Here is a 56,070-nt window from a genome sequence, read left to right on the forward strand (position 1 = left end):
TCTCGAGGTGGAGGTTGCCCAGGGTGTGTGGCGGCAGCCTAAATCGACGACCTTCGGCATTTGCCGTGTGACATGTCACAGTTCGGTAAACCCGGGTTGGTCTGGGGCGGCTCGTGGCGGGGCCGGCGAGGTACAGGAACGTGCAGCGCCGGACGGGGCAGCCGGCCGATGTACCCGCAGTCCACCGGCTCACCCTTGTCCGACGGCGAGTGGAACTCCTCGCCGGTCTGCCGGTTCACCAGGTACAGGCCACCGACCATGCCTGGCGGCGGCACCACCTCGTGCGTGGTCTTAGGCCAAGCCCGAGCAAGGGTCGACAGCTTCTCGTAGGCGGCAAGCATCCGCAGCACTTAACGCGAAATCAAGGAAGCAACATGCCGGTGCATCCGCGATCGGCGTGAAGCCGCAGGTCGGAGCGGGTGAACGCGAGGAGGACCGACGGCCAATCCGCAGCGCGGTTACTGCCATCAAAGATCATCCGTTACCGCCGTTACCTGGGGAGATCTCCATCTCCCCAGGTCAACCGGTCGGGACGGCCGGATTTGAACCGACGATCCCTTGACCCCCAGTTTTACAACGATTCTGTCACGCCGTGTCGGAACAGCTCGATACATCCGCATACCCGGACAGAACGACACCCTGTATCACGTCCCAATGCCATCCGATGTCGGCCGCTCCCCCACCGGCGGGCGTTCGCCGTTACCGGGTCCGTTACGGCGAACGGTCAAGGACTCGCCCTGCCGTCCTATCCAGACCCGAGTGCATTCCCTGGTGTGGCTGGATGTCGAGGCGGTGGCCCGGTTCCCAGTCCAGGCCTTGGAGATGTTGCGCGGTCATCCAGCCGCGGCTCGACGGGACAGCCATCCCCAGCAGCACGTCCTGCGCGGCGGCGAGCACCGGCGGAGGAACATGAACAGGCAGTGCCGGCATCGGCCTCGAACACGGGCGGGGCCGGGTGGGTAGGGCGGCAGGTACAAGCCGGCCGGACGAGCTGTTCGCCGTGTGGGCGTGAACGTTGTGCCATGCCGGCGACATCGGCACATGCGGTCCCGTATTCGACGAGCTTGATGGCCGCGGGCCTGGGGCCGAGCAAGCCTCGCCTGTGGCCGTCCTGCAAGGAGGGGCGGGCATACTGCTGGTGCGTGACGGCCTGCATGGACCGAACGTCATCACCGCTGGGAAGTCTCTGCTGCTTCTCGTGGCGGTCAGCGGCGGTGAGGCGGTGCACCTCGCGCGCCGGCACGAGCCGCCGGAGCAGGGCCGTAGCGCCGTACCCGACCACTACCTCACGGCCGGAGACAGTGACCGGCAGGCAGTCCAGCGGCGGTATGACGTCGAGGCGCTGCGGGAGCCAATCTGGGAGCACACGACGATGTGCGGCCGGGCCTGGGCGCTGATGGTCGGCGGTGACGGCGGCACGCTGAGCAGGTACCGGGAGCCGGCGTTCCGACGTGCCGACGTGTCTCACGTTGATGGACCGTCTGTTTCCCGCGCCAGCGGTCGACCGCAGAGTCCCGGTCGTCGCGCAGGTGGTCGCCGACGTGGTGCGTGAGCACGGCTACGCGGAGGTTCGGGAGGTGCCCGGTGACCAGCTTGCCGCCCTCCGGAAGGAGATCCGCTCGCTGATCAGGCAGCAGACGGGCCACCCAGCCCAGACACTCGTTCACCGCGATCTCCTACTGGTGGTGTGTGATCCGCTGCGGGACCCGGAGGCGGAAATGCGCGCAGCGGCCGAGGCGGTAGGAGCAGTGCTGTTCGGAGATCAGCCACTGCCGGCCACGCGATCCGAGCGGCCATGGGCTGTCAGGTGGACCGCGTGGGACCTGGGGTAGGTGTCGGGTCGGCCTTCTGCGCGCAGGCCATTGCGGGTGCTTGAGCTGGATCTGCTCCTGACACGGCAGCAGCGCGCAGTCAGGTGGGCTGGTTACGGTGCTCGCCGCTATCGATCCTGCCCTCCCCCACGACCCGCATGCCGACGGCGGCGAGAAGGCATGCGGTGGTGACGGCGGCGAGTAGAAGGTGGTAGCCGCCGTGCGGTAAGAGCGTGGCGGCAAGCAGGGGTGCGGCGGCTTTGGCCGTGGTGACGGGGGCGGCGAGTCGTCCGGCGATGGTGGCGTAGGCGGTGGTGCCGTAGCGGTCGGCGAGGAGTGCTGGGGTGGCGAGGCTGGCGATGCCGAAGCCGAGTCCGAAGCCGGTAACGGCGATGACGGCACCTGCCCGGGTTCCGGCGACAAGGGGCATGGCAAGGACAGCGGCGGCTTGAACGGCGAAGACCGCGGCCACAATGTGCGTGACCGGCAGCCGGCGTCGTGCGCCGGTGAGCACGAGTCGTCCGGTGACGGACAGGACGCCGAGCAACCCGGCTGTAGTGGCGGCGAAGGTAGCGGGATGGCCGCGGCTGGTGAGGTAGCCGACAAGGTGGACACCGATGGTGCTGGTGGCTGCGCCGTGGGCGATGAGGGCGGCGGCGAGAATCCAGAACCGGAGATCGTGCATGGCGGCGCGGGCAGCGGCACGCCGCGTGAGGTGGTCTGGTCGCGCTGCGGGGATGGGTGCCGCGATGTGCGGGGGTTTGCGAATGGCGAGGGCGTGCAGCGGCACGGTCACGGTGCCGTGGATGGCAGCGAGCGTGAGCAGTGCGCCGCGCCAGCCGATGTGGGCGACCAGGTAGCCGGTGAGGGGCATGAAGATGGTGCTGGCGAACCCGGCGACGACGGTGACCGCGAGGAGGGCGGTGGGGCGCCGGTCGGGGGTGAACCAGGAGACGATGACGGCGAAGGCAGGTTCGTAGAGAACCATGGCGCCGGTGATTCCGATGCCGATCATGACGGCGTAGAGCTGCCCGATGCTCTGGACCTGCGACCAGGCGACCAGCAAGGCGGTGGCGGTGATCGAGCCGGTGGTCATCAGAACTTGTCCGCCGTGCCGGTCCAGCCACCTACCGACCGGGATGGCCATCAGCGCGCCGGCAAGGACGCTGGCGGTCAGGGCGCCGGTGACGGCGGTGGTGGAGGCACCAAGGCTGGCTGCCATTGGGCCGAGCAGGACGGCGTAGGCGTAGTAGAGGGTGCCGTAGCCGATGGTGGAGGTGATGGCGAGGGCGGCGACGATACGCCACCCGTGGGTGTGGTGCCCGCCGACCGTGTGGTCGGCGGGCACCGTGGGGGCGGTGGTGGGCATCAGCTGCTGCAGCAGCCGCCGGTCTGGCCCTCGTTGGCAGTGTCGAGGGTGATCAGGGTCAGCGGCGCGGACAGCAGTCCACCGGAGATGCCGGTGGCGAGTCCCTTGCCGGCCGGCTGGGCTGTCGGGGTGGGGCCGCAGCAGCTGTCGGTGCCGGTGGAGTCGGCGGGGTTGCTGTTGCAGACGCCGGTTTCGGGCAGGTCGAGCTGGACGTCGCGGGCTGCCTGCCAGTCGCCGGCGAGTGCGGCGATGACCGAGCGGACCTGCTCGTAGCCAGTGGCCATGAGGAAGGTGGGCGCGCGGCCGTAGCTCTTCATGCCGACGGCGTAGTAGCCGGCCTCGGGGTGGGCCAGTTCGTCGACGCCGTGCGGCGGGACGGTGCCGCAGGAGTGCTCGTTGGGGTCGATCAGCGGGGCAAGGGCGCGGGTGGCGCCCATGACCGGGTCCAGGTCGAGGCGCAGTTCGGCGGCGATCGAGTGGTCCGGGCGGAAGCCGGTCGCGGCAACGATCCGGTCGACGATCACCTGCTCCTCGCTACCGTCGGCGTGGCGCACGACCACCGCGACGCGGCCATCGGTCGGGGTGAGGGCGTGGACGGAGAAGCCGGTGAGCAGCCGGATCCGGTCGGCGTCCACGTGCTCACGCAGCCGGGAACCGAGTGCGCCGCGGGCGGGCAGCGCGTCGGCGTCCCCGCCGCCGTAGGTACGCGCCGGGCTGGCCGAGCGGATCGCCCAGGTCACCTCGGTGCCCGGCTCAGCCGCGGCCAGCTCCGCCAAGGAGAGCAGGGTGTTGGCGGCGGAGTGGCCGGCGCCGACGACCAGGGTGTGCCGGCCGGCGAACCGGTCTCGGTCGGTGCCGAGCACGTCCGGCAGGGCGTGCTCCAGGTACGCGGCCACGTTCTTCTCGCCTCGTGCGGGGAGGCCGGAGGCGCCGAGGACGTTGGGGGTGCCCCAGGTGCCGGAGGCGTCGATGACCGCGCGAGCGAGCACCTCTTCGCCGTCGGCGAGGCGGATCAGGAACGGCGCCTGCTCGCGGCCAGCGGTGCGCAGCCGATCCAGGCCAAGGCGGCTGATCGCCTCCACGCGTGCGCCGTAGCGCAGGTGCGGCTTGAGCTGCGGCAGCTCCGCGAGGGGCTGCAGGTAGTCGGCCACCAGCTCCGCGCCGGTGGGCAGCGCGTCCTCGGCCGGGGCAACCCAGCCGGCGTCGTCGAGCAGCCGGCGGGCGGCGGGGTCGATGTTGTACCGCCACGGGGAGAACACCGGCACGTGCCCCCACTGCCGCACCGCCGCGCCGGCGGTGTCACCGGCCTCCAATACAAGGAAGGGCAGGCCGCGCTCGTGCAGGTGGGCGGCGGCGGCGAGTCCGACCGGCCCGGCGCCGATGACGGCGACGGGCAGCTGGTCCAGAGTGCTCATCAGACAACTCCTTATGTTGAGGTTCATCAAATCAGCAGTGCGTGGTGAGCCGCCGGTTTACCGGGGCGGCGGCGGGTGTCAGGTGATGGTGAGGCTGCGGCGTTCGAGGAGGATCACGTCACGCCAGCGGCCGTGGTGGCGGCCGACGCGTTCGCGGATGCCGATCACGCGGAACCCGGCGCGCTGTGCAGAGCGAGGCTGGCGGCGTTCTCCGGGAAGACACCGGACTGGACGGTCCAGATCCCGGCAGCCTCGGTGGACGCGATCAGGGCATCGAGGAGAAGCCGGCCGGCGCCTCTCCCCTGGGCGGCGGGGTCGATGTAGACGGAGTGCTCGACGACGCCGGCGTAGACGGCGCGGGTCGATGTGGGTGATACGGCGACCCAGCCGATCAGCTGGTCGTCGGCAGCGACGGCGACGAAGCGGTGATCGGGCAGCTTGCCGGCGTCGAACGCCGCCCACGTCGAGGCGGTGGGTTCGAAGCTGGCGTCACCGCTGTCGAGGCCGGCCTGATAGATGGCGAGGACCCGCTCGGCGTCGTCCCCGGTCATGGGGCGGACAGTGAGGTCGGCCATCAGCAGGCTCCGTTCGGATGGGGGGCAGGGCGGCCCATGACGACGTCGGCGGCCGACGGGAAGCAGCCGACGCAGCCGTCGTTGATGCGGTAGTGGCGAGCGGTGCCGACCGGCTCGACGAGCACGAACCGCACCTCGGTGAGGATCTTCAGGTGTTGGGAGACGGTGGACTGGGCCAGGCCGACGGCGGCGACGATCTCGCCGACGCTCATCGGTCGGGCGTGCCGGGCGAGGTACTCGACGATCTGCACCCGGGTCGGGTCCGCGAGGGCCCGGAACCACGAGGCGTAGGTCTGCGCGGTGCCCCGGTCGAGGAGGTCGCCCACCACCAACTCCTTCTATCGTCTATCGCCGATTGGCGATGAAAGTGTAGCGGGCGTGGTCGCGGTGAGGTGGGCGGTCGCGACGACAAGGCGGGCGATCGCGGCCAGGGTGGCGGGATCAACCTTGTCGGGGGTGTCGGCGGGGCTGTGGTAGCCGCCCATGCCGGCACCAATGCCGACCGCGGCGAAGCCCGCGCCGCCGTAGCGGCGGTTGTCCGATGCCACTGGGCCCGCCGTGAGGGGGACGCCGGTGTGCCGGCCTGCCTGGTCGAGCAAGGCGAGGAGGCGATGAGCAGGTCCGCCCGCCTCGACCGCCGCCGCCCCGTCGAGGCGGCCGGCACCGTCGACGTTGACGACCAGGGGCGCGGGACCCTGGGTGCGGAGCTGGGTGGCGTGATGGGCGGAGCCGAGCGCGCCGACCTCCTCAGCGTCGAGCAGAGCGACGCAGAGCCCGATGCCGTCGGGGAGTCCACGGGCGAGGATTCGGGCGGCTTCGAGTACCACGGCGACGCCGGTGGCGTTGTCCGAGGCGCCAGGTAGGCGCAGGCCCGGGTGGTCGCCGACACCGTCGTAGTGGGCGGTGAGCAGCAGGTCGGTGCTGCCGGGGACCGGCTCGCGGAGCTGGGCGTGGATATTGGTGCCGGTGACATCATCGCGGCGCAGCGGCGTGGCACCAGCCAGCCAGCCGTGGCCCGCGGCGGCAGCGGCGAGGACGACGTGGTGGGTGTCGGGGTCGAGGGCCAGCACCGGTAGTGGTCCCGGATCTGGTCCAGCGAGCATGGTGAACTGCCAGCCTTCGACATCGACGGCGCGGCGGACCAGCAACCCGGCGGCGCCGCAGGTGTCGCGGTAGGCGTCGAACAAGCTCATCTCGGCCGGCACGACCAGCCACCGCCCCGCCGGGTCATCCTTGCCGGCGACGCCGAGGGCACCGCGGCGGGTGTCGGCGGTGTCGGCGGAGGCGGGGTGGATCGCGACCTGTCGGCCGAACACCAGCGGGGCGGAGCCGCTCCGGTCGCCCCAGGTGACCGTCGGTGTCTCGTACACCTGCGGCACGGCACGGACCGGGAACTCCTCGGTGCGGACGTCGGCGCCGAGGTCGGTGAGCTGGTCGACGAGCCAGGCCCGGGCTGCCGCGCCGCCGGGCGAGCCGACGCGCCGCCCCGCCATGCGGTCGCCGGCGAGGACACCGATGGCGGCCGCCATCCGGTCGGCGCTGACCCAGCCGAGCAGATCCTGGAGCTCGTTCGGGATGGTCATGAGCAGCACCCCTGTCCGGAGGTGACGGCGTCGGCCTTGGCCTGGGTGCCGCAGCACGAGTCGGCGGCTTGGGCGGGCTGGCGGGTGCCGCAGCACGGGTCACCGCTGGCGGTGTCGCCGGCCGGCGGGAGGATCCCGCCGACGGCCTGTGCGGGGCTGCCGCAGCAGGCGCCGGAGCCGGTGACCTGCAGTGCGGCGGCGGGGTTGCCGGTGAAGCCGCCAGTGGTGGGGGTGATCTGGCTCATGTCGGGTCCTTCCTCAGCGGGGGCTGATCAGCGTGTAGGCGGTGGCGCGGACGCGGTCGAGGCGGCGCTCGGCGCGCAGCGCGTGGGTGGACACCTGGGCGCAGGAGTCGCAAAACCGGACACCGGCCAGCGACGTCCGGGGGCGGCGGATCGAGCCGAACATGGTGGTCCCCTTTCCTTTGGGACGCCTTGTCTTGACGCCCGTCGAATCAAAGGCTTGCACGATAATTAGAGGGATGTCAACCTAGAGGCATGTCGAAGCAAAAGGAGTTGCTGCCCGTCGTCGATCTGAACGCCGAGGCGCCGTGCTGCCCGCCGCTGGCGCAGCGCCGGGTTCCGCCCGAGATGGCCGCGGTGCTGGCACCCGCGTTCAAGGCCCTCGGTGACCCGGTACGACTGCAGCTGATGTCGATGATCGCCTCCGCCGAGGACGGGGAGGCGTGCGTGTGCGACCTGACCCCCGCGTTCGACCTGACCGGCCCGACGATCTCCCACCACCTCAAGACGCTGCGCGAAGCAGGCCTGGTCAACGCCGAGCGGCGTGGGACGTGGGTCTACTACCGGGCGCGGCCGCAGATCCTGCGCCAGCTCGCCGCGCTGCTGTCGATCGAGCCGGCAGGCGCCTCCCGGGCCTGACCCGGCCGCGCCCCTACCGCCGTCACGTGCCGGCGCCGTCCGTGGCTCGATCCGCTTTCATGGCCGACGTCGGCCACGGGTGACCGGAGGGCGTGTCGCGCCGCTGGCGAGAAGAGCGGGGTCGCCGGCCAGCGTGTGCGGCGACAAGGGCTGCCATGACGAACGCGGCGTCGCGCCCGACACCGCGCAGGGTGTTCGAGGCGAAGGATCGCTGGAACTCCAGACCCAGGTAGACCAAGCCGGGATGGGTGGTGGAGATCCCGGCCACCTGCCCGGGCACGCCGCGGTCAAGGGTGCCGAGAGGGGTGAGGTAGTCGAGGTCGGGGCGGTAGCCGGTGGCGTAGATGATCGCGTCGATCGATTCTGTTGTGCCGTCGCTCCAGACGACGCCCTCGGGCGTGAAGCGAGTGAACATCTCCCGGCGGGGAAGGACGCCTGAAGTGACGGCGGCCTGGTAGCGGCCGGGGTCGAGCACGGTGGCGTGCCGGACGAGCCGGGTGAGGACCGCGCGCGGGAGACGGTCGGCGCCGGTGACGCGTAGCCAGTGGTGCAGGTCCCGCCCGCGGATGCGCTGCGGCAGGAACCGGACCGCCTCGCGGGTCGCCAGCGTCACGCGCGCGTGCGTGGCGAGTTCGTAGGCGACCTGAACGGCGGAGTTGCCGGCACCCACGACCACCACACGCTTGCCGTCATACGCCTCAGGCCGGCGGTAGTCGGCGACGTGCCGCAGGTCCCCGCCGTAGTCGCCCTGCCCGGGCAGGGCCGGCAGGTACGGGTTGCCGAAGGAGCCGCTGGCGGCGACGACACCCACCGCGGCGAGCTCGTCGCCGGTGTCGGTGCGGACCAGGTATCCACCGTCGGGACGGGCGTGCACGGCGACCGTCCGCGTGCGAGTGCAGATTTCGGCGTCGAGCGCTTGGGCATAGCGGCGCAGGTAGGAGGTGACCTCGTCGCGGTGCGGATAGCGGTCGGGGTCGCCGTCGAAGGGCATGCCGGGCAGTGCGCTGTAGCGGGCGGGCGAGAAGAGGGTGAGGCTGTCGTAGTAGTCCGGCCAGGAACCGACCGGGTCGGCGCCGGCGTGCAGGACGACGGGTCGCAGCCCGGCGGTCAGGGCTGCTCGGGCGGCAGCGAGGCCGGACTGGCCGCCGCCAATGATGATCACAGGATCGGCTTGAGCGGTCACGACACGATCATATCGTCATTTCGTTGAATGACAATATGAATGGGACGAGGAAGGGTGTGACCATGAGCCAGACCGCCGACCAGCCGACCGGGCCACAGAACGCCGCCGCGCCGGGCCTCGCGCCACAGACGCAGGAGTTCCTCAAGGCCCTCGGCAGCACCACCCGGCAACGGATCATGATGCTGTTCGCCCGCGGCGCCGAGATGTCCGTCGGCGAGGTGGCCGAACGGATCGGCATCAGCCAGGCCACAGCGTCCCAGCAGCTGACCCTGCTGCGACGCGGTGGCGTGGTCACCTGCCGCCGGGACGGCAAGACGGTGTACTACCGGGCCGATCGTGATGGCGCGCTCGCCGCCCTCGCCGACTTGCAGTCCTACCTCGCGACCTGCTGTTGAATAGGCCACCAACCGGATACGTGGCGGTCCCCAGCGCCCACGGCCCGGAGGCTGCGCCTTCCCCCAGGGTGCGTGCAGCAGCTGTGGGCCTGACGGCCTAGCTGTGAATTGTGATGGTGCCTGCGGTGCCGTCGACGGTCACGAGCTGCCCGGGACGCAGTCGTTGGGTGGCGTCGCCGGTGCCGACGACGGCGGGAATGCCGTACTCGCGGGCCACCAGCGAGGCGTGTGCGGCCAGGGTGCCGCCGTCGGTGACCACCGCGGCGGCGCGCGCGAACAGCGGTGTCCACGCCGGGGCGGTGGCCTTGGCGACGAGCACCTGGCCATCGGCGAAGGCCTCAAAGTCCTCCGGCCCGTGCACGATGGCGACGGTGCCGGTGACACGGCCGGCAGAGGCCGGATGCCCGACGATCGCCCTCGCCGGTTTCGACCGCGCCACGGGCTGCACGACTGCGTGGACCACGCCGACGCCGCGAGCAGATCCTCGCCGAACTACGCGATGGACTCGACCACGCCGTCAGCGACCACGTGACCGCCGGCCTGCCCGAAGGTGAGGCAGTCATCGCCGCGATCGCTTGGTTCGGCAGCCCGCAATCGGTCGCGGAGGCCTTCGCCGGGGAACTGGCCACCGCCTACGCCCGGCGCACCATCGCCTGGTACATCGCCACCGGACCCCTCGTGGGCATCTGGTGGCTCCTGCTCCTACAGTCACACCCGTGGCGCACCGGCCTCATCGCCCTACTGGCCGCGATCCCTGCCATTCCACTGATCGTCATCGCGATCGCCACCGCCGCCGGAACCCTCGCCACCACCGGCCGCCTCATGCGCTGGCTACCCGAAGCCAGCCCCCGACACGCATTCGCCGCCACCATCACGCTCGCCGCCCTCGCGCTCGCCGGAGACGTCACGGTGATCGCGACCTACCTCCGGTCAGATGTTCCGGCCTCGGCACTGGCCGTCTTCGCCGTCGCCGCCACCTCACTCGGATCGCCTGCAGCCTTGTCGCGACCAGCCACGCCGCGCGGTACTCCGCGGCCACCCGTGGCGGTCCACCGCCCACGCCGTCAGACGATCACGACGGTCACCAGTGAAGCGTTCGGAGGCTGGCTCCCATGCTTCGGATGTTGGTCCTGCGACCGCCGGGAAGACCAAGCCGAGTCGCAGCCGCACGGCTTGGTCTATGAGCATCCCTGTCCTGTGCCAGCCCGCCGCGCTGCTGACCCCACCGTCCCCTGCCGACCGAACCCGGCCACGCACGACGGGCACTACCTGCATTCCAGCGCCGGAGCCTCGGACACGTGACACGTAACACTGGGCTTGCATCCAGTACCCAGGTACAGGCTTACCGTCGTGGTGTGAGTGACCACCACATCCCGACACACGACTCCTGGGTGGCGGATACGTGCACACTGCCGACGGCGGAACGGCCGCTGCGGCTCGCCGAGTTCGATCAGTTCTTCACCGCTGCCGTACGCGCCGTCGACCGCATGTCGGCGGGGCACCTGCGGTTGCGGCTCGACGGTGCGGCGCAGGTGGAGGTGACGGCGCGGGATCTGACGGCCCGCGAGTCGTCGTGCTGCTCGTTCTTCACCTTCGACCTTTCACGCACTGATCCTGACTCGTTGACCCTGGATGTCCAGGTACCGGCGGGGCACGTCGACGTGCTGGACGCCCTGGCCGCCAGGGCCACGGCGGTAACGGGCGAAAGATGAGCGGATCGGGACTGCGCAGCGGCCAGCTGGCCGACGCTGCCGGGGTCAACTTGCAGACGCTGCGCTACTACGAGCGCCGGGGACTGCTCACCTCGCCTCATCGGTCACCGGGCGGGCATCGGCTCTACCCGTCCGAGACGGTCACCCTACTGCGGGTCATCAAGACCGCGCAGCGCCTCGGCTTCACCCTCAACGAGGTCGCCGACCTGCTCGACGCTGGCCAGCACCAGCACAGCAGCCGACCGGACAGCAGCCTGCAGGCCCGCGCGAGGGAGAAGCTCATCGAGGTCGAGCAGAAACTGGCAGACCTGACGGTCATCCGCGACACCCTGCGGGCCGCCATCTCGGCCGGCTGTGACGACCTCATCGCCTGTGCCGGCAGTTCCTGCTGCCCACTGCCCTTCGCTGAACTCGCCGAAGGGACTCCCCGTGCCGACACCTGCTGACCGGCTGCGCCGCCTGCTCCCCTCCGGCTTGACCGGACTCGCGGGGGCCGCCTGCGCCGCCTGCTGCGTCCTGCCGGCCCTGCTCGCGGCCGGGGTTCTTGGTGGTGCCGGCTGGGCCGCGGTCAACCACTCTCTGCCCGGCGTCGCCGTCGCCCTTGCCGTGCTCGCCGGGCTGTCCTGGTGGTGGGCCAGCACACGCCGCCACGCGACCGGCTGCGCCGGCGGCAACTGCTCCTGCAAGCAGGGTGATCAGCAGGACCGTGAGGTGCTCCCGCTACGGTCCGATGCATGACGGTTGCTCGCTCGATCCTGCTGTTTCTCCTCGCCGCGCTCGCCGAGATCGGCGGCGCCTGGCTGGTGTGGCAAGGCTGGCGGGAGAACCGAGGGCTGCTGTGGATCGCGGCCGGCGTTGTCGCGCTCGGCTGCTACGGCTTCGTCGCCACCTTCCAGCCCGACCCGAACTTCGGCCGCATCCTGGCTGCCTACGGCGGCGTCTTCGTCGCCGGCTCCCTCGCCTGGGGCATGGTCGTCGACAAGTTCCGCCCCGACCGCTACGACCTCATCGGCGCCGCCATTTGCCTCGTCGGCGTCGCCGTCATCATGTACGCCCCGCGCAGCAGCTAACGGACAGCCGCCGTCAGAGGCGCGAGTGTTCCTTGACGCCTGCTCACACTGCTTGCCAAGACGCATCCCGTGGCGCACTCGTCCTTGACGAACGGCACATAGCTCAGCAATAGTTGAGTCAATGAACGCTGAGCTTGCTTCCCTGACGGAGCGCGCACGGATCCACGCCGCTCTCGGCGACCCGGCGCGCCTGGCGATCGTGGACGCACTCACCCTGGGCGACGCCTCCCCCGGGGAGATCGCCCACACCCTCGAGATGCCGACGAACCTGGTCGCCCACCACGTCAAGGTCCTCACCGACGCTGGCCTGGTCGTCAAGGGCCGCTCCGAGGGTGACCGGCGCCGCACCTACCTGCGGCTGCGCCCGGAAACCCTCGCCGCCCTCGCCACCCCGCGACTGTCCGGGATCGGTCGAGTGGTGTTCGTGTGCACTCACAACTCGGCCCGCTCGCAGTTGGCCGCCGCCCTGTGGAAGCAGCGCACCAATGGCGCCGTCGCCTCTGCTGGCACGAAGCCAGCGGTCCGGGTCCATCCCCGCGCGGTCGCGGTGGCCCACCGTCACCACCTCGACCTCGACCCGACCGGCACCGCCCACGTCACCGACGTCGTCCGCGGGGATGACCTGGTGATCGCGGTGTGCGACAACGCCCACGAAGAGCTGGCCGGCCCGGTCCGCCCCCGCCTGCACTGGTCCGTCCCGGACCCAGTGCGGGTGGACACCGACGAGGCGTTCGAGGCCGCCTACGCCGACCTCGCCGATCGGGTTGACCGGCTCGCCCCCGCCGTCCTGCCCGGAGGTCCCCGATGACCGACACGACCGCCTACTCGCAGCAGGAGATCACCCTCGACCAGCAGGTCGCCCTGCACACCGCGGCGACCCGGCTGGCCGAGGAGTTCGACGGCATCTACGGCACCGAGACCATCGAGAAGTTCCTGCACAGCAGCTACGACCAGTTCGCCACCGCCGCCACCATTCCGAACTATCTGCCTCTGCTGGCCGAACGGTTCGCCCGCCAGCGCCTGCGGGCCCTGGCCCGGGTCGAGGGTCACCACCGCGACGGCCGTCCCGTGGTGCTGTTCCTGTGCACCCACAACGCCGGCCGCTCCCAGATGGCCCTGGGCTTCTTCACCCACCTGGCCGGCGAGCACGCGATCGCCTTGTCCGGCGGCAGCGAACCCGGCACCGAGATCAACCCCGCCGCGATCGCGGCGATGGCCGAACGCGGCATCGACATCTCCGAGGAGTTCCCCAAGCCCTGGACCGACGAAGTCGTCCGCGCCGCCGATGTCGTGGTCACCATGGGCTGCGGCGACGCCTGCCCCGTCTTCCCCGGCACCCGCTACGAGAACTGGACCGTCGAGGACCCCGCCGGTCTCGACCTGGTCGGCGTGCGGCCGATCCGGGACGAGATCGAACGCCGGGTCCGCCGGCTCCTCGACGAGTTGAACGTCACCACCACCTGGTAACCGTCACCCCGGCTCGCCCGGGGTCCCTCCGATCATGGAAGAGAACACATGACCATCGCACTTCGGCGGCGCCTGCTGGCCGAGTTCCTCGGCACCGCCCTGCTGGTCACCGCCGTGGTCGGCTCCGGCATCATGGCCACCACCCTCTCGCCCGGCGACGTCGGCCTCCAGTTGCTGGAGAACTCCACCGCCACCGTTTTCGCCCTCGCCACGCTGATCCTCATCTTCGGACCGATCTCAGGCGCCCACTTCAACCCGGTCGTGTCCGCCGCTGACTGGTTCCTCGGCCGCCGCGCCGGAACCGGCCTCACCGCCCGCGACCTGGGCGGCTACGTCGGGGCCCAGGTGCTGGGCGCGATCGCCGGATCGGTACTGGCCAACCTCATGTTCGACCTCGCCGCCGTCGACTTCTCCGGCAAGGACCGCGCCGCCGGGCACCTCTGGTTGGGCGAGGTCGTCGCCACCGCCGGGCTGATCCTGCTGATCTTCTCCCTCGCCCGCTCCGGCCGCGCCGCCGTCGCGCCCGCCGCCGTCGGCGTCTACATCGGCGCTGCCTACTGGTTCACCTCCTCCACCTCGTTCGCCAACCCGGCAGTCACCATCGGCCGGGCGTTCACCGACACCTTCGCCGGCATCGCCCCCGCCTCCGTGCCCGGATTCGTGCTGGCGCAGCTTGTTGGCCTCGCCGTCGGTGTCGGCCTGCTCGCCGCCCTCTACCCCGACGCCGGCGCCGCCGCCGACCAGGTGGTCGTTCCCACCGACGAGGACGCCGCCATCAGCCGCCGCTCGTGACACCGCGCCCACCCCACACCAGCACGGCTGAGCCTTCACCCGGCTTCGTCAACCGACGATACGGTCCCGGCCGCTACCGGCTGGTCGACCGCAACAGCACCCACGACCACGTCCCGTCCGACAGCGTCGACGACGCACCGGTCAACCGACCCCACGACCCGTACAGCATGAAAGGCACCTCATGAGCACCAAGCCCAGCGTCCTGTTCGTCTGCATCCACAACGCCGGCCGCTCCCAGATGGCCGCCGGCTGGCTACGCCACCTCGCCGGCGACACCGTCGAGGTCCGCTCCGCCGGCTCCGCCCCCGCCGCGACGATCAGCCCCGCCGCCGTCGAAGCCATGCGCGAGGTCGGCATCGACATCACCGACCAGACCCCCAAGCTCCTCGAATACGAGACCGCCGAATCCTCCGACGTCATCATCACCATGGGCTGCGGCGACGCCTGCCCCGTCTTCCCCGGCAAGCGCTACGAAGACTGGAAACTCGAAGACCCCGCCGGCAAGGGAGTCGACGCCGTACGCCCCATCCGCGACGAGATCCGCACCCGGGTCGAAAAGCTCGTCGCCGAGCTGCGCGCCACCGCCTGACACCACCCTCGTTCCCGCCCACCGAGGCCACCCACCCGGCGGCGGCTCACCGCCCTGCCCTGAGCCCGTTCGCCCGAGGCCTGGCCCATGCTGGCCGGGCCTCGGGCCCGTCGGCCGGATCCAGCCAGGGCTATCCGGCGAGGCGGCCGGTGATGTCGGCGACCGTGGCCTTCGCCGTGCGGCCGGCGCCCACCAGCGTGGCCGACGCCGGTCCCGTCCAGTCGCCATAGCCGACCAGGTACAGGCGGGGCTCGTCCACCGACCGGGTGCCGTCTGTGGCCACCTTGCCTTCCTGCCACCCGGGCAGCAGCGGCGCGAGGTGCGGGAGGTTGGGCCGGAAGCCGGTGCACCAGATGACGGCATCGCAGGGCTGCTCGGTGCCGTCGGGCCAGCGCGCACCGTGTGCCGTGAGCCGCGCGAACATGGGTCGGGCGTGCAGCACCTCGCGATCCCGGGCGTCGCGGACGCTGGGAACCATCACGATGTCCCCCAGGTCGCTGACACCACCACCGGCGCCACCGGCAGCCGCGCGGGTGGCCACCCCGAACAGCACACGACCGTCCACGTCGTCCGGCATGAACCGCGCCGGGCGCAAGGTGACCCAGGTGGCCTCGGCGAACCGCGACACCTCGGCCAGGATCTGCGCCGCCGAGTTACCCCCACCGACGACCACCACCCGCTGTCCACGGAACTCCTCCGGCGAGGTGTAGTCCACCGTGTGCAGCTGCCGGCCGGCGAACTCCTCGCGGCCAGGGATGTTGGGCACGTACGGGCATTCCCATGTACCGGTGGCGGAGATGACGTACCGGGCCAGCCACCTCCCGGCGTTGGTCTCCACCGCCAAGAAATCCCCGGCCGGCCGCACCTCGTGTACCCGGACCGGCCGGCGCACCCGCAGGTCATACCGCTTCTCGTACGCGCGCAGGTAGTCCACCACGTGCCCGGCGGTGGGGAACTCCTCCCCCTCCTGCCGCGGCATCCCCCACCCCGGCAGCGGGCTGTACTCCGCCGGCGAGAACAACCGCAGGGAGTGCCAGTAGTGCTGCCACGCCCCGCCCGGCTGTGGCTGAGCGTCGAGGATGACGTAATCCAGACCGGCGCGGCGCAGGTAGTAGCCCGCCGCCAGGCCTGCCTGCCCGCCCCCGACGACCACCACGTCACACGATCCGGGCACCCTCTGCACCTCCACTGCGTCCGTCGATCATCATGCCGAGTAACCCACAACACCGAGACGTTGGGCTACGTGGACACTCGCTGCTTCCGACCGCGGGCACAGCAGGGGTGGGTCATCACGGTTCCCACTCGCAAGCTGGCGGCGACCCGGTTCCGGCCAAAAGATGGTGTTCGTGGAACTATGGAAGGCGTGGGAACTGCGAAAACTGCTACACCTGCTATCTCGCCGCTTGCTGGCGAGCCGATCAAGCGTGCCGATGCCGAGCGGCTCGCGGGAGTGCTAAAGGCGTTCGCCGACCCGGCCCGGCTGCGACTGCTCAGTCTGATCCAGTCCGCCCCGGAGGGCGAGGCGTCCGTCAGCGACCTCACCGCGCCGCTGGGTCTCTCCCAGCCGACCGTGAGTCATCATCTTCGGATCCTCACCGAGGCCGGCCTGCTCGAGCGTGAGAAGCGGGGCGTCTGGGCGTACTACCGGCTCGTGCCGTCCGCGATCGCGGCGATAGCCGACCTGTTGACCCCGCCCCGCAAGCGGGCGACGAAGAAGGCCCGCTGAGCCGCACTGCCGAAGGCGCTTCTCACCGTGGCGATACCAGAGCAGCGTCAGCCAAGCGGTGGTTGACGGCGGCCGGCGCTTGGCGCGTCAGGACGGTGGAGGCGGTCGCCACGTTCCTGGGCTGGGGTTGGGGCAGTTCTCATCGGGTAGGGCGTCGGCCATGGTGACCAGCTCGGCGCGGAGGGCGGCGAGCCGACTCATCTCGGCGTCAATGTCGCTGATGCGTCGGCGTAGCAGGTCGGCGGCGGGCTCGCACGGGCATGCGCCCGTGTCGCGTACGGCGAGCAGGTTCCCGATGTCGGTCAGGGCCAGGCCGAGCCGCTGCGCGCCTTGGATGAACTGAACCCGGTCAAGGGTGGCCGGTCCGTAGCGGCGGTGAGAGCCAGCGGTGCGCTGCGGGGCGGGCAGCAGGCCGATGCGCTCGTAGTAGCGGATCGTGTCGGCGGTGACGCCGGTCCGGCGGGCTACCTCGGTGATCGTCCAGGTCGTCCGCGGCGGAACGCTGGTATCGGGCATGTCACTGGTCGTCTTCCCGATCGGGGTTGATTCTGGAGTCGACTCCAAGTTCTAGCGTAACCGCATGAACGATTACCCCGTCTGGTCGTCGCTGGGCGGGGCGAGTGTCGGGAGGGCTGCCATGAGCCAAACGCTTCCACCACCTTCGGCGTCGCCGAAGCGCGACGTCGTGCTGCCTGTCACGGCGGTGGCACCGGCTGCGGAGGTGGGCGGCTGCGGTTGCGACGACGCGTGCGCACCGGCGGGGCGTCCGTCGGGCCGGTTCGGGTTCGCCCGGCCGGTGCTGACCCTGTTCGGCCTGGTGGTGGGCCTGGTGCTGCTGGTCGTCGTGGTGGGCGAATGGCTCGGGGTGTTCGACCGGCTCACCGACCGGGTGCCGTTCTGGGTGGGCTTGGCGCTGGTCGCCGCAGGCGGCTTCCCGATCTTCGCCAATGTGGCTCGGGCGGCGTGGCAACGGCGGGTCACCTCCCACACGTTGATGACCGTCGGCGTGATCGCCGCCCTGATGGTCGGCGAGTCGCCGGTCGCCGTGGTGGTGGTGTTGTTCATGCACGTGGCGAACTACGCCGAACGGTTCACCACCGAACGCGCCCGCCGCGCCGTACGGGAACTGACCGCCCTCGCCCCGAGCACCGCCCGAGTGGAGCGTGCCGACGTCGAGGTCGACGTGCCGGTGGAGCAGGTCCGCGTCGGGGAAATCGTCGTGGTCCGGCCCGGCGAGCAGATCCCGGTCGACGGCACCGTGATCTCCGGGCACGCCACCATCGATCAAGCCGCGATCACCGGCGAGTCCATGCCGGTCGAGGCAGGCCCGGGCGAGCGGGTGTTCGCCGCCTCGTTCGCCCGCCTCGGCGCGCTGCGCGTGCAGGCCACCGCCATCGGCAGGGACTCCACCTTCGGCCGAGTCATCGCCATGGTCGAGCAGGCCGAGACCCACCGGGCGCCGGTGCAGCGCATCGCCGACAAGTTCTCCGCCTACTACCTGCCCGTCGTGGCAGTCGTGGCCGCCGCCACGTACCTGCTCTCCGGCAACACCCTCGCCACCGCCGCGGTACTGGTCGTCGCCTGCTCCTGCTCCTTCGCCATGGCCACCCCCGTTGCCGTGCTCGCCTCCGTCGGCGCGGCGGCGCAGCGCGGCCTGCTCATCAAGGGCGGCCGGTACCTCGAACTGCTCGCCAAGGCCGACGTGCTGCTCATCGACAAAACCGGCACCCTGACCCTGGGCCGGCCACAGATCACCGACATCGTGCCCCTGGACGGACGCACCGAAACCGACCTGCTCACGGTCGCCGCCTCGGCGGAACGCTACTCCGAACACCCCCTCGCCGCAGCGGTACGCGCGGCTGCCGCCGCCCGCGGCCTGCCGCTGGCCGAGCCGGACGACTTCGCCGCCATCCCCGGCCACGGCGTGCGCGCCACCATCCACGGCACGCCCGTCACCGTCGGCGGGCTGCGGATGGTGCCACACGCCGCCGACCACCCCCGAGTGCGCCAGATGACCGCCGCCGGGAAGACGCTGCTGGCCGTCACGTCCGACGACCGTCTCATCGGAGTGCTGGCCGCCGCCGACACCCTGCGCCCGGAAATCGAGACCACCCTCACCCAACTACGGCGACTCGGCCTGGCCCGCATCGAACTGCTCACCGGCGACAACACCCAAACCGCCGCGCCGCTGGCCGACCGCCTGGGCATCGCCTACCGCGCCAACCTGCTCCCCGAAGACAAAATCGCCGTCGTGCGCGAGTACCAAACCGCCGGACACCGAGTCGTCATGGTCGGCGACGGCGTCAACGACGCCCCCGCCCTCGCCCAAGCCGACATCGGCATCGCCATGGGCGCCGCCGGCAGCGACATCGCGATCGAAGCCGCCCACATCGCGCTCATGCGCGACGACTGGACCCTGGTCGCCGACGCCGTACGCATCGCCCGCCGCACCGCCCGCGCGATCCGCGTCAACATCGGCTTCACCGCCGGCTACAACGCCCTCGGCCTCACCCTCGCCGCCACCGGCATCCTGCCAGTGATGCTCGCCGCAGCCGCCCAATCCGTACCCGACCTCGGCATCCTCGCCAACTCCGCCCGCCTGCTACGCCACCGCCAGCCGTTCCCGGGCCGTCGGTCTGCCGCTCGCCGTCGGACCACCGCACGGTGACCTGGTGGCCGGCCCGCTCGGCCAGGACGGTCGGCGGGGCGTCGGCGACCACCCGGCCGCCGGCCAGCACCACCACCCGGTCGGCGAGGGCCTGCGCCTCGTCCAGGTAGTGCGTGGTCAGCAGAATCGTGGTGCCGGTCCGGATCAGCTCCCAGAACGCCCGCCGGGCGGCCAGGTCGAAGCCGGTGATCGGCTCGTCGAGGAACACCAGGCGCGGGTCGCCGACCAGGCCAACGGCCACGTCCAGCCGGCGCCGCTGGCCGCCGGAGAGCTCGCGGACCCGGGTCCAGGTCCGGTCGGTCAGCCCGACCACCTCGATCACCTCGGCCGGGTCGCGGGGTGCGGGGTAGTAGTGGGCGAAGTGCCGGACCGCCTCGCCCACGGTCAACTCGCCGAGGTCAGCGGCCTCCTAGAGCACAATGCCGATGCCGGACCGCCAGTCCCGGGCAGCCCGGTCGAACCGGCCGACCCGCCCCGGTCCACCCCGAGCACGGTCACCTCGCCGCCGTCCCGGCTCCGGTGTCCTTCCAGGATCTCCACCGTGCTGGTCTAGCCTGCGCCATTGGGGCCAAGCAGGGCGACCACCTCGCCGTACGCGATGTCCAGGTCGATCCCGGCCAGCGCGGTGCGCCGGCCGGGCCGCTTGTGCATCCGCGTACCCGAACCGCGGGGGATTCCGTCATGTCCCGATGCTCCGCCCGCCTTCCTCCTCGCCGGCGTCGACACAATCGGACCCAGCGTTGCACGGACTATTCCAATAAGCCGCCTCGGCGACCCACCCAGCCCGGTGCCCGATCCCGTCACGGCGTTGCTGCACCGCCTGATCAACGACGCTCCCGCAGGCCACGGCCACGCGTGGCTATTCCCCGGTCGCCTGCCCGGCCAACCTCTCGCCTACTCGGCCCTGCACCGTCGGCTACGCGATCTCGGCCTTCCGCTCGTCGAGGCACGCGTCTCCGCGCTGCGTCAACTCGTTCTCCAAGCACCGGCGCCGGTCATCGCCGACGCACTCGGCTTTCACCAGACCGCCACCACCCGACAGAACGCCCACGCTGGTGCTACCTGGAGCCGCTACCCGTCCGGCGGCCGGTAGTGACTGCTGCGGCCTCACCGCCGCAGCACTCGCACCACACGCCTGCCAGCTCACCACGAGCGCAGGACGCACCCGCGCGGCTTCGGGTGATCAACATCGACAAGGCCGGGCCACCGCCACCCATAGGGTGACGTCTGTGAGCACGCCGACGCAGACCGTCCAGCACCGCACCGTCCGCGCATCCCTACCCCTGGCCTTCACCGGCGGAGCCGCCGTCGGGATCCTCGGCGGCATGATCGGCCTCGGCGGCGCCGAGTTCCGTCTCCCACTGCTGATCATGCTGTTCAGCTTCGCCGCGCTCCAAGCCGTCATCGTCAACAAGGCGTTGAGCCTGGTCGTGGTCCTCACTGCCCTGCCCGCCCGGCTCGGCGCAGTGCCCTGGGCGACGCTGACGCCACACTGGAGCATCGTGATCAACCTGCTCGCTGGCAGCCTCGGCGGCGCCTGGGCCGGCGCCACCTGCCACCCGGATGCGCTCAGCCACCCTCTACCGGGTCCTGGCCGGTCTGCTCGTGCTCATCGCCGCCGCGCTACTCGCCAACCACGTCGGCACGCTGCACCACCTCGCGATGCCCGCCGCCGCTGTCGTCGTCGCTGGCGTCGTGGCCGGGTTCTTCATCGGCGTCGTCGCCGCCATCATGGGAGTCGCCGGCGGCGAACTGCTGATCCCAACCATCGTGCTGCTGTTCGGCACCGACATCAAGATCGCCGGAAGCCTCTCTCTCGCCGTGTCACTACCGACGATGATCGTCGCGTTCGCCCGCTACAGCCGCGACGGCAGCTTCAAGGTCCTACGCCAGCACACCCGGCTCGTCATCACCCTCGCGATCGGCTCGATCGCCGGTACCATCCTCGGCGGCCTGCTCCTCGGAGTCGTTCCGGAAGCCGTACTCGTCCCCGGCCTGGCCGCGCTACTACTCCTGTCTTCGATCAAGGTCTGGCGACACTCGACCACGGAGTAAACCCCGCTCCACCGAGTAACCATGGACCAGCCCAACCCAAAGCACTCGCACCAAGCGAATACGCACGGCTGCCAGTGGGAGTCACTGACTTGACTGCCGCCAGGATCCGACGGCGCCCGATCCTCGGCGGGCTGATCAACGAGTATTCGCAGGCAGCGTAGCCGAACCGGCTTTACGAGCCCCACATGGTCAACACAGCCTCCCGGCAGAGGACGCGAAGGCTTCCCATCCCGGTTACCAGCCGACGATCAACTACAGGGATAGGCGGATCATCTGCAAGCGCGCGTCGTAATACCTGTCAGCCGGAGCGATCAGGCAAGCGCACGCGGTCGCGGACGCGGTACCGCGACCGCGCGCCGGGACGGGAGCCCGCACGGTGCCAAGGCCGGTATGGTCCCCGATGGCAGCGGTCGCGCGTGGACGTCGGGAGTGACGGGTGTTCCTGTGGGTGCATTACACGGACATGGTCACCGCGTTGCTGGCCATGCCCATCGCCGTGGCAGCGGGCTGGGTCGTGATGCATGTGCCGGCCTCACAGGGCTCGGGGCCCTCACGGGTGTGGCGCCTGCTGTTTGGGCTGCTGCTCGGCGGTGCTGCGCTGCGGGTCGTCGCCGCTCTGCTACTGCTGCCAAACGGGTGGGACTTCGCCGGGCCGAGGCTGGCGTTCGCCGGCCCGGCGCTGGTGGTGGCCGTGACGGTTTTCTGGTTGTGGGTGCGCCCGATGCTGCGCTCGCCAGGCGGTAAGTGGCGGGTAGCCCCATGGCCCGGCGACTACTGGGCGGTGGCGGCCGCGGTAGGTGGGGTGTTGGTGGCCAGCGCGGCGCAGCTGGCCGGTCTGCGAGCCGCTGCGATGACGGGAGTGGGAGTGATGGGCGCTGCCGCGCTGGGATCGGCGAGGCGGCGGACCCGGAAAGACCGGGCGCCAGCCGGCCGCTGGTGGCGCACCCCGGCCAAGGGCGCTCTCGGGTTGGCGGTAGCAGCCGCAGTCCTCGTCGCATGGTCAACCGCCAGCCAGCTGCCGGCACGCCACAGCATGGCCGGCGGCCCCGTCGACATCGGCGGCGGCAGCATGATCGGCCACAGCCACCACGGCGGTGCCAGTGTGACCACGTTGACCGGCACCGACACCGAAGGCGTTCCGGCACGCCGGTTCACCCTGACCGCGCAGGCCGCCATGGTCGAGCTGGACTCGGGCCAGCGGGTGGAGGCATGGACGTTCAACGGCATCGCTCCTGGCCCGCAGCTGCGGGTCCGGCAGGGGGACTTGGTGGAGGTGACGCTGGTCAACCGGCTACCCGGCGTCGGGGTGACCCTGCACTGGCACGGCGTGGACGTGCCCAACGCAATGGACGGTGTGGCCGGGGTGACCCAGGACGCCGTCGCACCAGGAAGCCGTTTTGTGTACCGCTTCCGGGCCACGCAGGTCGGCACCTACTGGTACCACTCCCACGAGATGTCATCCATCCAGGTACGTCGAGGCCTGTTCGGGGCGTTCGTGGTCCTGCCCGCCGACGCGCCCGAGCAGAGCGACACGGTGGATGAGACGGCGCTGCGGCACACCTGGGTCGACGAGGACGGCGTCGCGACCCTCGGCGTGACCACCACCGTGCAGCGGCGACAGGTGCCGGCCGGCAGGCAGGTACGGCTACGGCTGGTCAACACCGACGGAAACCCCGCCACCTTCACCCTGACCGGCGCCCCGCTGCGGGTCGTCGCGATCGACGGCACCGACGTACACGAACCGAACATCCTCAACGGGGTGCGGATCCTGGTCGGCGGCGGGGCCCGCTACGATCTGGCGTTCACCATGCCCGACCAGCCGGTTGTCCTACGCGCAGACGGCCCGACGATCGTCTACAGCCCCGACGGGAACGCCGGTCCAGGCCGCGAAAGCCCGGTGCCGGCCGTGCTGGACCCCGCCCGATATGGCACCCCCGCCGGCACACCGTTCGGAGCGGACAGCCACTTCGACCGGCGTTTCACGCTCCGCGTCGACGAGCGGCTCGGCTTCTACGACGGCCGCCCGGCGGTCCGGTACACGCTCAACAACCGGTCGTTCCCGGACGTCCCGATGCTCATGGTCTCCCCCGGTGACCTGGTCGAGGTCACCTACGTCAACCGCAGCGGCCAGCACCACCCGATGCACCTGCACGGCCATCACATGCTGCTGCTGAACCGGGACGGCCGGCCTACGACCGGAAGCCCGTGGTGGGTCGACACCCTCGACGTCGGGCCAGGCGAGACCTACCGGGTGGCGTTCCGGGCGGACAACCCCGGGATCTGGATGGACCACTGCCACAACCTCGAGCACGCCGCCAACGGAATGATCCTGCACCTGGCCTACACGGGCATCACCACGCCCTTCCAGACCGGGCATGGCACGGCCAACCATCCGGAATAGCACTGCCGGGAAGCGTTCCCTCGACGCGTAACCATCACGCGGCCGGTCGCGCGGGCAGGTAGGGCAGCGTTTCGCGCACGGGGTTACCACAACACCAGCGCCCCGCGCCGCCGCTCCGCTAGCTAAGCCGACCATCACACGAGGAATGCCGACCCGAACATCCCGGTCCGCGGACGAGCCCGAGGGCGAGGCCGGCGAGCAGGTCGAAGCCAAGGGCGCGGGCCTACGCCGAGTCGAAGGAAGCGACGAGTGGCTCCGCGCCGGCGAGGTCCGCCGCGATGGGAACCGGTCATGTCGGTCAGAGCTTCAGCGTGGCGGCGCGGGCGGCATCGAAGCGGGCGGTGACGTCGGCCCATTCCACCAGGTACCACAGCCGGTCGACGTAGTCCGTGTACGGACGTTGCGGTACTGCAGGTAGTAGGGCACCGGCCCAGCCGATTCCGGTCGAAGCGGCCGGCTTCTCAGTAGCGGGGGTGCGGGCCATCGGGCCAGCTACCGTCGGGCAGCGCTTGATGGGAAATCAAGGAAGCAACATGCCGGTGCATCCGCGATCGGCGTGAAGCCGCAGGTCGGAGCGGGTGAACGCGAGGAGGACCGACGGCCAATCCGCAGCGCGGTTACTGCCATCAAAGATCATCCGTTACCGGATGTTACCGCCGTTACCTGGGGAGATCTCCATCTCCCCAGGTCAACCGGTCGGGACGGCCGGATTTGAACCGACGACCCCTTGACCCCCAGCTTTACAACGATCCTGTCACGCCATGCCAGAACAGCTCGATACATCCGCATACCCGGACACAACGACATTACGCATCACGTCCCAATGCCATCCCATGTCAGCCACTCCCCCACCGGCGGGCGTTCGCCGTTACCGGGTCCGTTACGGCGAACGGTCAAGGACTTGCCCTGCCAGCCCATCCAGACCAAGCCAACCAACTCATCGCGGCCGAAGCGCCGGCCTGGCGGGGACGGTCGCTGCATGGCGCTCTCCACAAGATCCCCACCGCTGGTCCTGCAGCGACTGCATCTGTCCCCAGCCAGCCAAGAGATTTGGATCCCGAAGGGCATCGGCTACAACTCCTGACTGGTCTCCTCTTGGTCGCCGCGGGACTGCATGAGCAGAGACTGCGCGCGTTCGCACGCCGCAGTCAGCTTTTTGAGATCCCTGAGCGTTCGGGCGTCGGGGGCGGCGGTGTCGGCCCCGGCCTCCTCGTCGTCGTCTACGCCCGACTCCATCAGGTCGTCCAATGACTTCAGGAAGGAGAACTCGTCGTCGGGAAGCTTTCTGGCCAGTTTCACCCATTTGGCTTCCTTGGTCGACGCCACCTGCGCGGCGCCGTACACGAGAGAGCGAACGACGTCGCGTGCGGCGCTCTCCACCGCCAGCGCCGTGGACAGCAGCGCGTTGGAGGCGACTTGTTCGGGGGTGGGTGCGTTCTTTGCGTCGAAGCTGCGGTAGAAGGCCCACGGCGGTGCCTCGGGGTCGAGTCTGGCGAGGGCGCGGTGTAGTTCTTCGTATGTCGCCATGGGACGCTCGTCGCTACTAATGGCGCGGCGGTGGCTCCACAGTCGCAGGACCTCGCGGGCACACTCCCTGCGAAGCTCCTCACGCTCGGGGCCCGCTGGTGCGTGCTCCGCACGGGTGATCAGGTCGGCGACATACTGTGCCATCCACCGGCCAAGGGTGTCGTGCGTGTCCAGCGTGGAGGCAAGTTCCCTGCCTAGCGCGAGAACCTGGTCAAAGTTCGACGAACCCGCTGCGGCCGTCGAAGACGACAACTTTGAAATCGGGTTCGGTGTATCTGCTTGCTGGGTCATCTGATTCAGCCTTGTCGCCCGTGGTGGCGGGTCTGCGCCGCTCGATAGTCACTTTGAAGATCACGTTCATGTTCGTGGCATCAGTGAGCAGACGCAGGCTTTCGATTGTCGCGCTGAGCCGCTGACCTTGGCTGCCCGTGGTGTGGCTGGCGTCGCGATCTACAAGATCGCGCCACACGTAGGAGCGCATCATGGCCCGGCCGTCTTGATGCCAGAGCCTCTGGTCGGCGTCTGAGCCCAGATCCAGCCACGCACAGGCCTCACCCGAGGGCCGGGGGCCGGGGTATTTGACGCCGCCGGCCAGCGGATCACGCTCGTCCAGGCCGCCGACCAGGTCCGTCTCCTTGATCCAGCCGAGCAGGCGGTAGCCAGCTACATCGATCTCGCAGTCGTCTCCTGCGGTCGGAACCCGGAAGTCGTAGCTGCTGGCGGACACCTGCCAGGCGGCGAGGAGGTGACTGGAGCGGTTGGGCTCGACGAGGGCGCTTTCTACCGTGACGATCTCGGTGCTGTCGTGGTAGTTCTGCTCGGACCATTCCCAGACGGTGATCATCCCCGGTTCCGCTTCGAAGATCTGGGCGGTGAGGTCTTCCGACGTGACCGGCTGTGTCCAGGCGCCGTCGCGGTATGCCGCGTCGGACAGCGTGCTCCGATCAGCGGGCACCGGGTCGCGGCGATCGGCGAGCCAGCGGCCGTCCGGGCGCGTCGGACGGAATCGCTGAAGCCAATCGGGGAAGCTGTCGAAGCTGTCGGGGTCGTCGCGGGCGGGTCTGGTGTCGATGAGCTGACCGGCCACGGTCATCAGCGCGTGGAAACTCAGATAGAAGTCAAGATCGTGAACAATCGGTGTGTCGTACTTGTGGTAGAACGTCTTCTGCCGGTCGAAGAGTCCCCGGCTCTGGCGCAGGTCCTCGACGCGGCCCTCGCGAACGTCGAGACCCCACAGTGTGGTGATCACGTCGCTGACCATACGTACCGCTTCTGCAGGGTCCATGGCGAAACAGCGCGCGAGCGGCTCGATCCAGTGCTCTTCGAAGTCGAAGTGGAAGCGGTAAGCACCTTCCTGCCGCCCGCGCGACCTTGAGCCGAGAGGCTTGCGGCGTGTTCGGGTCGCTGGGATCTTGCTAATCGGCTTGTTGCGTGCCGCCAGACGGGCGCGTTCGTCGCTGTCCAGGTCGATGAGCCCGTGGCGGTCGAGCGCGTCCAGTACTCGGCACGCGCTCTCTCGCATCAGCACATGGGTGTGCGTGCCGAGTGCCATCCGCCGCAACTGCGCCTCGAAGGGTCGTAGGCTCGCCGGGTTGTCGACGGCGAGCCGTTCCAGGGCCATGAGCAGCCACAACTGGGCATGCTGGTCGTAAAAGGCCATGCGGCTGTCAGCGAACGGCTGCGGGGACGCGGCGTCGGCGAGTTCGGCGAGAGCACCGAGTTCTGCCTCGGCACCCAGCCGACCGAGCAGGCGGACCACATGCGCGGCCAGCCAACGGGTCCGGTCGTCGGGGTCGGCCAGCGCCGACCACACGTACCCGGCGGCGCAGACGCGCAGGTCCTCTGGAGGAGTCAGCTCAGGCCGCCATGGGCCGTCGGCGGTCGCGGGATCGATGAGGTAGTCGAGTTCATCTGCGGCCTGGTCGAAGGCTTCTCGCGCATCGGCGGGTGGCAGCCACTTCGCGGTGTTGTTGACCAGTGCGAAGCAGGCCGCTGAGTCGAGCAGGCCATTTCGCGCGCCGAGTTCCGCCAACGCCGTGTCGTACAAGCCCTGCGCCGGCTGCCCAGTGACACGGTTCAATACTTCGATCGACAAGGACTGGTACCTGCGTGTCAGGATCTCGTCGCAGAACCGACTGACAGCAGTTGTGGCCAGTTCACGGGCGGCGTCTCTCGCCGCACGCGGCAGGCCGGCAGTGTGCTCGAGTTTTTCGAGCAGCTTGCCGTGTGCGTACGCGCCCAGGTGGGGGTTCAGCGCGAAGGTCGTAATAGCTTCGTGCAGGTTGCGTGACGCGGTGGCGAGCACCGCGTCGATGAGGTCGTCGATGTTGAGGTTCCGGTGGCGGTCTAGGCACAGTCGGCGGGCCTGCTCAAGCCCTGCAGCGCAGGTCACGTCGATCGCGGCCAGTTCTGCCAGGTCGGGAGCTCTGCGCGTCTTCCACGTGGAATCGGAGACGCCCCACGACATGCTGTGCCGGTGGGTCGCGGTGTAGTTGTCGACGGGTCGGTCTTTGCGGGCGTCTCGTGCGAAGCCGGTGCCGGACAGGTCTACGGCGTGCCGTCCGGCGAGTTCGTCCAAGTGCTCGAAGTACTCGACGGAATGCCAGTCGATGCGGTCGTAGTCGCCTGCGGTGTCGAAGAGCAACTGTGGGTCGGCCGACCCGGATTCCAGTGCGGTCTGCAGGGCCGCGCGGACGTCGGACGTCTCGGCGAGGGGCAGTAGGGCTAGGCCCGCCAGCGGGGCCTGCTCGGCCAGGCCGTGACCAGGCTCCAGCAGTTGCCGTAACACCAGGTCAGCTTGTCCGAAGTGGCGGCTGCGCCAGCGGGCGGCGATCGCGACCGCAGATCGACGGCTGAAGCACGATACCGTCTGGATGCATTGAGCGTGGTCGGCGGCGTCTTCCAGGTAGGGGCTGAGCGCCTCGAATGTCCTGGCGACCTGGTAGGCCCGTTCGAGGTCCTCCCCGAGGTCACCGGCGCGCCGCGCGAGTGCGTTGATCGCCGCCCAGCGGTCCATGATGTCGTCGCCGATCTTGTCGGCGGTGTCCACCGCACGGCCGAAGTAGGCCTTCGCCTCGGCGCACATGGCCGGACGGATCGCCTTGGCGAGTGCGGCGAACGTGTCGATCTTTTCGCTGGCGGCGACGTGGGCCCCGGTGACCTGCTCGTCCAACCGGCCTGCGACGGCGAAGATGACGTCGTCCATGTGCCGTGACAGGGCGCTGTGCCGGACGACGTCGATCAGCGTCGGCCAGAACATGTAGCCCCAGACGGTCTCCAGCCAGGCACCGTACTTCATGATCAATGTGGGGTAGTGTCGGCGGCTGAGGATCTGCGCCGACAGCCGTGCCACTGACGCCAGCATCAGCCGCGGTGTCTGGTAGTCGCTGACGCTACGGCTGTAGGTGCTCGCGGCAAGCTGTTCGAATTCCTCCTCGACGTCGTCGGGCGAACTGGCGACGCGTGCCCACAGACTCGCCCATGGCAACGACGGCGTGATGTTGCGCTTAAACTCCTCCAGGTCACGGGAGTTCGAGTAATTCTGCTTGTCGAGCTTCTTGACCAGGTCGGGGTGGGCGAGATCTCGGTCGGTGAGCTCGCGGCCCTCTAGGTGTGCCTTGAGCGCGTACGCCTTCAGCAGCACGTCGGGTGACGTCCCGTGTGTCGCCCCGATGCCTCTGGGTGGCACGCTCGGCAGGTAGAGACTCAAGATTTTCCCCAGCTTCGGCGGCTCGGCGACGCCAAGGGACGCCGCAGCCGTCACGAAAGCGATGGCGGCCCACAGGGCATCGAAGTCGCTGCCGAAAGCGTCCGCGCCGTCAGCCACACCGATACGCCCGGAATGCCCCTCGAACATCGCCAGCGCGGCCCGCGCAGCCGAGGCGTCCAGGGGCAGATCGAACTTTCCGGCTTGGCTGAGGGCTGCGAGCTGGATGGGCATGCTGGGCTCGGCGGCCACGATCAGATCGGCTATCTGCTCGACACGACCGGTCTCGATGAGACCGGCCGTCACGATACGTCCCGCCCGGTAGACGACCTCTGCAGGTTGCCAGCCGCCGAGATAGGCGACTGCGGCCTCAATCCCATCAGTGTTGACCAGGCCCAGCGCGACCTGCGCGAGGTCGGACCCATCCAGCCGGTGCTGTCGGCTCAGCGACTCAGGCAGCCTCGACCACCCGTCGATCCACTCTATGGCGCTACGCAGGCGGCTACGCGCAAGATCACGCTGACCGGCAGACGACAGCAGGCATCCCTCGTAGGCCAGGTTCGAACCCGGCCAGTCCTCGCCGAGAGGCCCCCGCGCGACCAACTCGTCCAGTGACTGCGCGTCGAGCAGGTCACCGGCCAGACACGTGTTGGCCTTAACCAGCTCGCGGCGCCGTGTGTGACCCAGTGACAGCGAGCCCGCCTTCAGTGCCAGCCGCACCGCCGCCGCCCGGGCCTTCTGCTTCATCGCGGCCTTGAGCGCGAACTGAACCCGCTGCTGCTCGATCTCGGCCCGCTCAAGCGGGCTCAGCGCGGGCAGGGCCGCACCGTCCACCGCCAGATCTACAAGATCGGCCAGACGTCCGGCCTCCCACAGCAACTGAGGCAACGACGCCGCCGCATACACGTGCCGGTCGGCGAGCGGCCGAAGCCGCTCGAGAAACCCGTCGAGCCGGCGACCCGCCGGTCGGTGGTTTCTACGGAACCACGTCTCGGTCGGCTCGTCGCGAAACTGCACACAGCCGCCCTCTATCAGCAACGGCCGTCCGAGATCGCTGACAAAGCTGTGGACCGCTTCGCTGGGGACGTCGCACAGCTCGGCAATGACCTGCACCGGCACCCGAGGCCGCAGCGCGGCCAGCGCCTCGCAGATGCCGTCGACCTCGCCGGTCGTCATCTTCCGCTCGTCGCGGACCTTCCCGACCGATCTCGCGATCACCGCATCAAGCACCCCGGCCGCGTCCGGCACCCCGGCCAGGGCAAGGGACCGCAGGCAGGCCGGGGCGCTGGACGTGTCGGCCAGCGCCGTGGCCTGCACGCGCGGATTGCCGAAGGTGCGGTGGTGGAACTCCGCCACGTCAGCGTCCGCCGCGTCGGCAAACCGGGCCCGCATGTGGGCACCGCTTTCACCCAGGTCGAACCCACGCAACTCGATCCGCAGCGTGCTTGACGGCGCCTCCAGCGACGCGACTCGCTCGGTGCGCGCGAACATCACCAACCGCACATTGGCCGGCAACTTCTCCCGCAGCAGGTCAGGCACGAACGAACGATGTCCGAACTCCTGCGCTGCAGTGACGGCATTGTCCGCCGCGTCCACCGCGATGACCAGCAGCGCGTCGGGGCGCCGCGCCCCCAGCACAGTCGCGCTGGACGCCACCCGATCAAGGAAGACCCGCATGTAGTCCGCTGCGGTGGCGCTGGCCGAAGGCACCAACGGCTGACAGAGCCCACGAGCGGCGAGTTCGTTCGCGATCTGCAGCACCACCTGCCGGTGCTCGTGCCTCAGCTCGCTGACCAGGCGATAACCGCCGGCACCAAAACAGTCATACGTGACGCATTCAGACCCGTCAGGAAGATGCCTTCCAAGTGACCCAGCCAGCACGGACTTACCGATCCCGCCGACCGCATGTACGACGACCGGCCCCTGAGCCCTCACGATTTGATCAGCGATGGCGCGAAACTGCTCCCGATCCAGTCGGTTCGCGACCGGCGTCAGACGGCAAGGAGCCGGCATAAGCTGGTCCTCACTTGCGCCAAGCGCTACCAGTACGTCTGATCGCCGGATCGAGTTCGAATCCTCCAGCGATGTAGCCCGCCGCGACACGATCTCTTTGAGGCGAAGCGGGGCGTCACCACGCACTCCCGGCAGGTAGTCACCGACCCTGCGCTCGAAGTCCAAGCTCAACGCCGCCAGCCCCAGCTCAGGGCTACCAAGGTCAACCAGACGGCAGAACTCCGCGGCAACCGCGTCGTCCTCGATGCCGAGGTAACCTCGCAACAGTGTCATCTGGGACTTGTGCCGTGGCGCACTGCCCGCCAAAAGGTCTTCCAACGTCTGGCTGACCTTCACGCCGACAGGCCGATTAGACACGAGCCGGAAACTGACCTTGTCCAACAGCGAGGCGTCCGTTTCCCGCAGCTTTGTGAACCGCTCGGCAAAGCCGCTCAGCGTCCCCTTGAGCTCGGACATCGTCCATGCTTCGCCGTCGCGGACAGTGGAGTGCTTCAACTGGCGGTACACCACACGGTCGGCGTCCGGAAGCTGCTCAGACCCGAAGTACTCCGCAATGTCGATAACCTGCTCACCTGCGACGATGCCGTCGTCGCCAGTGAACTCCTCTGCCGACGCCCCTTCGATCGCCACGGCGGTCAGCGGAGCCATCGGCGGCAAGAGCGCTAAGCACCGACGCGCCGCCCAGTGGTAATGGAACTGGTCGCCATCGCGGCTCGTGCGCAGCAGGTCTGTCTTCGCCATGGTCGTCCCAGCCTAGGCCAGGCTGCCGACACTACCGCCTCCCCGGCCGCGACTGAGTTCCCCCTCCCTCGGTTTGATGGAGCGGTGGAAACGAGTAGCCGTCAGGGCTAACCGGATCGCACGCACACCGACCATCGCGAACCACGAGATGTGAGCCACGGCGCAGCATCATGTCCTCAGGCCTCAGCGCGACGAGCTCCGTGCCCACCATCAGCACCGCCGTACGCTTGCCGCTGCGTCGGGCGCACCGCTCGTGAGGAACTCGGCTGCGACCCGGCGCGTGCTCCGCAAGACTGACGGCCGTGCGACCGCGTACCGTCACTGAGCTGACCGACCTCGTGGCCGCCGGCGGCCGGGTAAAGTTCCTGCATTTCTGGGGGCATCAACCGCCACGCGGCGGAGGGGTCGGTGCCGGCTGTCTGAGTCAGTGGTGGCCAGCCGCGTTTACCGTCGACGGGCACACGTTCGGCACCGCCGAGCATTACATGATGTGGGCCAAGGCGATGCTGTTCGGCGACAACGTCGTCGCCGAGCAGATCCTGACCGCGTCCCACCCGCATTGGGCCAAGACCCTGGGACGGCAGGTCCGAGGCTTCGACGAAGCCGTCTGGGAGGCCCACCGGTACACCATCGTGGTCGACGGCAACCTCGCCAAGTTCGGCCAACACCCCGAGCTGCGCGCCTACCTGCTCGGCACCGGCACCCGGGTCCTGGTCGAGACCAGCCCCACCGACCGGATCTGGGGCATCGGACTCGCAGCCGACGACCCCCACGTCAGCGACCCCGCCCGCTGGCAAGGGCTCAACCTGCTCGGCTTCGCTCTCATGGACACCCGGGATCGGCTACGCCAGGACGTCACCAACGGCGAGTGCTGCTGAACTCGGTACCGATGGTCTCTGCCGTCCAGAAGAGCACCCGGGTATGCCGACGTAGATGGCCGGCACGACCTTGCGGGTGACCATCAGGCCCTGCACATCCCAAGTCCGGTCCGGCCGTTCTATCCCATTGGGCAACGACGGTAGCTGCTGAGGCGTGGATCAGGTCGGCGTTCGCGAAGACCCTGTCGATGCAGCCGTTCGGTTCGTGAACTCGTCGATCAGTGGACACCTGTGTCAGTGCGGCCCCGCCCGGCGCTCGGTCAGCACCTGTCGCGCTATCGCGGCCAGGCTCGTCGGATCGGGTGATGCCGCCGTGACCGTGGCGGGCGCGTCACCGAGCCGGGGATGGGATCCGCACCGCGCAGCAGACGCAGCAACTCCGGACCCGCGCAAGGATCCCCTCGCAGCCCAGGGCCGTCGCGACCGCGCCGGGCCGCCAGCGGATCGATCCGATAGCAGCCGATGCTCTGAGACAGGGAGATGTGCTGCGCTGTTCGCCCCACTGCCAGCGGTCGCTACAACCAATGCGAGCCGTCAATTTGAGGTTGTTGGAAACGATGCCCGGCGGTACAACGGTTGGCGAAATCGTGCTGCGTACAAGGAGATGTGTAGGGGTGTTCACCCAGCCGAAAGGCCAAACGCTGACCGCGGAGCAGGCAGTGGCGCTGGATGACGAGTTCTTCGGATCCCGACCGCTGGCGCATATGGCTGCTCGAATAGCCTCGCTGCTAACGTCCGCCGACGTGCCAGCGGCCGGCCAGTCGAACCGCCTGGCGACGTGCATCGCCGGGTTGGGCGCCGGTCACGAGTCGGATGCCGCATCGTTTACCGACGCTGACCGTGACCTACATGTGGCCACCGAGGCGTTCGCCGCCCGCCACCACGCCGCCGAGACTCTAGTGCGGCTCTACCACGCACTGGCGGTGGCACCCTCACCGGCTGGCGCGCCACGTTGTGTGTGGAGCGCGCTGTGTGACGGCCCGACCCAGACCGCGACCCTCGTTGATCAGGCTTCCGCACACCTGTCGAGCGATGATGGCCATGCCACCTTCTGGAAGCTGGTGCTACCAGCCTCCGCTGCGCAAACCAGCCCGCCGGATGAAGCAAACACGACCGCCCTCAACGTCATGGCGGCCTGGTTGCAGCGAGCAATGCTTCTACTACTCCCTAGCGAGCCCATTGATCTCAACGCCGCCTACAACAAGATCAAGCACGGAATGGCAGTTCGCGCTCGCAACGACCTGTTGGCGATATTCACCAAGAACGGCCCGGACCCGGATGAGACGATGTCCCTCAGCGCTCTGACCGGCTCAGGCACCCACAGCCTGATCGACGGATTGTCGGTGGCGCATTTATCACGTCCGAGGGCCGCAGGCCGCAAGCAGGGCTTGGAAATGACGACCCTGAACCTTCCGCCTGCGGCGCTGCTGGCCGAAACCTGGATGCTCGCCCGCACTCATGCCGCCATGTTCCACATCGCGGCCGAGCGTCATTTCGCCGGCCGTCGCACCGCGCCGCATCCGGCGCCGGAGCCTCTGCTGGGTCCTACGCCCGACGAACTGCTCGGTGACCCGGTCGTGGGCATACGGCATCCAGTGACCACACCGCCCGGCGGCGGCGCTCCCGATCGCCAGCCTGGTATCGCCCTCCGCACCTCTTTCATTCCGCTCGTCATTCATTTCGACCAGAAGAGCACCGCGACCGTGGTGGATGGCTGACTCCTGCCGTTCGCGGCGATGGCGGTCGGGCCACGCTGTCAGGCGGGGAAGGTTGTGCCATGCCGGCGACAACGGCAGATTCCGACCCCCCGCGTCGGCGACTCGACGAGCCCGACGGCAGCGTGTCTGGGGCCCAGCAAGCCTCGCTTTTGGCCGTCCTGTAAGGAGGGGCGGGCATACTGCTGGCATGCGTGACGGCCTGCATGGACCGATCGTCATCACCGTTGGGGAGTCCGTCCAGCTTCTCGCGGCGGTCAGCGGCGGCGATGCTGTGCACCTCGTACGACGGCAGAAGCCGACGGTGCCGGGGCGTGGTGCCGTACCTGACCACTACCTCACGGGCGGAGACAGCGAGCGGGATGCAGTCGGGCGGCGGTATGACGTCGAGCCGCTGCGGGAGCCGATCTGGGAGCACACGACGATGTGCGGCCGGGCCTGGGCGCTAATGGTCGGCGGTGACGGCGGCACGCTGAGCAGGTACCGGGAGCCGGCGTTCGCGCCGACGTGCCGACGGTGTCTCACGTTGATGGACCGTCTGTTCCCCGCGCCAGCGGTCGACCGCAGAGTCCCGGTCGTCGCGCAGAAGGTCGCCGACGTGGTGCGTGAGCACGGCTACGCGGAGGTTCGGGAGGTGCCCGGTGACCAGCTTGCCGCCCTCCGGAAGGAGATCCGCTCGCTGATCAGGCAGCAGACGGGCCAACCAGCCCAGACACTCGTTCACCGCGTTGCCGGGTCCGTTACGGCGAGCGGTCAAGGAGCCGCCCGCGGGTTGTAGCCGCGACGAGCAGGGCACTGCCGGCATCGATGAGCAACCCTGTACTTAGCTGGTCATTCTGCCGCCGTGCGCGCGCCCGCTCTTGGCCGCTCACCGCGCCTACCGCCTCGCTGAAGGCGCCAATCGGCCGGCGCCGTGTTCCGGTACCCGACCGCCAGCAGGACCCGCCCCGGCAACACGGGCCTCGGACCTGACCACTCCAACACCTCGACCACCCGCCACAACCTCCTCACTGGCGCAGGCGGACGAACACTAACAACGGCCAGTGACTACGTTCGGCCAGGTGGCAAAGAACTCGCACCGATCGAATACGCGCTCCTGCCAGTCGACTGCGGTGCCTGCATCGGAAGCTCCGAGGCCGGTAGCGTGATGCGGGTGGAGCCGCGCACCCGAGCACTACCGAGGTCTGACCTTGGGGCGATCTTCGGTGTGCTCGTCATCGTGCATGGCCATCTCCTGGCCGGCGAGCTTCCGCCGGACCTGGTACGTCGCCTGGTCGATCGGCTCACCGACCACGGGCCGTTGCCTGAAGGTGCTTCGGCCGGTGAACTGAACGCCCTACTGGCCGACCTCTGCCAGCGCATGCACTGGGCGATGGCGGAGGAATACGGCGACTACCCCGAGCCGATGCCGCGCCGAACCATCTACTACCTCGAAGTCCCCGACGAGGCAGTCGATGCCTGCGTAGCGGCACTGGCCGTTCTCGGTGGTGAGGTCAGCCTCCAACCGATCGAAGACGGGACCCGCTCGAACGGCCGGCAGATAGCGGCCGCATTTTCCGATCTGCCACCCGATCCCAGCCACCATGCCCGGGTCGCCCAACTGTCATCGCTGGCTAGTCGCTGCGGAGGCCATTATTCAGGCTTCGGTGCCTGACGCACCGCAGCGCAGAGGCAACGCTGGCACACCGACGAGCAATCCTTGGTAACGGCGGCGGCTGCAGCAGGACGAGTGCGGCGCACTCAAGTACGCGCTCCTGCCGGTCGCGATGTGCGGGTTTCGTCTGGCGGAGCGTGCAGGGGCGGCCACATCGAGCGTTACCAGCCGCTCGCCGCCCGGTAGCAGGGGTCGACTAGCGCGTCGGTGCCGTGGGCGGGCGGTCGCGATGCCGACGAGCCGGGATCGAGCCGATGACCGACCGCCGATGATCGGCCTCCCGGTTGGCATCGGCAGCCATCCCGCCTTTACCCGTTCGAGGCGCTACCCTCGACGCATGGGCGTCACCCCGACCCGTTCCGCCCGGCGGTATCTATCCCGGCCGGGCCGTTCCGCCGTGGTCGTAGACGATCTTGCCGCCCTGCACGGGCCGACCAGCGGTGTCGTGGAGCTACCCCACCGGCTGCTCTGGCGGCCAGACCGCCGCGTCGACCTAGACCAGGAATGGGCGCGTAACGCCCTGTACGAGATCGTGCTGACCGAAGCGGTGCGGGTTGATGAACTCTGCGCCTGGCTCGACGGCCCGACCCTGATCCGGGTATGGAACGACCTCTACCTGCCGCGGGGTGTCCGCCACGCGTGGGAGGACCGGCATACTGTGCTGCGCCAGATTTCGGCCGCAGCCTGATGCCCCACCCCGACCCAGAGCACGTCGAGATCGCACGCATCGCGCTCTCCGTGGCCAAGCAGCACGGATTCGCCCTCGGCGGAGGGCTGGCCTTGCTCCTGCACGGAATCGTCGACCGGCCGACCGAGGACATCGACGCCTTCACCGACCGCGCCGACGGAGTCGCCGCAGCGGCCGAGGCCGTGCAGACGGCGTTGCTCGAAGCTGGTTTCCAGGTGACACCGGTCGCCGACGACAGCGAGCTGTCGGCGATGATCTACGGCTTTGACGACCACATGACGGAATGGGAGATCCGACGGGGCAACAAGGTGGTCCGGCTGAGCCTGTCCTGTCAGGCGCGGCTGCATGCTCCGGTGGTGATGGATGTCGGCCCGGTCATGGACCTGGCCGACCTGCTCGCTTGGAAAGTCACCGCGCTCGTCGGACGAGCCCGCGAGCGTGACTACGTTGATGTGGCCGCGGTGCTTGACCAGTACACGCCGGCCCAGCTGCTGGCCATGGCCCGCCGCGTTGACCCCGGACTTGAGGCCGAGGACGTTCCAGCGGTGGGCCGGCGCCTGGACAGGATGCCCGACGAGGCATTTGTGCCATACCAGCTCACTCGCGCCGACGTTGAACAGCTGCGGCGACGCTTCGCAGCCTGGCCCCGCTGATCAACCGGGCCCACAGAGGGGCAGGGGCTCAGCCGTCCCATCGCTCTGGAACCGTAATGACTCCGACGGATGACCGACGGCGCGCCGGCTCAAACCGTGCGCGCCGTCGGTCTCTTGATGTTGTCGGCGCACCAACCAGGTCGATCCCGGGCCGTACAGGGGGTTCCCCCCTCTCGGGCTCTCAGCCTGGCTCGGGCGGGTCGACTACTCGATGGCAAGCAGCTTGAGAATCGCCGGTACGGGCACCAGGTACCGCCGGCCGACGCGCAGAAGGCGTACCGGGAACTCGTTGGTCTTTGCCAGCTCGTAGGCCTTGGTGCGCCCGATTCCCAGGATCGCTCCAGCGGTCTCCACGTCGGTGGTGACGCCGAGCTCCCGCACCGCCTCGATCGTCCAGACCTGGTCCAGCGCCTGGCCCGGGTTGCGCCCGCCAGTTGTGGTGGTTGACATCGTCCGCGCCCTCCCCTGAGGTCGTGAGCACGCCGGTACCGGCGTCAGCCCTCACGATGCGATCGACCGGTTACTCGGCGCGTTGCCAACTGAGAGCAACCGCCCCGGGTAACGGCAACGGCCACAGCGGCTGGTTACCGTGCCGATGCCCGGGGCTTCGGGCCGCCATCTCGCCGGGAACGTGTGCCCCAGCACTGGGGCCGGGCGTGACCCAGCTGGTGGCCTAACGGTCCTTCGGCGACCAGGTCGCTGCGTCGCCGAGCACCGCCTCCATGAGCTCGGCAGCCTTACGCTCGCTCTCCGGCAACACGTGGGTGTAGACCTCGCGCGTCGTGCGGCTGTCGGCGTGGCCGAGCCGCCGCTGCATGACGTGCTCCGGCACACCGGCGTCAGCGCCGGTGGTAGCGGAGGCGTGACGGGCGTCGTGCAGCGCGATCACGGGCACCCCAGCATCCGCGCACGCCTTCGCCCACTGGTCGGTGAAGTACTTCGGGTAGTACGGCTCTCCGTCCTCCCGGCAGAACAGGTAGCCACCGTCGTGGTACAGGACCCCGGCGTTTGCTTTCTCCGCCTCCTGGCGCTCCTGGTGGGCGCGCAGTTCCGCAACCAGGGCTGGCCCGAGCGCTACTGCCCGCTTGCTCTTGCCCTTGGGCGCTTTCTCCACCACCCCGTTGCTGGTCGTGGTGCGTTGCCAGTGCAGCAGCAGCACGCCGCGATCGAGATCCACGCGCGGCCACTTGAGGCCCGCCAGCTCCCCCCGCCTCGCACCGACGACGATCGCCAGCACCCAGGCCGCCCGAAGTCGGTGGTCGGCGTGGTACTTGAGGAACTTGGCCGACTGCGCCGGCGTCCAAACGCCCTTGCGCCCCATCGTCTCCTTCTCGGCCTGCCGGGGCTGCCGTACGCCCTCGACATTGACCCCCAGGTCACCCAGCGCCTTCATGAGGATCCGGTGCACGATACGGACGGTGGTCGGCGACAGCGGCCCGTCGTTCTTGCCGCCACACTTCAGCAGCTTCTTGTACAGCTCGTGGATCACCCGCTTGTCGAGGGCGTAGAGCTGCCGCCCACCGATGTGCGGAACCACGTAGCAGCGGATGACGTCCCGGTAGTTGCTGAGCGTCGTCTCCTGGACGTCCAGTTCCCGCTCGTTGAGCCAGCTTTCCAGCTCTGCGGCGACGCTGCCGTCGGCACCGAGGTCCGCTCCGCCGTAGGCGGCACGCGCGTCCTGTTCGGCCTTCAGCGCGGCGGCCTGGTTGGGGAATCCTTGCCGCTTGTGCTGGCGGCGGCGCCCATTGGCGTCGGGCGGGAGATCGATGATGAAGAACCAGCGGGTCTGGCCGTTGGCGAGGCGGTAGTTGTAGACAGCCATGGGGCTGCACCTCCGCGGTAACGGGATCGGGGGGCCAGTGCCCACGCTAAGCGATCTCCGTTACCGCGGACGTTACCGCAAGATCACACGTGATCTTCTATATCCGCTGGTCAGAACCAGTCGGGACGGCCGGATTTGAACCGACGACCCCTTGTTACCAACCGTAGCCGTCTCGAGCTTGTCATCGATTGCCAAAAGTAGGCATTGAGCTGCACAGACACGACCGGGCGATGATCGCTTCCTGTCACTGTTCGTCAGCATCGAGCCAGGGTTTTCGGGGGGTAAACGGGGGCTACCGCCAGGACGATTCCAAGCATCACCACACCCACTCCCCCACTACAGGGGTGCACCCCCGCCGATTAGACGACCAACTTGCACCTACCCATTGCGATACGCTTGCCGCACACGTGGGGTTTGTGTCGGTTGATCGACACGAACCGATACACGGACTGCGCTTTCTCGGCGCCATCCCACTCGGCTGACAGCCACCCTAACTGGAAGGGATGGGGTCCCGGGCTGGCAATCGGGGCCCTGTTCTGGCACCGGAGCCCTTCACCTGTTACGCCAATAGGTCGGGCGTCCACACTTCCAAGCGGGCACCACCACTTCGTTCCACCCTGAGCCCCGTCACTACCCAACCGCAGAACTCAGCCATCCAGCGCCCCGCACCGGACCAGGTGCGCAGCGTTCGAGCCGGTTGCCGGCGTGGCGGCAGCGTCCTTGGCCGGGGCATTGGCGAGCTTGAGGACCGGGGCGGGGTGGTCGACCTCGGAGCCGTCAGTGCCGGGTTCCTCGATCCACCGCACGACCTCGCCGGTGTATGCATGCAGCGCCTTGAAGATCATCGTTTCGACCTCGGGCAGCGGGCCGGGGGTACGGCGGACTGGCCACGTCAGTCGTACGCGGCTACGCACGCGAACCCGTACGCTGACCCATCCTTGTGGATCAGCCGACGCAGCGCCGATGGCAGTGCAACAATGCTCACCGCAGGGGCTGTCGTTCGCGGTGTTCGCTGGCCCCGTCCTGCTGATGGTCGGCTTCGCCGTGATCATGGTCGTGTTGGCCCGATGACCCTTCGCCGACCCGTGGCAGGCATCCGCCGACCGGCGCCAAGGCCGCCCGGCCGTTCGAGTAGCCCTGGCTCCAGCCGGCCGGGCCTCGGCCAGGTCGTAGAACTCGCCGCCGTTAGCCGGGTCTTCGCGGCAGAATCGCCCGCCCCCGCCTGTGCCGTACTCTGGCACGGGATTGCCACAGCTCGTCGTTTTGACAGGTCGGCGACGCGCTGGCGGATCCGGACACGGAGGTATCAGGGTGACCGATGACGCGGGCATCACCGCGTGGGCGCTCGCGGCGGGCCGTGGAGACCGGGAGGCGGCCGCCCGGTTCATCGGCGCGACTCAGCACCGTGTGCGTCGCTTCCTCGCCGCGCTGACCTCTTCGTTCGAGGCCGACGACCTGGCCCAGGAGACCTATCTGCGGGCGATGCGCTCGCTGCCGTCGTTCGCTGCGCGCTCGTCGGCCCTGACGTGGCTGCTCGGTATCGCGCGGCGGGTCGCCGTCGACCATGTCCGGGCGGCGTCGGCCCGGCCCCGTACGGTGCCGATGTCGGACTCGTACGACACCCCCGACGCTTGGCGCAGTGGTTTCGACCGGCAGGTGGTGTTGGAGCGCTTGATCGCGGCGCTGCCTGCGGAGCGGCGAGAGGCGTTCGTCGCCACACAGATCCTTGGGCTGTCCTACGCCGAGGCGGCCGAGGTGTGCGGTTGTCCGGTCGGCACGATCCGCTCCCGGGTGGCCCGGGCCCGCGAGGACCTCGTTGCCGCCATGCATACCAAGCCGGCCAGGCGGCGGCAGAAACCGAGCGACGCCGCGGGCTGAACTGGGCCCGACCTACGGCGGCGTGACCAGGGACGCATTGCGTCCTGGAACCAATCCGGCCGTGGCAGCGACTACCGGTACATGGGGTGTGAGCAGTGGCGTGAGGTTCTGTCGGCGCAACTGGACGGTGAGGCGACCGCCGCCGAACAGGCCGGAGCCGACGCACACCTTGACGAGTGCGCCGGCTGCCGCACCTGGCTCGACCAGGCTGCGGCGATAACGCGGCGATCGCGGCTGAGGGCCACCGCCCCAGGACCAGACCTGGCCGAAACCATCCTGGCCGCGCTGCCCGCGCCTGCACCCTCCCACCACGGTCTCGGCAAGCGGGTCGTGCTCACCCTGCGGGGCCTGCTCGGACTCCTCGGCGCCCTGCAACTGGTACTGGGGTTGGCGCAAATCGGCCGGGGACCGGCTGGCGGGCACGACCACACCGGTGTGCTCGCCTCGGGGCATCTGTGGCACGAGTCGGCGGCGTGGAACGTCGCGGTCGGTGCCGGATTCCTGTTCGTGGCGGCGCGGCGTACCCGGCCGACCGGGCTGGTGCCCATGTTGAGCGCGTTCGTGGGCACGCTGGTGCTGCTGTCGGTCAACGACCTGGTCACCGGCCGGGTCGACACCGCCCGGCTGGTCAGCCACGGGTTCCTCCTCGCGGGATACGCGATCGTGGTGGCGCTGTCGCGGCCCCGCCTGCGCCCCGAGAGGCCACCGGCCCGGGGCCGCGGCGACCGGTCGAGCTGGCGCCTGAGCATCGACGACGCCGCGGAGCCGGCCGCGGCCCCGCTGCGGGTGGTCCCGCCGTACTCGGGCTCAGCGCAGACTCGCGGCTCCCGGGCGGCCTGACCCACACCAGCCGAAGACTGGTGACAATGGTCACTTTTGTGCTGGAACTTTCCTTTTGTCTCGCCCGACCAACATGTCGAACCCCCATCAGCGAAGGGAACCTTCCATGTCCCGCACCACCGTCGTCGGCGCGCCTCGTCGCCCGGTCATGCTGCTCGCCGCCGCCGCGGCATCCCTCACGGTCGGCGTCGCTGCCTGCGGCTCGTCTGACCAGCCGTCAGCGGAGTCGAGCCCGTCGGCGTCGGCGTCGGCGAGTGCCGCGACGGAGATGCTCGGCATCCGGGACCCGTGGGTGAAGGCCGCCGACCATGGCATGAGCGCGGCATTCGGCACCCTGGTGAACGACGGCGACACCGATGTGACGGTCACCGCGGTGGCCACCGACGTGTCGCCGATGGAGCTGCACGAGATGTCCATGAAGGACGGGAAGATGGTCATGCAGCCCAAGCAGGGCGGCATCGTGGTCAAGGCGAAGAGCACCCACGTGCTGGAGCCCGGTGGCGACCACCTGATGATGATGGACCTGAAGCAGCCGGTGAAGGCTGGCGACGAGCTGACCTTCACGCTCACCTTCGCTGACGGCCGCACGCAGGCGTTCACCGCCGTGGCCAAGCCGTTCACCGGCGCGCAGGAAACCTACGAGCCCGGCCACGGCCACGACCAGCCGACGCCGGACACGAGCCCGAGCCCGGCGGCATGACCAGTCGCCCCACCAGCCGCCCGGTGAGCAGGCGCGGCCTGCTCACCGGCGGTGCCCTCACCGCCGGTGCGCTCGCGGGCGCCGCCGCCGTCACCGCCGCCCGGACCGACGAACCCACCACGCGGCCGGGCGAAGCGGTCCCGGTCGCCGCGGTCGGCACCGCGGTCGAGCCGTTCCACGGCGCGCGGCAGGGCGGCGTGGCCACCGCCCCGCAGGCGCACGCGGCGTTCGTCGCGTTCACCCTCAAACCCGGCACCGACCGGGCCGCCTTGGGGCGGATGTTGCGCCTGCTCTCCGACGACGCCGCCCGCCTCACCCAGGGCCGCCCGGCGCTGGCCGACACCGAACCCGAACTCGGGCTGCTGCCCGCGCGGCTGACCGTCACCTTCGGCTTCGGCCCCGGCCTCTACACCGCCGCCGGCCTCAACGACCGGCGGCCACCATCGGTAGCCGACCTACCGTCGTTCCGGATCGACCGGCTGCAGGCTCGCTGGTCCGGTGGAGATCTGCTGCTGCAGATCTGCGCCGACGACCCGCTCACCGTCGCTCATGCCCAGCGGGTGCTGGTCAAGGACAGCCGTCCGTTCGCCACCGTCCGGTGGGTGCAGCAGGGCTTCCGCCGCGCTGCGGGCGCCGAACCCGGCCACACGCAGCGGAACCTGTTCGGCCAACTGGACGGCACCGCCAATCCCAAGCCGGGCGGGCCGCTGGAGACCGCCGTGTGGGTGCCCGACGGGCCGGCCTGGCTGCGGGACAGCACCACTCTGGTCGTCCGCCGCATCAGCATGAACCTAGAAACCTGGGACCTGCTCGGCCGGGCCGAGCGGGAACTCGCGATCGGCCGGCGCCTCGACACCGGCGCCCCGCTCACCGGCACCGCCGAACACGACCGGCCCGACTTCGCCGCAACCGGCCCGGACGGGCTCACCGTCATCCCCGACTTCTCCCACCTCACCCGCTCGCACGTCACCGACGACCGGCACATGATCCTGCGCCGCCCCTACAACTACGACGGCACACCGACTGCCGAGGGCCACGCCGACAGCGGACTGATCTTCGCCTCCTACCAGGCCGACATCACCCACCAGTTCCTGCCCATCCAACAGCGCCTGGCCGAACAGGACCTGCTCAACGAGTGGACCACCCCGATCGGCGCCGCCGTCTTCGCCATCCCACCCGGCTGCCAAGACGGCGGCTGGATCGGCCAGCAACTGCTCGACTGACCACCATCAACCAAAGGAAAGAACCACCAGTCATGCCCACTCGAATCCGCCGCCCGAGCGCGGCGGGCCTCGTCGCCGCCGTGCTGGCCGCCCTTGCGATGCTGCTGGCGCCGGCCTCGCCCGCCGCCGCCCACAACTCGCTACAAGCGGCCAATCCCGCACAGGACTCTCGACTGTCCACCCCGCCGACGCAGATCACCCTGAAGTTCCTGCAGAAGCTGGACCCCGCCTTCACCACCATCGTGCTCAGCGACGCCGACCAGCGGAAGGTCCCCACCAGTGAACCCGCCGTCACCGGAGCCACGGGCACAGTGACGATCACCCAGCCGCTGGCCAACGGCAACTACACCGTCGCCTACCGGGTCGTCTCAGCCGACGGGCACCCCGTGCAGGGCTCGTACTCCTTCACCCTGGCCGACCCCGCCGCCGCGACCGCAAGTGCCGCCCCGGACGTGGCCGCCTCTGCTGCCGCCAACACCGATGCCGTCTCCCCCGCATCTGCCAGCCCGGCGGCCTCGTCCCGCCGCTCCGACGGCTCTGGCCCAATTCTGCTGCTGGCCGGCGGTATCGCCGTCGTGGCCGTTGTTGCCGGGGTCGTGGTGCTGCGGCGACGCCGCGCCACCTCCTGACCGAGACCACACAGGCTCCGTGTATCGCGCCCGCCCGTCCTCCACCTGCCAGGGGCATTGACGTGCCAGAAACCCGTTCACGCCAGACTCACCCGCACCCCGTCCCGGACGGCTCTCGCGCCATTCGGACGTCGACCGGGCCCCACGGCCAATCCCGCCGGACGCCCCGAACAGGGATCCCCTCCACCGGCCGGAAGAGCTCTGTTGTGGTTCCGATCGTGGCCGCGGTGTCAGCGGGGGCGGCACTCCTGATCGCCCTGCGAGCCGGCGGGGCGCTCGCGGTCGCGATCCCCGGGCTGCCGAATCCCGGACCGGTCACGACCTGGGCGCTGCCGCTGGTACGGCTGCTCGCCGACGCGCTCGCCACGCTGACCGTCGGGATGCTCGTCGCGGCGGCGTTCCTGCTGCCCGGGGACGGGCCGAGCGTGTCCCCGCACGGCTGGCTGCTGCTGCGGCGCGCCGGCGCGCTGTCGATCGGATGGGCGTCCGCCGCCTCGGCGCTGATCGTGCTGACGGTCTCGGACCTGCTCGGCCTCCCGCCGGAGCGGCTCAGTACCACCGTTGTCGTCAGCTTCGCGTCCTCGATCTCGCAGGGACGGGCCCTGCTGCTACAGGTCGGCCTGGCCCTGGCCGTGGCGGTCCTCGCCCGGGTGGGCGTGTCGCGTGGGCTCGCCGCCATGGCGGCGGTGCTGGCACTGGTCGCGGTGACACCGCCGGCGTTCACCGGACACGCCGCCGGGGCGGGCAACCACCAGATCGCGGTCAGCAGCCTCGTCCTGCACGTGTTGGCCGCCGCGCTGTGGATCGGCGGCCTGGCTGCGCTGCTGACGGTCCGCCGCAGCCGGCACATCGCCGACGCCGTCGGCCGGTACAGCCGCCTCGCCCTGGGCTGCTTCGCGGCCGTCGCGGTCAGCGGGCTCGCCAACGCCGCCGTTCGCCTGGGCACCGTCGATCAGCTCTGGCAGTCCCGGTACGGGTGGCTGGTGGTCGGCAAGCTCATCGCGCTGCTGATCCTCGGCGCCGTGGGCGCAGCGCACCGGTCCCGGACCCTGCCGGCCGTACACGCCGGCCGGCGCGGGGCGTTCGCCCGGCTGGCCGCTGGGGAGTTGGTCGTGTTCGCCGCCACCCTGGGGCTGGCCGTGGCGCTGTCGCGCAGCCCCACACCGGCGGCGATCAATCCCACCGACGCCGACCCGCTGACCGATCTGCTCGGCTTCCCGATGCCCACCACCCCCACCCCGGGCAACATGCTCGGCCAACCCCTGCCGGACCTGTTCTTTCTCACTCTCACCGCCTGCGGGGCCGCCGCCTACCTGGCCGGGGTGCAACGGCTGCGCCGGGCCGGGCACCACTGGCCAATCGCTCGGACGGCCAGCTGGCTCACTGGTCTCCTGGTGCTCGCCGCGTTCACCGGCTCCGGCGTCGCCCGCTATGCGTACGTGCTGTTCAGCGCCCACATGGCGCAGCACATGGTGCTGTCCATGCTGGTGCCGATCCTGCTCGTCAGCGGCGCCCCGGTCACCCTCGCCCTACGCGCCCTGCGTCGCCCGGCCGACCCGCAGGTCCGCGGCCCCCGGGAATGGCTACTGTGCGCCCTGCACAGCCGACCCGCGAAGCTGCTCACCCACCCACTCGTCGCGCTCGGCATCTACACCGGCAGCCTCTTCGGCCTGTACTTCAGCGACCTGCTCGGCACAATGATGCGCTCCCACCTCGGCCACCTCGCCATGCTGGTCCACTTCGTGGCCTCCGGCTACCTACTGTTCTGGGTGCTCATCGGCGTCGACCCGGGCCGGCCGAGGATCCCCCACCCCCTCCTCGTGCTCATCCACCTGGCCGCGATGATGGCCCACGGCTTCTTCGGCCTGGTGCTCATGCAGACCACCACAATCATCGCCCCGGACTGGTACACCGCCGTCCACCCCACCTGGGCCTCTCCCCTTCCGGTGGACCAGAAGCTGGGCGCCGGCATCGCCTGGGCGTTCGGCGAGATCCCCGCCGCCGTCGTCATGATCCTCCTCGTACGTCAGTGGATCCGCGCCGACCAGCTAGAACAGGCCCGCCTCGACCGCGCCGCCGACCGCGCCGAAGCCACCGGCGAAGACGACGACCTGGCCCGATACAACGCCTTCCTCACCGCCGCCAACCTGCCTGCCCAAGACCAGCACCGGGGACAACGACCGTAGCCGATGGCATCGACCGCATCCGGGGTTTTCCATGACGCCACCGTCGCGCAGGCCAACGCGGACGCCCGGCCGACGGAACGGGACGCCCAGCCCATCCCAAACCTTCCAGGGCTGCTCGACGGCCAGGGGCTGCTAACCTCGCCGGCCGGAGCGGTGGACGAACTCTTCGGCGGCCAGCGGCACAGCACGGGTGTTCTGCGACCCGTGGAGGATCCCGCATCTACGGGCGGCGGATCGACAGGCGCTCGTGGTCACGCACGGCCCGCCAGGTGTCGCCGTCGCGGACCGCAGTGGTGCCCAATCCGGCGGGGTCGGAGCCGGCGACGCCCGGTTCGGTCACCGCGAAGCTCGAGCCGCCCACCCCGTCGAGCATCGGCAGGAGGAAGCCGTCACGGACGGCGGATGTGGCGTGCCGGTCGAGCATGGCGGCGTCGAGCAGCAAATCGGAGCCGAGCACGGCGGGCCCAAAGTCGGAGCGACCCTCCACTTCGGCAACTGGTGCGTACGTGGTCAGGTCCCCATGGCGACTCCCGAAGATCGCGGGAACCGCAGTCAAGCGCGCCCCGACTACTGATGCATGTGGGCGATCAACAAAGCGCACTCCGGGTTTGCCGGTGCGTAGCGATCTCGTGGTGGACAGCGGGGTGAACGGTCCGCCGCTGGACGGGGTGACCCTGACCGGCGGCGACGGCTCAGGAGCGGACGTGATCTGCGTCGCGCACCTCGCGGCGCTGGGGGCTCTGCTGCACAAACAGCTCACCGGCAGGGCCGACAGGTGACCGCCGCCTCCGTCATGTTCACCGCCGTCACCTGCCGCTACGGCCGGCGCACCGCGGTCGACGCGGTCGATCTCGACGTCGCCGCCGGCGAGCACGTCGCCCTGACCGGCGCCAACGGCTCCGGCAAGACGACCCTGCTGCGGGCCGCCCTGGGCCTGCATCCCCTCGCCGGCGGCACCGTCACCGTGGGCGGCGTCGGGGCGCGGCGCGGCGCCGAGTGGGCGCGTCGACGCCGCGACGTGGCCTGGGTGCCGCAACGCCTCACGCCGGGCCGGTTCCCGCTGCTGGTCGACGAACTGCTCGACAGCGGCCGCCACCCGGACGCCGCTCGCGACGCGGCCGCCCGGCTCGGCGTCGCCGGGCTGGGCCGCCGCCCGCTGCACACCCTTTCCGGTGGGCAGTTGCAACGGGTGTTCCTGGCCCGCGCTCTCGGGGCGGTCGCCGCCGGGGCCCGGGTGCTGTTCGCCGACGAGCCGACCGCAGCGTTGGACTTCGACGGCCAGGAGCAGGTCGCCACCCTGCTGGCGAAGCTGCCGGTCACCGTGGTCGTGGTGTCCCACGACCGGGCGATGTCGCGGGCCTGCGACCGAGTGGCGGAGATGGCCGCCGGAAGGCTGCGGGTGATCTGAGCCGTGGACCATCTGTTCGACCTGCTGACGCTGCCCGCGGTGCAGCGCTCCGGAATCGGCCTGCTGATCGCCGCCGTCGGCCTGCCGATCGTCGGGGTGTTCATCATCGGCCTGGACATCATCGCCGTGCGGTTCGCGATGATGCACGTGGCGCTGCTCGGCATCGCCGTCGGCCTGCTCACCGGTCTGGACCCGATGCTCTGCGGCCTGGCCGCCTGCGCTCTCGCCGGCGCGGGCGTGGCACCGCTGGCCCGGCGGCCCACCGGGCTGCCCGGGGCGATGGGCCTGCTGATGACCTTCGCCATCGCCGCCGCACTGCTCGTGCTGTCCGTGTCCGGGGTGAACGCCACCGGCGCGTTCGAGCTGCTGTGGGGCTCCATCCTCGCCACCCGCGAGATCGACCTCGTTGTCCTCGGCGTGCTCACCGTGCTCGTCCACGTGCTGTTCTGGCGCTGGCGGCGGCAGCTCGCGCTGCTGCTGTTCGACCGGGAACTCGCCCTGTGCTCCGGAGTCGCCGCCGGGCCGCTGCTGCTCGCCCTGCTCGTCGTCGTCGCCGTGGCCATCGGCGCGTCGATCCGGCTCACCGGGGCGCTGCTGGTCGACGCCCTGACCATCCTGCCCGCGCTGGGCGCCCGCAACCTCGGCCGTTCCCTGCGCTCGATGGTGCTGTGGGCCGTCGCGCTCGGCGTGCTTGGCAACGGCGGCGGCTTCGCCGTCGCGCTGCTGCTCGACCAGCCGCCCGGCCCCGTCCTCGTCCTCGTCGCGGGGACCTTGACCCTGCTCACCTATCTGATTCCCGAAGGAGCACATGATGCGATTGATACGGGCCGCCGCGCTGACCGCGGTGGCGACCCTGTCCCTATTGTCCAGCGGATGTGGCAGCACTGACGACCCGGCACCCGCCAGCAGCGGCGGCGCGTCGACGTCGGCGGCGAACGGGCCGAAGGTGGTCGCCTCCACCAGCTGGGTCGGCGCCTTGGCCAAGGCCGCCGGCGCGACCGACATCACGGTGATCGCGCCGCCCAACGTCCAGCACCCGCCGGACTACGACCCGAAGCCCAGCGATCTCGCCGCTGTCGCCAGCGCCGACTACATCCTCTACGCCGAGTTCGACGGCTTCGCCGCCAAGCTCAAGGACGCCGCCGGCGGCTCCGGCAAACTCGTCCCGGTAGAGCTGGAGAACACCCCGCCGAAGATCACCTCTGAGGTGCAGCGCCTCGCGGGGATGTTCGGTACCACGTCCGCCGCGGATACCTGGATCTCCACCTTCAACACGGAGTACACGACCCTGTCCGGGCAGGTGAAGGCTGCCCTGCCGGATCCGGCGCCAACGGCGGCGTCGCACCTGTTCATGGCGTACTGGGGCGACTTCGCCGGCATCAAGGTGGTGGGCAACTTCGGGCCCCAGCCGGTCACCCCAAGCCAGCTCGCCGAGCTGACCGCGAAGAAGCCGAACCTGGTACTGGCCAACGCGCACCTGAGCGGCGCCAACCCCGACATCCCCGGTGCCACCCGCGTTGACATCGTCAACTACCCCGGCGCCGACCTCGACCTGCTCGCTGTGTTCAAGACCAACACTGAACGGCTGACCGCCGCGCTCAAGCCCTGAGCGACATCCAATCAGCCCGGCCGGTGGGGGTCGGCTGCCGCACCCCCACCGGCCCTTTGTCGAGGAGCCCACATGATCCCCGTACTCGTCGTCGGGGGCGGACCGGTCGGACTCAGCCTGGCCATCCGCCTCGCCCAGCTCCGCGTCCCCGCGATGCTCGTCGAGCGACACCCCCGGACGGCCGCGTTTCCCAAGGGCCGGGCCCTGAGCATCCGCAGCATGGAGATCTACCGATCCTGGGGCTTGGAGGCGGAGATCACCGCCGCCGGGCTGCCCCGCGACCACCTGGCCTTCTACACCGGCCGCACCCTCACCGACCCGCAGGGCACCCGCATCGTCACCGGTCCCGACTCCCGACCGCCGGTGCCGAGCCCCACCTACACCCTGCTCTGCTCCCAGGACCGCCTCGAACCCCTGCTGCGCAACCACGCCGAACAGCTCAACCCGGGACGCGTCCACTTCGACACCGAACTGGTCGACCTGAGCATCGACGACGACCGGACCACCGCCACACTCAAGCGCGGCGGAGGGCACGAGAAGATCCACGCGCGTTGGCTGGTCGCCGCCGACGGCGCCCGCAGCGGCATCCGCCAACGGCTCGGCATACCCATGCCCGGCCCCACAGGGGTATCGCACAACCTGAACATCCTGTTCGACGCCGACCTCGGCCCGCACGTCGCCGACCGGCCCAGCGCTGTGTACACCATCACCCGGCCGAGCCTGCACGGTGCATTCCTCGCCGTCGACAACCAACGCCGGTGGCTGTTCAACCTCGTCGCCGACGGCGACGACCCCGGTTTCGCCGACCTCGACGACACCGCCTGCACCGATCTGATCCGCACCGCCGCCGGACTACCGGACCTGCCGATCACACTGGTCGACCGGCAGGTGTGGCACGCCGCTGCCCGCGTCGCCGACCGCTTCCGCGCCGGGCCCGTCTTCCTCGCCGGGGACGCCGCCCACGTCACCACCCCCTACGGCGGGTTCGGCATGAACTGCGGCATCGCCGACGCCGACAACCTCGCCTGGAAACTCGCCGCCGTCCACCACGGCTGGGCCAGCGCCGCCCTGCTCGACACCTACGACCCCGAACGCCGCCCGGTCGCTCAGGCCAGCGCCATCGAGTCCCACCGGCGCCTGACCGACGCGATCACCGCCCACCGCACCGGCGCTCCCCCGCGCGGCCGGCCCAGCGAAGGACTCGTCCTGGGTTACCACTACGCCTCGGCTGCCGTGGTGCCCGACGGCACCCCCGCTCCAGGCGGTAATCCGGTCGCCGACTTCAACCCCTCCGGCCGACCCGGCCACCGGCTCCCCCATGCCTGGCTGGACCGGAACCGCACCCGATCGACACTCGATATCCTGGACCGCGCCGGATTCACCCTGCTCACCGGCGGCGACCCCGGAGCCTGGCATGCGGCGGTGACCGGGGCCCGGGCGCACGGCATCCCCGTCGTCGTCCGCCCACTGCCCGACCTGCTGCCGCCGGCGAACCTCGCCGGCTACCTGGGCACCTGCGGCATCGACCACACCGGAGCGCTCCTCGTCCGACCGGACGGTCACGTCGCCTGGCGCGGCGGAGCAGCTCTGCTCGACAGCATCCTGAGCATCACCGGGACACCACGCGCAGCGCTCCCGGACCAGATCGTCCAGGACTGACCGGCCTGCGCGCGGACGAGCCCGAGGGCGAGGTCGGCGGGCAGGTAGAAGCCAAGGGCGCGGGCCTGCGCCGAGTCGAACGAAGTGAGGAGTGCCTCCGCGCTGGCGAGGTCACCGCGGCGCCTTACGGCAATGACCCCGGCGGCGCGTGGGACGAGGTCCGCCGCGATGGGAACCGGTCCCGTCTCGTCGGTCAGAGCTTCGGCGTGGCGGCGCGGGCGGCATCGAAACGCGCGGTGACGTCGGCCCAGTTCACCAGGTTCCACAGCCGGTCGACGTAGTCCGGGCGGACGTTGCGGTACTGCAGGTAGTAGGAGTGCTCCCAGGCGTCGAAGACCAGCAACGGGCCGCTGCCCTGCCCGACGTTGCCGTGGTGGTCGTACACCTGCTCCACGATGAGTCGCTGCCCGAGCGGCTCCCAGGCGAGCACGCCCCAGCCGGCGCCCTGCACGCTCTTCGTCGCCGCCGACAGCTGACCCGCGAAGCCTTCGAACGAGCCGAAGTGCTTCTCGATCGCCGCCGCCAGTTCCCCGACTGGGCGGTCGCCACCGTCGGGCGAGAGGTTGTTTCAGAAGGTCGAGTGGAGCACGTGCCCGGACAGGTTGAACGCGAAGCTCTTCTCCAGCCCGACGAGGGAGGCGAAGTTGCCCTGGTCGCGGGCCTCGGCCAGCTGTTCCAGAGCGTCGTTGCTGCCCTTGACGTACGCCGCCGGGCCGGACTGATCGCGGCGGTGTGCCGTCAGCGCGCAGACCTGGCGTCGTCTTGCGAGCACCACCATGCGGCGGGCCGGCAGCCGGTGTACGTCTGCCGGCCCGCGTCCGGTCGGCGGTCGGGTGCGCGTCCGCCGGGTCAGCCGCGCTGGGCGGCGCGGCGGTACGCGAGCAGCCCGGCGACGAGGCCGGCGAGGCCGAGCAGGATGCCCGCGATGCCGTAGGCGGTGCCGTTGCTGCTGTCCTTGTCGCTGTCGTTGCTCGTCGCGGCCACGGCCACGGGGTCGGCGGCGGCAGTGGCGGCGTCCTTCTTCGTCAGCTTCAGGACGGGCGCCGGGTGCTCCGGCTCAGCGCCACTGGTGGGTTCCTCGATCCACCGCACCACGTCACCGTCGGAGTAGGTCTGCAGGGCCTTGAACACGAGCTGATCGGTTTCCGGCAGCGGGCCGAGGGAGACGTCGAACTCCTGGAACTGACCCGGCTTGATCGCCGAGTTGGCGTCTGCGGTCCAGGTGATCTTCGTGACCGCCTCGGTCAGCTCCGAGTCGTGGACCTTGATCGGTGTGGCGAGCTTCGACGTCTCGGTCTGTCCGGTCCACCCGGCCATCGGCTTCAGCGACACCGACCCGATGGGCGAGCTGGCCGGGAGGCTCACCTCGACCTTGGTGGTGTTGGCGTTGTCCTTCTCGTTCGGCACACGGAAGGTGACCTTGGTGTAGCCGCCCTGCGTCGCCTCCTTGGGGTTGACGGTGACGTGCGCCGACGCCGGGCCAGCCACCCCGAGGGTGATGGCGGTGACAGCAGCGGCGATGGTGGCCGCTCTCGCGAGCAGGGACCGATTCATATCAGGGCGTCCTCTTCGTCTCTACCTAAGGCGGCCGGTGTGCCCGGCACCTTCTGCTAGTCGTCCGTCACGCGGGGATAGTTCCCGGCGTCCTTTAAACGGGTGAACCGAACGTGGTCACGGCGGCGCCAGCGGCCGCCCGGACGGAAGGCCACGGTCGGCGGCGGGACAGCAAGATCGGAATCTCACGTCGGGCGCCGCTGAGTGCTGCGGCGCGAGGGTCCAGCAGCAGCCGGGCGCATCTGGTTGGGCGCTGTTGGGCGCGGCACCAGTCCCCGACCTGGTTGACGGAGGTTGCGCGATGCGGGGCTGCCGTGCCGGGAACTTTCCGCCCCTGGCGATCGACTATTCAGCGGGCGCCGGCAGCCTGCCGCCGTCTGACAGCACGCCATGACATGGGGGACGCGGCGTGCAGTCGTGAGCAGGACCGAGCGTGGCCGCCAGTGGCCGACCCTGAGACCGAACGAGGAGCCATGTCCGTCACCGACGTTTCCGACCAGCCCGCCGAGGCACCAGCTGCCTCCCCACCCCCAACTCGGTCCACCAACCGCCGCTCATCGGGCCTGGGCGCGCTGCTGGTCCGGCTGCACTTCTACACCGGTGTGCTGGTCGCTCCGTTCCTGCTGGTGGCAGCGGTGACGGGGCTTTTGTACACGGCGACGCCGCAACTGGACCAGATCTTCTACGGCGACAAGCTGACGGTGGCGCACGCCGGCGCGACCGCCAAGCCCCTCGCGGAGCAGGTCGCCGCCGCCCGCGCCGCCCACCCCGACGGCAGCCTGATGAGTGTCATCGTCGGCGACGCCGACGCCACCACCCAGGTGGTGTTCTCCATGCCGGAGCTCGGAGAGAAGCAGCACACCATCTATGTCGACCCGTACACCGCCGAGGCGAAGGGCACCCTGACCACGTGGTGGGGCTCAACCCCGGCCACCACCTGGCTCGACGACCTGCACCGCAACCTGCACCTCGGCGACCTCGGCCGCTACTACTCAGAGTTCGCGGCGAGCTGGCTGTGGGTGCTGGCCCTCGGTGGGCTGGCATTGTGGTGGCGCCGCCAGCGCGGCGCGAACCAGAAAGCCCGCCGGCTGCTGCTGCCGGACCTGACCGCCAGGAAGGGCGTGCGTCGTACCCGGGGCTGGCATGCAGCCACCGGCGCGTGGATCGCCGTCGGGCTGCTGATCCTGTCAGCAACCGGGCTGACATGGTCCCGGTACGCGGGCGGCAACTTCGACAACGCCCTCACCGCGCTCGACGCGCACCAGCCGCAGCTGGCCACCGCCCTGACGGGCGGCGCGCCGGCGGCCGGGGGCGGCCACCACGGTGGCTCCGGCGTTGGCGAGGCCAGCGCCGTCGACCCGGCCGCAGCGGACACCGTGCTGCGCATCGCCCGCGACCACGGCCTGGCCGGGCCGGTCGAGATCGGCATCCCCGAGGACGCCACCAGCGCGTGGACGGTGACCCAGGTCGACAACACCTGGCCGGTGCACCTGGACCGCGCCGCCATCGACCCGGCCACCAGCACCGTCGTCGCCCGCAGCAACTTCGCAGACTGGCCGCTGCTGGCCCAGCTGTCCAAACTGGGCATCCAGGCGCACATGGGTCGACTGTTCGGCATCGCCAACCAGATCCTGCTCGCCGCGCTCGCGCTCGGGCTACTGTGCGTGATCGTGTGGGGATACCGAATGTGGTGGCAACGCCGCCCCACCCGCACCGACCGCCGCGCCACCGTCGGCACCCCACCAGAGCGCGGCGCCTGGCAGAAGCTGCCCGCCTGGGCCATCGCCATCGGCGTGCCGGTGGTGTTCGCGATCGGCTGGACGCTCCCCATGTTCGGCATCCCGCTGGCCGCGTTCCTCGTCATCGACGCCATCATCAGCACCGCCCGCGGCCGGCGAGACCAACCGGCACCCGTCTCCCCGGCACCCGTCTCCCCGGCACCAGCCGACCAGTGACCCACCAACCGCCCGTCGTCTCCCGGCACAGCCGTTAGCGTCACCCAGGCCAGGCATGCGAGGCAGTGCCAACGAGCGGGCTATGCCCATGCCCAGGACGAACCGACCGACCTGGGCATGGGCAGGCCGCGTAGTGCTTAAGCCTGGATCCACCAGAGCGTACTGGTGCCGCAGCTGATCATCCACACGCCCAGTGCCGGTATGCCTCGATCCACTGGACGCCGTCCGGTACGTACCTTCTACCCTGCGGGCGAGATTACGATAATGAATTCCGATTCGGATGTCACCGAGCATCGGCAGGGACTTGCATCCTTCATGCCGTGCTAGCGGCCACGCCTGCCCCGGTGAGGACGACCAGCGGTGACCACCTGGGGCGGGGGCAGGCGCTGATTGTTGACGTAGGCCTGGTGACGTGATGTGCTCGGACCGTAACGCTAACGGCAATCATGGTCGTTAAGGCCTGAGGAGGACCATGTCTCTCACCGTGCCGCCTGCCCTGCTCGAAGCCGCCGAGACCGGCCCCGTGGACGACGACGCCTTCGTCGCCTGCGTCCGGAACTCCCTCCCGTACGCCTGGGACACCGTCAGTCGTGTGGTCGCCGACCTGGAATCGTCTGACGCCGAATACGCCGACAACGTCGTACCGCCGCCCACTGAGGCGGAGCGGGGGCAGCTGCTGCGCGCGCTGGCCAGTGACGCCATCCGGGCGAGCCTGGAGCGCCACTTCGGGGTGAAGCTGACGTTCCAGAACTGCCACCGGGTCGCAGCGTTCCGGCTTCCCGCCGTCGGCTCCGACACGTACCGCTGGTTCGTCTCCCCCCGGGGACAACTGCTCAATCAGTCGCCAGAGCTGCGTGACTGCTGACCCGCCCGGTACCTCCCGGCCCGGCGAGCAGGTCCAATGGCACCTGTTCCTGCTCACCGGGCACCGCGCCGGCCGCACCCACGCGCAGGCCTTGCCGACGCGCACCGCTACGGCCTGGCTGCGGAGGCTGCCGGCACGCCGGCGTCTGGGTCGCCGAGGACCACTTCATCTCCTACGGCGTGTGCCCTTCCGCCATCACCTTCGCGGCGCACCTGCTCGGGGCGAACCCGCCGCACCACCGTCGGCACCGCCGCCTGCGTGCTGTGGGTCCGGCACCCGGTGAGCACGGCGGAGGAGGCGGTGCTGCTCGACGAGTTGTCTGGGGGCCGGTTTCGGTTGGGGGTTGCCCGTGGCGGGCCGTGAATAGACCTCGAGGTTTTCGGCGCCGGCCTGGATCGGTACACGCACGGCTTCGCCGACGCGGTGGAGATCGTGCTGCGGTGGTTGTCCGGCGCGGAGAGGGTCGCTGGCAACG

54 protein-coding genes and 4 pseudogenes (1 of these 58 only partly in view) are annotated in these 56,070 nt (G+C 69.9%); 36 read left to right on the top strand and 22 right to left on the bottom strand.

Translation table 11 applies throughout. The features are described from left to right. Positions 1-1,911: 1,911 nt before the first annotated feature. The 7 genes and pseudogenes from ACNAVT_RS26415 to ACNAVT_RS26445 all read right to left on the bottom strand — a co-directional run bounded on the left by ACNAVT_RS26415 (position 1,912) and on the right by ACNAVT_RS26445 (position 7,161). Complete coding sequence (locus ACNAVT_RS26415) at positions 1,912-3,180, bottom strand: MFS transporter (protein WP_416300048.1); 1,269 nt, start codon at positions 3,178-3,180, stop codon at positions 1,912-1,914. Beyond that, complete coding sequence (locus ACNAVT_RS26420) at positions 3,180-4,595, bottom strand: FAD-dependent oxidoreductase (RefSeq protein WP_416300050.1); 1,416 nt, start codon at positions 4,593-4,595, stop codon at positions 3,180-3,182. The genes ACNAVT_RS26415 and ACNAVT_RS26420 overlap by 1 nt, the downstream gene beginning before the upstream one ends. Before the next feature lie 78 nt (positions 4,596-4,673). Further along, positions 4,674-5,170, bottom strand: a pseudogene (locus tag ACNAVT_RS26425) (GNAT family N-acetyltransferase). Beyond that, a complete protein-coding gene (locus tag ACNAVT_RS26430) occupies positions 5,170-5,496 on the bottom strand; it encodes an ArsR/SmtB family transcription factor (RefSeq protein WP_416300052.1) in 327 nt (108 codons plus the stop codon). The pseudogene ACNAVT_RS26425 and the gene ACNAVT_RS26430 overlap by 1 nt, the downstream one beginning before the upstream one ends. 12 nt (positions 5,497-5,508) lie before the next feature. Beyond that, the gene (locus ACNAVT_RS26435; protein ID WP_416300054.1) at positions 5,509-6,753 is read right to left on the bottom strand and encodes a M28 family metallopeptidase; all 1,245 of its coding nucleotides are present in this window, start codon (positions 6,751-6,753) and stop codon (positions 5,509-5,511) included. Then, on the bottom strand, positions 6,750-6,998 hold the full coding sequence (locus ACNAVT_RS26440; RefSeq protein WP_416300056.1) for a hypothetical protein: 249 nt from the start codon (positions 6,996-6,998) through the stop codon (positions 6,750-6,752). Before ACNAVT_RS26440 ends, ACNAVT_RS26435 begins: the two co-directional genes overlap by 4 nt. Before the next feature lie 13 nt (positions 6,999-7,011). Then, positions 7,012-7,161 (bottom strand): hypothetical protein, encoded by a 150-nt coding sequence (locus ACNAVT_RS26445; RefSeq protein ID WP_416300057.1) that lies wholly within the window; start codon positions 7,159-7,161, stop codon positions 7,012-7,014. An 89-nt stretch (positions 7,162-7,250) separates the two neighbouring features. On the opposite strand from ACNAVT_RS26445, the gene ACNAVT_RS26450 reads away from it, so the two are divergent. Further along, positions 7,251-7,634, top strand: a complete 384-nt coding sequence (locus tag ACNAVT_RS26450; RefSeq protein WP_416300059.1) for an ArsR/SmtB family transcription factor — start codon at positions 7,251-7,253, stop codon at positions 7,632-7,634. A gap of 22 nt (positions 7,635-7,656) precedes the next feature. Here ACNAVT_RS26450 and ACNAVT_RS26455 read toward each other — a convergent pair whose 3' ends face one another. Continuing rightward, on the bottom strand, positions 7,657-8,817 hold the full coding sequence (locus ACNAVT_RS26455) for a flavin-containing monooxygenase (RefSeq protein WP_416300061.1): 1,161 nt from the start codon (positions 8,815-8,817) through the stop codon (positions 7,657-7,659). A gap of 62 nt (positions 8,818-8,879) precedes the next feature. On the opposite strand from ACNAVT_RS26455, the gene ACNAVT_RS26460 reads away from it, so the two are divergent. Next, positions 8,880-9,212, top strand: a complete 333-nt coding sequence (locus tag ACNAVT_RS26460) for an ArsR/SmtB family transcription factor (RefSeq protein WP_416300063.1) — start codon at positions 8,880-8,882, stop codon at positions 9,210-9,212. A gap of 97 nt (positions 9,213-9,309) precedes the next feature. Here ACNAVT_RS26460 and ACNAVT_RS26465 read toward each other — a convergent pair whose 3' ends face one another. Continuing rightward, positions 9,310-9,573, bottom strand: a complete 264-nt coding sequence (locus tag ACNAVT_RS26465; RefSeq protein ID WP_416300064.1) for a PEP-utilizing enzyme — start codon at positions 9,571-9,573, stop codon at positions 9,310-9,312. Between the two features lie 89 nt (positions 9,574-9,662). Here ACNAVT_RS26465 and ACNAVT_RS26470 point away from each other — a divergent pair, with 89 nt between their 5' ends. The 9 genes from ACNAVT_RS26470 to ACNAVT_RS26510 all read left to right on the top strand — a co-directional run bounded on the left by ACNAVT_RS26470 (position 9,663) and on the right by ACNAVT_RS26510 (position 14,842). Then, positions 9,663-10,514: a permease prefix domain 1-containing protein gene (locus ACNAVT_RS26470; protein ID WP_416300161.1), complete on the top strand. Its 852-nt coding sequence runs from the start codon at positions 9,663-9,665 to the stop codon at positions 10,512-10,514. A gap of 53 nt (positions 10,515-10,567) precedes the next feature. Further along, positions 10,568-10,924, top strand: a complete 357-nt coding sequence (locus ACNAVT_RS26475; protein WP_416300065.1) for a hypothetical protein — start codon at positions 10,568-10,570, stop codon at positions 10,922-10,924. Continuing rightward, the gene (locus ACNAVT_RS26480; protein WP_416300067.1) at positions 10,921-11,370 is read left to right on the top strand and encodes a MerR family transcriptional regulator; all 450 of its coding nucleotides are present in this window, start codon (positions 10,921-10,923) and stop codon (positions 11,368-11,370) included. The genes ACNAVT_RS26475 and ACNAVT_RS26480 overlap by 4 nt, the downstream gene beginning before the upstream one ends. Next, on the top strand, positions 11,354-11,662 hold the full coding sequence (locus tag ACNAVT_RS26485) for a hypothetical protein (RefSeq protein WP_416300068.1): 309 nt from the start codon (positions 11,354-11,356) through the stop codon (positions 11,660-11,662). Before ACNAVT_RS26480 ends, ACNAVT_RS26485 begins: the two co-directional genes overlap by 17 nt. After that, on the top strand, positions 11,659-11,994 hold the full coding sequence (locus ACNAVT_RS26490; protein ID WP_416300070.1) for a YnfA family protein: 336 nt from the start codon (positions 11,659-11,661) through the stop codon (positions 11,992-11,994). Before ACNAVT_RS26485 ends, ACNAVT_RS26490 begins: the two co-directional genes overlap by 4 nt. A 121-nt stretch (positions 11,995-12,115) precedes the next feature. Next, on the top strand, positions 12,116-12,802 hold the full coding sequence (locus ACNAVT_RS26495) for a helix-turn-helix domain-containing protein (protein ID WP_416300072.1): 687 nt from the start codon (positions 12,116-12,118) through the stop codon (positions 12,800-12,802). Then, entirely contained in the window at positions 12,799-13,461 is a 663-nt protein-coding gene (locus ACNAVT_RS26500) for an arsenate reductase ArsC (protein WP_416300073.1), read from the top strand. The genes ACNAVT_RS26495 and ACNAVT_RS26500 overlap by 4 nt, the downstream gene beginning before the upstream one ends. A 48-nt stretch (positions 13,462-13,509) precedes the next feature. Further along, positions 13,510-14,253 carry an aquaporin gene (locus ACNAVT_RS26505; protein ID WP_416300075.1) on the top strand — a complete coding sequence of 248 codons (744 nt, stop codon included), beginning with the start codon at positions 13,510-13,512 and terminating at the stop codon, positions 14,251-14,253. Between the two features lie 181 nt (positions 14,254-14,434). After that, on the top strand, positions 14,435-14,842 hold the full coding sequence (locus ACNAVT_RS26510) for an arsenate reductase ArsC (protein ID WP_416300077.1): 408 nt from the start codon (positions 14,435-14,437) through the stop codon (positions 14,840-14,842). Between the two features lie 130 nt (positions 14,843-14,972). On the opposite strand, the gene ACNAVT_RS26515 is transcribed toward ACNAVT_RS26510, so the two are convergent. Beyond that, a complete protein-coding gene (locus ACNAVT_RS26515; RefSeq protein ID WP_416300079.1) occupies positions 14,973-16,016 on the bottom strand; it encodes an ArsO family NAD(P)H-dependent flavin-containing monooxygenase in 1,044 nt (347 codons plus the stop codon). A gap of 180 nt (positions 16,017-16,196) precedes the next feature. Here ACNAVT_RS26515 and ACNAVT_RS26520 point away from each other — a divergent pair, with 180 nt between their 5' ends. Then, on the top strand, positions 16,197-16,568 hold the full coding sequence (locus ACNAVT_RS26520) for an ArsR/SmtB family transcription factor (protein ID WP_416300080.1): 372 nt from the start codon (positions 16,197-16,199) through the stop codon (positions 16,566-16,568). A gap of 87 nt (positions 16,569-16,655) precedes the next feature. Here the strand turns inward: ACNAVT_RS26520 and ACNAVT_RS26525 are convergent, their stop codons facing one another. Beyond that, the gene (locus tag ACNAVT_RS26525) at positions 16,656-17,084 is read right to left on the bottom strand and encodes a heavy metal-responsive transcriptional regulator (RefSeq protein ID WP_416300082.1); all 429 of its coding nucleotides are present in this window, start codon (positions 17,082-17,084) and stop codon (positions 16,656-16,658) included. A 121-nt stretch (positions 17,085-17,205) separates the two neighbouring features. Here ACNAVT_RS26525 and ACNAVT_RS26530 point away from each other — a divergent pair, with 121 nt between their 5' ends. Then, complete coding sequence (locus tag ACNAVT_RS26530; protein ID WP_416300084.1) at positions 17,206-19,236, top strand: heavy metal translocating P-type ATPase; 2,031 nt, start codon at positions 17,206-17,208, stop codon at positions 19,234-19,236. A gap of 247 nt (positions 19,237-19,483) precedes the next feature. Here ACNAVT_RS26530 and ACNAVT_RS26535 read toward each other — a convergent pair. After that, a pseudogene (locus ACNAVT_RS26535) lies at positions 19,484-19,618 on the bottom strand (ABC transporter ATP-binding protein); the annotation flags it as partial. A gap of 847 nt (positions 19,619-20,465) precedes the next feature. Between ACNAVT_RS26535 and ACNAVT_RS26540 the strand changes: the two are divergent. The 3 genes and pseudogenes from ACNAVT_RS26540 to ACNAVT_RS26550 form a co-directional block, all read left to right on the top strand. Beyond that, positions 20,466-20,729 (top strand): annotated as a pseudogene (locus tag ACNAVT_RS26540) (hypothetical protein); the annotation flags it as partial. Positions 20,730-20,841: 112 nt separating this feature from the next. After that, a complete protein-coding gene (locus ACNAVT_RS26545) occupies positions 20,842-21,291 on the top strand; it encodes a sulfite exporter TauE/SafE family protein (RefSeq protein ID WP_416300086.1) in 450 nt (149 codons plus the stop codon). A 436-nt stretch (positions 21,292-21,727) separates the two neighbouring features. Beyond that, positions 21,728-23,692 carry a multicopper oxidase family protein gene (locus tag ACNAVT_RS26550; protein WP_416300087.1) on the top strand — a complete coding sequence of 655 codons (1,965 nt, stop codon included), beginning with the start codon at positions 21,728-21,730 and terminating at the stop codon, positions 23,690-23,692. A 298-nt stretch (positions 23,693-23,990) separates the two neighbouring features. On the opposite strand, the gene ACNAVT_RS26555 is transcribed toward ACNAVT_RS26550, so the two are convergent. The 3 genes from ACNAVT_RS26555 to ACNAVT_RS26565 form a co-directional block, all read right to left on the bottom strand. Next, positions 23,991-24,176, bottom strand: coding sequence for a hypothetical protein (locus ACNAVT_RS26555; RefSeq protein ID WP_416300088.1), 186 nt, complete (start codon positions 24,174-24,176; stop codon positions 23,991-23,993). A 587-nt stretch (positions 24,177-24,763) separates the two neighbouring features. Next, positions 24,764-25,363, bottom strand: coding sequence for a hypothetical protein (locus tag ACNAVT_RS26560; protein ID WP_416300089.1), 600 nt, complete (start codon positions 25,361-25,363; stop codon positions 24,764-24,766). Between the two features lie 67 nt (positions 25,364-25,430). Then, positions 25,431-31,679 carry a hypothetical protein gene (locus ACNAVT_RS26565; RefSeq protein ID WP_416300091.1) on the bottom strand — a complete coding sequence of 2,083 codons (6,249 nt, stop codon included), beginning with the start codon at positions 31,677-31,679 and terminating at the stop codon, positions 25,431-25,433. 293 nt (positions 31,680-31,972) lie between these two features. On the opposite strand from ACNAVT_RS26565, the gene ACNAVT_RS26570 reads away from it, so the two are divergent. The 6 genes from ACNAVT_RS26570 to ACNAVT_RS26595 all read left to right on the top strand — a co-directional run bounded on the left by ACNAVT_RS26570 (position 31,973) and on the right by ACNAVT_RS26595 (position 37,267). Further along, complete coding sequence (locus ACNAVT_RS26570) at positions 31,973-32,557, top strand: NADAR family protein (RefSeq protein WP_416300162.1); 585 nt, start codon at positions 31,973-31,975, stop codon at positions 32,555-32,557. A 614-nt stretch (positions 32,558-33,171) separates the two neighbouring features. After that, the gene (locus tag ACNAVT_RS26575; RefSeq protein WP_416300093.1) at positions 33,172-34,275 is read left to right on the top strand and encodes a hypothetical protein; all 1,104 of its coding nucleotides are present in this window, start codon (positions 33,172-33,174) and stop codon (positions 34,273-34,275) included. 187 nt (positions 34,276-34,462) lie between these two features. After that, complete coding sequence (locus tag ACNAVT_RS26580; protein WP_416300095.1) at positions 34,463-35,050, top strand: hypothetical protein; 588 nt, start codon at positions 34,463-34,465, stop codon at positions 35,048-35,050. A 375-nt stretch (positions 35,051-35,425) separates the two neighbouring features. Then, positions 35,426-35,926 (top strand): hypothetical protein, encoded by a 501-nt coding sequence (locus ACNAVT_RS26585; protein WP_416300097.1) that lies wholly within the window; start codon positions 35,426-35,428, stop codon positions 35,924-35,926. A 337-nt stretch (positions 35,927-36,263) separates the two neighbouring features. Beyond that, positions 36,264-36,614, top strand: a complete 351-nt coding sequence (locus tag ACNAVT_RS26590) for a hypothetical protein (protein WP_416300099.1) — start codon at positions 36,264-36,266, stop codon at positions 36,612-36,614. Positions 36,615-36,664: 50 nt separating this feature from the next. Continuing rightward, the gene (locus ACNAVT_RS26595) at positions 36,665-37,267 is read left to right on the top strand and encodes a nucleotidyl transferase AbiEii/AbiGii toxin family protein (protein WP_416300101.1); all 603 of its coding nucleotides are present in this window, start codon (positions 36,665-36,667) and stop codon (positions 37,265-37,267) included. A 204-nt stretch (positions 37,268-37,471) separates the two neighbouring features. Here the strand turns inward: ACNAVT_RS26595 and ACNAVT_RS26600 are convergent, their stop codons facing one another. The 3 genes from ACNAVT_RS26600 to ACNAVT_RS26610 form a co-directional block, all read right to left on the bottom strand. Beyond that, entirely contained in the window at positions 37,472-37,717 is a 246-nt protein-coding gene (locus ACNAVT_RS26600) for a helix-turn-helix domain-containing protein (RefSeq protein ID WP_120330999.1), read from the bottom strand. A gap of 223 nt (positions 37,718-37,940) precedes the next feature. Beyond that, positions 37,941-39,089: a tyrosine-type recombinase/integrase gene (locus ACNAVT_RS26605; RefSeq protein ID WP_416300103.1), complete on the bottom strand. Its 1,149-nt coding sequence runs from the start codon at positions 39,087-39,089 to the stop codon at positions 37,941-37,943. A 647-nt stretch (positions 39,090-39,736) separates the two neighbouring features. Then, a complete protein-coding gene (locus ACNAVT_RS26610; protein ID WP_416300105.1) occupies positions 39,737-40,003 on the bottom strand; it encodes a DUF1775 domain-containing protein in 267 nt (88 codons plus the stop codon). 397 nt (positions 40,004-40,400) lie between these two features. Here ACNAVT_RS26610 and ACNAVT_RS26615 point away from each other — a divergent pair, with 397 nt between their 5' ends. The 6 genes from ACNAVT_RS26615 to ACNAVT_RS26640 all read left to right on the top strand — a co-directional run bounded on the left by ACNAVT_RS26615 (position 40,401) and on the right by ACNAVT_RS26640 (position 46,545). Continuing rightward, positions 40,401-40,967, top strand: a complete 567-nt coding sequence (locus ACNAVT_RS26615) for a sigma-70 family RNA polymerase sigma factor (RefSeq protein ID WP_416300106.1) — start codon at positions 40,401-40,403, stop codon at positions 40,965-40,967. Positions 40,968-41,048: 81 nt separating this feature from the next. Continuing rightward, positions 41,049-41,807, top strand: a complete 759-nt coding sequence (locus ACNAVT_RS26620; protein ID WP_416300108.1) for a zf-HC2 domain-containing protein — start codon at positions 41,049-41,051, stop codon at positions 41,805-41,807. A 106-nt stretch (positions 41,808-41,913) separates the two neighbouring features. Continuing rightward, entirely contained in the window at positions 41,914-42,507 is a 594-nt protein-coding gene (locus ACNAVT_RS26625) for a copper chaperone PCu(A)C (protein WP_416300110.1), read from the top strand. Next, entirely contained in the window at positions 42,504-43,730 is a 1,227-nt protein-coding gene (locus ACNAVT_RS26630) for a Dyp-type peroxidase (protein ID WP_416300111.1), read from the top strand. The genes ACNAVT_RS26625 and ACNAVT_RS26630 overlap by 4 nt, the downstream gene beginning before the upstream one ends. A 32-nt stretch (positions 43,731-43,762) precedes the next feature. Continuing rightward, positions 43,763-44,359: a copper resistance CopC family protein gene (locus ACNAVT_RS26635; RefSeq protein ID WP_416300113.1), complete on the top strand. Its 597-nt coding sequence runs from the start codon at positions 43,763-43,765 to the stop codon at positions 44,357-44,359. 218 nt (positions 44,360-44,577) lie between these two features. Beyond that, complete coding sequence (locus ACNAVT_RS26640; protein WP_416300115.1) at positions 44,578-46,545, top strand: cytochrome c oxidase assembly protein; 1,968 nt, start codon at positions 44,578-44,580, stop codon at positions 46,543-46,545. 220 nt (positions 46,546-46,765) lie between these two features. Here the strand turns inward: ACNAVT_RS26640 and ACNAVT_RS26645 are convergent, their stop codons facing one another. Further along, positions 46,766-47,032, bottom strand: a complete 267-nt coding sequence (locus tag ACNAVT_RS26645; RefSeq protein WP_416300117.1) for a hypothetical protein — start codon at positions 47,030-47,032, stop codon at positions 46,766-46,768. Positions 47,033-47,159: 127 nt separating this feature from the next. Between ACNAVT_RS26645 and ACNAVT_RS26650 the strand changes: the two genes are divergently transcribed. From ACNAVT_RS26650 to ACNAVT_RS26670, 5 genes are all read left to right on the top strand, one after another. Further along, complete coding sequence (locus ACNAVT_RS26650) at positions 47,160-47,324, top strand: hypothetical protein (RefSeq protein ID WP_416300118.1); 165 nt, start codon at positions 47,160-47,162, stop codon at positions 47,322-47,324. Further along, positions 47,321-47,953, top strand: a complete 633-nt coding sequence (locus ACNAVT_RS26655) for a metal ABC transporter ATP-binding protein (RefSeq protein ID WP_416300120.1) — start codon at positions 47,321-47,323, stop codon at positions 47,951-47,953. Before ACNAVT_RS26650 ends, ACNAVT_RS26655 begins: the two co-directional genes overlap by 4 nt. Positions 47,954-47,956: 3 nt before the next feature. After that, positions 47,957-48,841, top strand: coding sequence for a metal ABC transporter permease (locus tag ACNAVT_RS26660; RefSeq protein WP_416300122.1), 885 nt, complete (start codon positions 47,957-47,959; stop codon positions 48,839-48,841). Next, positions 48,765-49,562 carry a metal ABC transporter solute-binding protein, Zn/Mn family gene (locus tag ACNAVT_RS26665; protein ID WP_416300124.1) on the top strand — a complete coding sequence of 266 codons (798 nt, stop codon included), beginning with the start codon at positions 48,765-48,767 and terminating at the stop codon, positions 49,560-49,562. The genes ACNAVT_RS26660 and ACNAVT_RS26665 overlap by 77 nt, the downstream gene beginning before the upstream one ends. A gap of 72 nt (positions 49,563-49,634) precedes the next feature. Further along, positions 49,635-51,221 (top strand): FAD-dependent monooxygenase, encoded by a 1,587-nt coding sequence (locus ACNAVT_RS26670; RefSeq protein WP_416300126.1) that lies wholly within the window; start codon positions 49,635-49,637, stop codon positions 51,219-51,221. A gap of 193 nt (positions 51,222-51,414) precedes the next feature. Here the strand turns inward: ACNAVT_RS26670 and ACNAVT_RS26675 are convergent, their stop codons facing one another. From ACNAVT_RS26675 to ACNAVT_RS26685, 3 genes are all read right to left on the bottom strand, one after another. Further along, positions 51,415-51,747, bottom strand: coding sequence for a superoxide dismutase (locus tag ACNAVT_RS26675; protein ID WP_416300163.1), 333 nt, complete (start codon positions 51,745-51,747; stop codon positions 51,415-51,417). A gap of 42 nt (positions 51,748-51,789) precedes the next feature. After that, complete coding sequence (locus ACNAVT_RS26680; protein WP_416300128.1) at positions 51,790-51,993, bottom strand: hypothetical protein; 204 nt, start codon at positions 51,991-51,993, stop codon at positions 51,790-51,792. A 77-nt stretch (positions 51,994-52,070) separates the two neighbouring features. After that, positions 52,071-52,775 (bottom strand): YcnI family protein, encoded by a 705-nt coding sequence (locus tag ACNAVT_RS26685; RefSeq protein WP_416300130.1) that lies wholly within the window; start codon positions 52,773-52,775, stop codon positions 52,071-52,073. Positions 52,776-53,248: 473 nt separating this feature from the next. Between ACNAVT_RS26685 and ACNAVT_RS26690 the strand changes: the two genes are divergently transcribed. The 3 genes and pseudogenes from ACNAVT_RS26690 to ACNAVT_RS26700 all read left to right on the top strand — a co-directional run. Then, complete coding sequence (locus ACNAVT_RS26690; protein WP_416300132.1) at positions 53,249-54,730, top strand: PepSY-associated TM helix domain-containing protein; 1,482 nt, start codon at positions 53,249-53,251, stop codon at positions 54,728-54,730. 472 nt (positions 54,731-55,202) lie between these two features. Further along, positions 55,203-55,595 (top strand): SCO5389 family protein, encoded by a 393-nt coding sequence (locus ACNAVT_RS26695; protein ID WP_416300133.1) that lies wholly within the window; start codon positions 55,203-55,205, stop codon positions 55,593-55,595. Positions 55,596-55,631: 36 nt separating this feature from the next. Further along, positions 55,632-56,070: pseudogene (locus ACNAVT_RS26700) on the top strand (LLM class flavin-dependent oxidoreductase) (it continues 377 nt past the right edge of the window).

It is taken from the genome of Micromonospora sp. SL4-19, assembly GCF_047921475.1.
In the GTDB taxonomy this organism is placed as follows: domain Bacteria; phylum Actinomycetota; class Actinomycetes; order Mycobacteriales; family Micromonosporaceae; genus Micromonospora.

What these genes read in the sequence shown, in the direction of transcription:
- ACNAVT_RS26415 (WP_416300048.1), bottom strand. Translation starts at nt 3,180, where the DNA reads ATGCCCACCACCGCCCCCACGGTGCCCGCCGACCACACGGTCGGCGGG.
- ACNAVT_RS26420 (WP_416300050.1), bottom strand. Translation starts at nt 4,595, where the DNA reads ATGAGCACTCTGGACCAGCTGCCCGTCGCCGTCATCGGCGCCGGGCCG.
- ACNAVT_RS26435 (WP_416300054.1), bottom strand. Translation starts at nt 6,753, where the DNA reads ATGACCATCCCGAACGAGCTCCAGGATCTGCTCGGCTGGGTCAGCGCC.
- ACNAVT_RS26440 (WP_416300056.1), bottom strand. Translation starts at nt 6,998, where the DNA reads ATGAGCCAGATCACCCCCACCACTGGCGGCTTCACCGGCAACCCCGCC.
- ACNAVT_RS26445 (WP_416300057.1), bottom strand. Translation starts at nt 7,161, where the DNA reads ATGTTCGGCTCGATCCGCCGCCCCCGGACGTCGCTGGCCGGTGTCCGG.
- ACNAVT_RS26450 (WP_416300059.1), top strand. Translation starts at nt 7,251, where the DNA reads ATGTCGAAGCAAAAGGAGTTGCTGCCCGTCGTCGATCTGAACGCCGAG.
- ACNAVT_RS26460 (WP_416300063.1), top strand. Translation starts at nt 8,880, where the DNA reads ATGAGCCAGACCGCCGACCAGCCGACCGGGCCACAGAACGCCGCCGCG.
- ACNAVT_RS26480 (WP_416300067.1), top strand. Translation starts at nt 10,921, where the DNA reads ATGAGCGGATCGGGACTGCGCAGCGGCCAGCTGGCCGACGCTGCCGGG.
- ACNAVT_RS26490 (WP_416300070.1), top strand. Translation starts at nt 11,659, where the DNA reads ATGACGGTTGCTCGCTCGATCCTGCTGTTTCTCCTCGCCGCGCTCGCC.
- ACNAVT_RS26495 (WP_416300072.1), top strand. Translation starts at nt 12,116, where the DNA reads ATGAACGCTGAGCTTGCTTCCCTGACGGAGCGCGCACGGATCCACGCC.
- ACNAVT_RS26500 (WP_416300073.1), top strand. Translation starts at nt 12,799, where the DNA reads ATGACCGACACGACCGCCTACTCGCAGCAGGAGATCACCCTCGACCAG.
- ACNAVT_RS26505 (WP_416300075.1), top strand. Translation starts at nt 13,510, where the DNA reads ATGACCATCGCACTTCGGCGGCGCCTGCTGGCCGAGTTCCTCGGCACC.
- ACNAVT_RS26510 (WP_416300077.1), top strand. Translation starts at nt 14,435, where the DNA reads ATGAGCACCAAGCCCAGCGTCCTGTTCGTCTGCATCCACAACGCCGGC.
- ACNAVT_RS26520 (WP_416300080.1), top strand. Translation starts at nt 16,197, where the DNA reads ATGGAAGGCGTGGGAACTGCGAAAACTGCTACACCTGCTATCTCGCCG.
- ACNAVT_RS26525 (WP_416300082.1), bottom strand. Translation starts at nt 17,084, where the DNA reads ATGCCCGATACCAGCGTTCCGCCGCGGACGACCTGGACGATCACCGAG.
- ACNAVT_RS26530 (WP_416300084.1), top strand. Translation starts at nt 17,206, where the DNA reads ATGAGCCAAACGCTTCCACCACCTTCGGCGTCGCCGAAGCGCGACGTC.
- ACNAVT_RS26555 (WP_416300088.1), bottom strand. Translation starts at nt 24,176, where the DNA reads ATGGCCCGCACCCCCGCTACTGAGAAGCCGGCCGCTTCGACCGGAATC.
- ACNAVT_RS26560 (WP_416300089.1), bottom strand. Translation starts at nt 25,363, where the DNA reads ATGGCACAGTATGTCGCCGACCTGATCACCCGTGCGGAGCACGCACCA.
- ACNAVT_RS26565 (WP_416300091.1), bottom strand. Translation starts at nt 31,679, where the DNA reads ATGGCGAAGACAGACCTGCTGCGCACGAGCCGCGATGGCGACCAGTTC.
- ACNAVT_RS26580 (WP_416300095.1), top strand. Translation starts at nt 34,463, where the DNA reads ATGCGTGACGGCCTGCATGGACCGATCGTCATCACCGTTGGGGAGTCC.
- ACNAVT_RS26590 (WP_416300099.1), top strand. Translation starts at nt 36,264, where the DNA reads ATGGGCGTCACCCCGACCCGTTCCGCCCGGCGGTATCTATCCCGGCCG.
- ACNAVT_RS26600 (WP_120330999.1), bottom strand. Translation starts at nt 37,717, where the DNA reads ATGTCAACCACCACAACTGGCGGGCGCAACCCGGGCCAGGCGCTGGAC.
- ACNAVT_RS26605 (WP_416300103.1), bottom strand. Translation starts at nt 39,089, where the DNA reads ATGGCTGTCTACAACTACCGCCTCGCCAACGGCCAGACCCGCTGGTTC.
- ACNAVT_RS26620 (WP_416300108.1), top strand. Translation starts at nt 41,049, where the DNA reads ATGGGGTGTGAGCAGTGGCGTGAGGTTCTGTCGGCGCAACTGGACGGT.
- ACNAVT_RS26625 (WP_416300110.1), top strand. Translation starts at nt 41,914, where the DNA reads ATGTCCCGCACCACCGTCGTCGGCGCGCCTCGTCGCCCGGTCATGCTG.
- ACNAVT_RS26630 (WP_416300111.1), top strand. Translation starts at nt 42,504, where the DNA reads ATGACCAGTCGCCCCACCAGCCGCCCGGTGAGCAGGCGCGGCCTGCTC.
- ACNAVT_RS26635 (WP_416300113.1), top strand. Translation starts at nt 43,763, where the DNA reads ATGCCCACTCGAATCCGCCGCCCGAGCGCGGCGGGCCTCGTCGCCGCC.
- ACNAVT_RS26665 (WP_416300124.1), top strand. Translation starts at nt 48,765, where the DNA reads ATGCGATTGATACGGGCCGCCGCGCTGACCGCGGTGGCGACCCTGTCC.
- ACNAVT_RS26670 (WP_416300126.1), top strand. Translation starts at nt 49,635, where the DNA reads ATGATCCCCGTACTCGTCGTCGGGGGCGGACCGGTCGGACTCAGCCTG.
- ACNAVT_RS26685 (WP_416300130.1), bottom strand. Translation starts at nt 52,775, where the DNA reads ATGAATCGGTCCCTGCTCGCGAGAGCGGCCACCATCGCCGCTGCTGTC.
- ACNAVT_RS26690 (WP_416300132.1), top strand. Translation starts at nt 53,249, where the DNA reads ATGTCCGTCACCGACGTTTCCGACCAGCCCGCCGAGGCACCAGCTGCC.
- ACNAVT_RS26695 (WP_416300133.1), top strand. Translation starts at nt 55,203, where the DNA reads ATGTCTCTCACCGTGCCGCCTGCCCTGCTCGAAGCCGCCGAGACCGGC.